We start from the raw sequence: 56,814 nt of genomic DNA, 5'->3' as shown, positions 1-56,814 counted from the left end.
GTCCGACGCAAGTTGAGTTTGACGATCATTACTGCAAAGTTCAGACAACACAATCGTGCTGGAGTTAGAAGGTGTGCCAGTAGTGAAGACCCGAACGAGACAATGCGCGGGCTGCTGACGAGATCGATGTGTCCAGTCAAGACTGTGGAGATGACTTGGTCATTCTCGATCGTCTTGGTAGTGAATGAACTACAGGGAGTCATGGTTGAAATGCTGAAATGGGCGTAGCTCTGAAACGCCAAGACTCAAGCGATTGAGTAAGCATAGCCATCTCTGATTCAGTGAGAGCGTGATCATCTCTAGATTCTAAAATTGATTGGAGTTCGTCTGCCCACTCTGAATAGGTCGATCGCCCAATCACGCCCATTGAAGACTGAATGTACTGAACTAAGGGTTGAGACTGCAATTTGAACGGTTCGCGTCCCCAAAGCTGGACACATTGCAGTAAATACTCATAGTCCGCAAACACCTTGTATTCTGGATTCCAACGGGGTGCATTCTCTCGATAGTGCGTGAATCCGTTACTGTCAAACAGCGATCGCTGTTCAATTAAATCTGTCAGCGTACAGTCTGGGGGCGGAGATAAGAACGGTTGCCCTGCCCGAACGATCGTTCCATTTTCCTCTACATTTCGCTGTCGCTGCTGGACTGCCATGCTGTACCGCGTATCCGGGTGGTGTGAAAAGAACTGGTGTGTTTGCTCGATGAAGTGGGGCACGATCGTATTGTCGTCGTCCAGGTAAGCAATGAGAGAATTTGAAGCCGCTTCAATGCCGAGATTGCGGGCATGGCAGAGTCCAAACCCGGTTGCGGGATGATCGAATTCAAGGTAGACGATCGAGCAAGGAGCCTGAAGCTGTTTGATCAGCGATCGTGTCTGAGCATCACATCCGTCGTTGATCACAATCCACTCGAAGTTCATATCCGTTTGATTCAGGATACTGGGAAGTGCCTGTTGTTGAAGAATCTGAGCGCGCAGATGTGTCGCAGTGACGAGGCTAATTTGAACATCACTCATTTTTTTCCTCTACAAAGTGCGACAATCTCGATCGTGCCATATTCTGACTTGCGAATAGGCGAATCGTACTATGCAGGAGAATTGATTAGCTCCTCGGTGCAGAAATGGATTGAAGCGGATAAATTGGCGTTGCTCGACTGGCATCCGATGTTCACGAGTCGCTGTCCAAATTGCGAAGTCACGATCGCAGATCAAGCCGACTATGTGGCTCGTATCTGTGGAGCTTGGGACTTTGGCATCATTCCCACTCCAGAAACTTTTTTGCTATTTTCCACGTGGCGCGAAGTGTTTGATGGCTTTCCATTACTTCATTCTCCAGCGTATGCCGCCTTCAGAAGCGGGTTCGGTTGAACTCCAGTTTTGGGTGGCTCAGTTCTACAAGCCCATTATGAACGACACAATCCACGATCGTGCTGTGAGCCAAAGGCAGCACAAGTCTTGTGCCTGAAAGGGATGTCGTTGCTGACATTCCCGAATCAGATACGGGTATCACTTCGACCGCAACGCCCGACCCAGATTCATTCGATCGTAGACGCAATTCTGCAACAGTTGTGTGACATTCCAGAAGCGCAACATTTCGTCCTGGTTGGAGAGTTCGCTTTGCAATGCTATCTGAACGATCGGGAGAGGCACATGCTTCAGGTGGAATGGGCACAACCATCTCCAGAGTCTGAGCAGCGGCTTGCCGTAGAACGGTTGCGATCAATTGTGCAGCAAGTGAGTGAAGTAAATGGACTAATGCTGCACGATCGCCCCATATGCACCGGAATGATTTTAGAGTTGAAGCAGGAAGACAATCCGATGTTTTCTGTGCAAATGCGCGATCGCGCTGGTGAAATTGAGCCGTCGATTGTATCGTCCTGGTCGCCCCTTCAGCTTCAGAGCCTGCACAACGCGATTGGCTCCAAAATGACAGCGCTGGTGAATCATGGATCACCTTGCGACTTTTGCGATATTCGGGCTGTGGTAGCTACGAGCGTAAACAACGCTGTGGCACGATCGTGCAAAGTAGAGGATTGATCTCTGCAACCACCGTAAACTAGAAGCATTCAAAATACTTGGTCTGACACCGCTCGCTTCGGTCTGTTCTTTCACTGGAGGCACAGTAGCCAGCAGGGATGGAAATTATCGCGGTCACTTGTGGGCAGCGTGTTTGGCTTACCGTACTGCCAAGATGCGCCCATCGAACAGTATCACCAAAATACCCACACATTCAACCCAACCGACTACAAGCGAACTATCCTGCGTTTACCGAAGCCGATAAGCCATATCGCTTTGATCGCTTGCCGCAACTCACCCCTGAACAATAGCATTCCAGAATTTGTAAAGGTAGCGAGTTGCCCAAGAACACGATTATTGGACTTGTTCAAACAAATGGAATTTGATCGAATCTGGAGAAATCTTCGTTGCCTTCTCTATTCCTTCTTTTACACCTAGCCATTCATAGGAACAGGTGATCACGAGCAGTTTTTTCTGTATTTGAGCAATCTGAAGCGGTGTCGTTGAGTACAAAGACTGACCTTCATCTTCTCCATCCGAGATAAAGTTTTTCAGCACAATGTCAATTTCGTAATGCGATCGCAGAATCTCGCACAACTCTCGGCGACGGTTTAACGATCGCTCACCATATGGAGCAAGCAGGTCATCATTGCCCACTACGTGAGTCCGGCATACCGCAGAGATTTGGCAACGATGGCTGACCAAAACTGCACTCCTGCTCGATTCACGAATGCAGTGGCAAGTTGAGAGTCTCGAAGCGGAACAACAGCGAGAGCGAGAGCGGCTTTTGCAATGGGGCGAAGAGTCAAAGTCAAGGTATCCTGATCTCGAACTGCCTGCTTTTGATTCACCCGCACTCACTCAAGAAAGCGATCGACGAGTAGCGTGGCAGCACCAACAAGCTCTCAAGCTGCAAGCCGCTGTGCAGCATCTTTATGGAGAAGTAACGCCACCTAATCTTTGGAAGGGAGATAAACTCGCCGCTTGGGAAGGCACACCCGAAAATCTAGCGCGACTGCGAGAATTACAAACGGAATATCCATCTCGGCAGCGCGAGCAGCAGTGGATGCTGCGACCAATCGATGAAACGGTCGCCCTTGGAGAAATTAATGAGTTGATCATCGATTCAAGTCTCTTATCCCAACTGTTATGCCCGTACTGGGAGCGTTTAGGCGGATTAGAACTTTATCTGATTGCTTATCCTGTCCCGATCGAGCGGTTCATCTCGCCTGATATTCTGATTCTATCGCCGTCGCTGGAGCCACGAAGTCAACAGCAGTTTGAGGAGCGGATTATACAAGTCGTCGATCGCTTTATCAGTTCAAACTTAGAGTGTTGAGATTGAGACTGTATCAGGTTGAGTTTACGTTTTGACTAACCCTCCTCGATCGACGCAAACTTGGCGAACACCTCTGCTTCTGTCAGATTCAAAGTCTGGTTCGCAAAATCGTAATAGTTGGGCTTGCGATCAATAAAAATCTGTTCCGTAAACTCAAACTCAATCCCATCTTGAAACAGTCCTGCGGACAGGAAATATTCACCTGCTGGCAGCAACTTATAGAAAATGTGAGTTCCACATTCGCTGCAAAAAGCCCGCTCAGCCCATTCTGAAGATTGATAGACTTTCAATTGATCGCTGCCGTCGATTTGAACCTCTGAACCGCAAGAAATTCCCAAAGCCGGACTGCCTCCCCAGCGCCGACACATTCCGCAATGACAAGCATCAACGCTTTTTTTATCTGGCGTTTTCACTGTGATTGCACCACAAAGACATTGACCCTCCATCCTGACCTCCCAGATTCCAAGGTATAAATTCCTGTTATTGACTCTAACCAACTGAGATTCTACTGTTTTTTGACTAATTTTTCATAGTCTACTTGCTTCTGAAAATCAGGGATAAAGTAAGAGCAAGCAGTGAGCACTGCGCCAGAGGCATCGCGAAACTTGCAGAAGTGAAGGTGAAATTGTTGAAATAATTGCTCGAATCTCAGAATACCCGTTCAGCGATGGCACAATGGGGGACGTTGTATTTGCAGGAGACTCAGCATGGCTTTCAACCTACGGCAGCTAGACAATCTCATCGTAGGAGAGATTGAACCAATCCTTGATACATACACTAACAGCGCGATCGAGGAATTTGTTAACTCGCCTGAAGGAGAAGCACACCTCCAGGATTATTCTAACGGCGGCTATTGGATTAGCACCTTTATCGAATTGGGCTACAACTACGGTGAGACTACGTTACCCAGGCTGACCAAGGGATGTGCAGATGCTAATGGAATCCACACTCCCTCGCAAAGTTACGATCCTTGACCCTTCTGAAGCCGAAGATGCCATTCCTGAACTGGTGGCATTCTGGCGATTTCTTCAGCGACAGTACAATCTTCGTAGTGCCAATGCGATCGTCAAATATTTGGAATCGATCGCGACTCAATTTCCGGGCATGATGAGCGATCCTGCAAGAGGCGGAATTGCGAAAACCTTGATGATGATGGGACATCAAGCCGAATTTGATATGACGAATTCTCAAGGAATTGAAGCGTTTCAGCAGCAATACACTGCAAGCCTTGACCTCAATTCGCCTGATTCGAGTGCGAATCCACTCAGAAGCCTAATCGATGGAAGTTTGGCGTTTTCGTCTCTCGGTCAACCTACCCCGGATCGATCGAAGCCAAAAGGAATGGCATCACAGCGGAGGACCGTGAAGAAAAACACTCGTAAGAAAACTAGCAAAAAGAAGAAGTAGTAAAGCAACAGCAACCCTGAATTTTCTCTTTCCCTGCCTGCTCTGCTTCTTGAGCCGCAGGGGTTTTCTTCAGGTCGCCTTATTGCCGCATTTCGCGGCTCTGAAGCAAAAGGGGGTGGTTGAAGTCTTGCGAGGTCGGTGAGGAGGGTAGCCCGGAGCATCAGGAGGCGAATCGGGAGAAGTATCGGCGCGATCGATTTCCTTCAACCGATCGACATTTGAAAATGCTGATGAGATGTGATAGTTTTCCGTCGCTGTAAGTTAAAGAGAAATCAGGGATTAGGCGCGATCGTGGTGAAGTAGTGAATGTCGCAGCGCTGAGGAAAAGATGATGGCGAATCGGGAGCAGGTCGAGGTGTTGAGATAGGGGATAGAGGTTTGGAATCAGTGGCGAGAAGAACATCGTGATGTAGAGATTGACCTTAGTGGTGCTGACTTCAGCGATATCGACCTCATTGGCGCTGGCTTTACTAGAGCCAAACTTCAGGGTGCTGACTTCAATAGAACCAAACTCAGCTTTGCGAACCTCAGTGATGCCATTTTGATATGCACTAATTTTTTCTATGCCAACCTTAGAGATGCTAATTTCATACGTGCTGATCTCAGAGAATCCAATCTCATACGCGCTGACCTCAGTAGTGCTGATCTTAGGGAGGTTGATCTCAGGGAATCCAGTCTCATGAGTGCTGACCTTAGAGGTGCCGATCTCAGCCGTGCTGACCTTGCTTATGCCAATTTAAATGGTGCTGACCTTAGAGATGCCAATCTTTGGAGATGTAGACTGAGCCATGCCGACTTCAGCTTTGCCAATCTTAGCAATACCCTTTTAAGCGCCTCCGAACTGATAGAGAGCAACTTAACTTCTGCAAATTTGACAGGTGCTTGTATTCAAGATTGGAACATTAATAGGGTGCAGTTAGACAACATAATCTGTGAATATGTTTATTGGAAATATGAGTGGTCAAACCAAGAACGGAGATACCTTTTGAGCGATCGTCGTCCCAGCGATCCCAATTGCACCTTTGCCCCTGGTGAATTTACTACACTCATTCAGCAAGCTCTCGAAACCGTTGATCTGGTCTTTGTCGATGGAATTAACTGGCAAGTCTTCTTCCAATCTTTTCAAGAACTGAGATTGCAGTACAATGACCTCTCCATTCAGGCGATTGAGAAGAAAAGCGACGGAGCCTTCGTCATTCGATTAGAAGTGCCAGCAGAAGCGGATAAGGCAGCGATCGAGAGTCAGGCGAAAGAACTTTATGATATGAAGCTTCAATTTCTAGAAACTCAATATCGAGCCGAGCTAGACGCAAAAGACCGAGAAATCGAAATCTATAAGCGTCAGAGTACAGATATGATTGAAATCGTTAAACTTCAAGCTAGTAGATCAATTCATATAACTGCGATCGCAGGGAGCCAAGCAATGGGAGATCGAAATATTCACATGGGTAGTGGTAATTACAACGAGCGAATCGAGGGTAATTACATTCAGGGTAACTACACCAATATGAGCCAAGACCTCACTCAAGCCGCTCAGCAAATTCAAAATCTCCTTCAACAGCTTCAGAATCAGGGTGTCACAGTTGAAGCCGCTCAGCAACAAGTCGCGACAGACATGGCAAAACAAGCCAAAAGTAATCCTGCAATGATGGGAAAATTGGTGCTGTGGGGCAAAGCGATGGCAAACAAAGCTAGTGAGACAACGGTAAGCGAAGCAGCGAAGGTGGTTTTCACTTTGGCACTCAAGGCGGCTGGACTGTCTTAATTCTTGAGTGAACGCTTAGTCTCTACCTAAACATATCAGTTAGGGCAAAACGCATCAGTCATAAAGGCGTTCTGCAATAACTTTAAGAATAGGAAGACACACTTTGTATTTGTACCTGTGTGAGTAGGAAGAACTGGCTGCATACAGTTGAAAAGGGAGGTGTCCAACAGGAGCGTTAGTTGTAAAACTGGCATCGGTAATAAAAATCCAATGCCCGTCAACTTGCCAGCCCACACGTTGACCAAATCGATGGGGCTGCCCATAGTAAGAATACGAATTATTCCAGTATAGATAATTATCCCAATATTCATGTTTCTTATAAATTTCGCGTATGAGGCGTTTCTGCACGCTGAATCCAAAACGACCACTGCTATATTTTGTCCACAGTCTATCAATATGTTTCAAGTGTATCGACGGGAGCAGAATGATGTGATCCGCAGATAATCCTTTCAGATTAATGCCATCCTGATAGTTGCCTTGCCTAATCTCTTTCGCGTTCTTTTTTAAGTCAGTCGTGAATTCGCTACCAAACGCGGCTGACAACACTTTCACGATTACCTCAACCGTCTCACTATCAGCTTTTTCCCAGTCGCCTTCCTTCAAATAATTTTCTAGATTTTCGTATACTTCACTGTCAAATATCACTTCCTTGTTGACTACATTCCACCTCACTTCTTCTACTTTATTCATCAAAGCTGTAGCTACTTCAGCATCGGAGGCTTTCGAGCTTTTTCCAAGATTTGGTTTCCAACGACTCAGTTTCTTCTTAAACACTGGGTTACGCCGCGCAGAATTTTCTAAATCATCAACAATACCTTCGCGAAGCTCAGCGAATTTATCCTGTTCAGCACTTAATCTCGCTACAACGGCTGCTAAACTATCAACAAAATCAGGGAAATCTTGATTCACACTAATTAAGTTCCCTTGTACGGTAATATAATCACCTGCGATGTGCTCGTTGTAATTTCCATTCTCAATATTGATATTTCGTTGAGGACAATCGTCAGAAGTATTTGGTATTTCTTGCTGACTTGTGTATTCATTATCGTCATCTCTTAAGATTTCGCTGTCATCTTGTAACTTGCCTTGAATGTTCTTCTGCCATGCAAAATAGAGACAGGTAGAGATTAATAAGCATATTCCACACAGTAGGTTGTTATTAGTAAAAATACACACTGCTGCAAAAAATGCGAACAGCATACACAGGAATAGAAATTTATTTTCTCGCTTAGTTCTTATCCAGATTTGCCACAATTTTCTTAGGACTCTATTTACTACTGTCATTAAGTCAAAATCCTGCTAGATGTCAACGCCGATTTAAGGTGAAGTTTACACTATCGCAAGCGGTGAGAACACTGATAACATATCGAGATAGAAGATACCCATTCAGTTACGACAAAACTGATCGAAGTGGACCTGAATCGGGCGAAATTTGATTCTGATGTCCTTAAAATGTCTACCTTGGTAGAACTGACAGCGCAAGACGGCACAAAGAGCGATCGTGATTGTGGCAAACTCAAACAACTCAATCTACGAACAAACTAAACTCCCTGCTGGCTGCTGTGCCCCCAGTGAATGAACAGACCGAAGCGAGGGGTGTCAAACCATCTGTGTTGCATTCTTCTAGTTTACGGCGGTTACGGAGATCGAGCCTCTATTTTGCGCGATCGTGCCATTGCGATCGAGAATAGGGTCTCGACGCTTCAACGACTCTGCTTAATCAATGGCGCTGATGGGATTTCTGCCTACGTCGGTGGTAACTATAAGATGGCAAGACCATTTTCCTGGCAGATGTGCGCTAGGGGAACGCTATCGATAACACACAGGTGCAGCCCCACCCGGACGAGAATAAGCCGATCGCACCCCACATCTTCGATCTCGTTTATCAGTATCGTAGGGGCATTCAAAACTTCCAGACACAGGCTCTCGAATTGGGATCGGTCCTTCAGAAGCGGGAGAAGGTGATACCGCTGGCGATAATCGTTCTGTTGAATCTCTTCCAGAGATCGCCGCAAATTGACCATTCACCCAATCCGTAGCCCCAGATTGAAACCTCACCTGATACCAGGTTCGACCATCATCCCCCTGCTTCTGGTCGAGAATCTGAACCGCATCGCCCACAGCCTCGTAGTGTTGAGCAGTCGAGCGAGTAGTGGCATCTTCATGCACGTTGATCTGAGCCTTCGGATCTTGAGCCGTCAGCGTTCCTTGTCGATCTCTTAAGGATGGAACGGTCGGACTCGGTTTCTTGACGTTGGCGAATCGGTGAAGGTGTAACGGGTATTGGAAGGGGTGGGGAAGATTCAGAGGGAGCAGGAACGGTCGCGGTATTTTGAGATGGAGCAGAACAGGCAACCATTACAAACAGAACCGGGATCAACCAGATTGAAGGCTTCATCACTGGCATTTTGAAAAGGGCAGGAGACAGTTAACAGTAATATTTCTTACCCTTTATCTATCCGTAGAAACAGCCCGAATCATTCCGTTTATTCTGCGTCCTTCTTCGCCTCAATCACCTTCTGAATCTCTTCTAGCACATCCGAGAGAAAGTCATAGCCTGTTAGTTCTTCAAGACTGTCTACGGTCGTCAGATAGTCCTTGTAGCTCTTTTTCTGAATTCCCGGCACGTTCGGCATATTCACTGCAATCACGCGAGTCTCTTCAGTTACGCCACGATTTCCCAAGCCAGGACGATCAAGAACCACAACGACTTTCCAAAAAGTTGCCGGGACAGAAATCTTAGGTTTTCCGATCTCAGTGGCAAATCCCTTCGTACCCGTTCCACCTTCACCATTACCTCCCGAAATGATGTAAAGTTCCTTACCTTCCCGCGCTAAATCTTGCGATAAGTTTTCGAGTTCCAACCACGGACCACCATTATTATCCTGAGTCTGCGGCAGAATGTTGGTCATCAAGAAAGTCGAGCAATTATCGATTCTATTATTGGAACGATCACCCGATCGCGTTATGTGCCCTCGACTAAACCCACTGCCGGAGTAGTCATTCGGGCGCACTGCAACGAAATTATCGGGCAGATCGGGATCAGGACTGAAACTCGAACAGCGATCGACATCTCCCAACCACGATTCATTCAATTGCCGACTCACCCAATTCGCGATCCGCTTATCTATTGTTGTAGGAAAGTGCATATTGGCGTTTTAGCATCAAGTAATCGTCTTCATTCGTGGGATCATTCGTCGCAGGTGTGGGAGTGCCCAGAATCAGATGAATGCTGCCATTATTTCGAGCATCTGAGATGCCGCTATGAATTACGATGAGCGAGAAAATTAAAATGCTGAAGAACCAGTAATAGAGGTTTTTCTTGATTTTTGTTTTCTGGAACACATCGATGATCATCTCAAACCCTTTTCTTTACTGAGTTTCATCCAGCATTTTATGAGCGAACATATAAAACGACGCAAGAAAGTAATCAATCTTCTGAACTGGTTGCGACACTAGAGAAATTGACAGAAAACCTATTCTGGATGAGTGAGACGGATGCAACAATGCAGGTCGTCTGCTGAAAAGATTGCAGTGCGATCGAGACTCCTGAGCAGCTTCTAGAACAAACGCATCATGAGGCAGGTACGCCCGTTGAAGAAGTGGAGTTAGAGCAATTCTTTGAACCCGTGGTGACTGAGCAGGATTGGTTCGGAGATGAAGAGAAAGAAACGGCTGCAAAGTATCGATCGCTCTTGTCTGCACTTAAAGAGAACCTTTCTGATCTCAAGGTTTACCGAGTGGGAGAAATACAGATTGATGTTTACGTTGTAGGAAAGGATGAGGCGAGAAACATTGTAGGGATTGCGACTCAGATTGTGGAGACTTAGAGCAAACGGGTGATCGCTTTCCCACTAACCAATCTGACTTTACAGAAGCGACTTAGAACAGGGCGATTTGCTTAGAAAGGCTATTCAAAAATTTACTCGCTCTCTTGATTCACGATCAATTGGGGTTGCTTTGCCTGATCCACATCATCTTCTAGCCGTCTTTCGTTGTCATTTCTGAGTTGTTCAACAGCTATTTCTGAGGCGGATCTTAACTCTAAGGAATTCACCTCAGAAGTGTTCATAGAGGGAATATAGGTACAGTTTCTAATATGATTCATATAAATCTTGTTAAGATCCATAATATCCCCCCATAATTGCTTCTTAAGTTCATCCGGCGCACTGTCGGGAAGGTCTTTAAGCTGCGCTACTTTTCCGTCCAAACACATTTTGATTTGGTCTAAAGCCACCTTCGTTCTCTCTATTTTTCTTTCTCTTTGAACATACTCAGGACCTCGCCAAGCTAAAACTGCAAGTGCCGCACCAACAAGCGCGCCTACTGGACCACTAACCACTGCTAGGCTACTTACAGCTATACCAATTAAACTACCAATTGCTCCACCAATTAACGCAACTAAGTAGGAAGAACTTCGTTTTGATAGCTGGTCAGTAGCTGAATCTACTAATAAGTTAAGTTCGTTAGCCTGCTTGATAAACTCCCTAATTTCGCTCGATAAACTCTGAGCTTCAATTTCTGAAGATTTGCCGTCATTAGATTCAACCATATCTTGCAACGTGCATCTCTAATGCAACCCTATATTTCTTATGCTTTGTTCTCTAGATTGACAACTCTATTAAGCAAAGAGCTACCCCAGGAATGGAAATCTGACAATTGCTTAATCTTAGCTAGTAGAGACTTGACATTCATGAGTTTCGAGCAAACCCATATGAGAATGCCAGTAGCAATAAGAGCAGAGAGAGCGTCAGAGTATTTAGGAAGATTTGAGTAAAATCCTAGGTTAATATAAGAAGCTAGAACAATATACAAGAAACTAATGAAGAGCAGTATTCCTAAAACAATCTGACCTAGCAAAATTAGAAGCTTTACTCTGAAGAGTTTTCTCCTCTTTTTAATAAGAGCGAATTGCTCTTCTAACTCCGTCTTTTGCTCTTTTATCATCTGAAAGCTGACATCTTCTTCGCCTTGTTGACTCGACTCATAAGCCATTAATTTCTTGGCTTCCGTAGCTCTCCTTATACCCACTCGATAAACAGCTAATAGATAAGTGAAGTGGAACAAAAAAACTGGACAGGTGAATAAGCTACACCCCTCAACCTCATGGTAGGAGTAGATATGAGCCAAAACAAACGTAAACAACACAGCGCCCAGTTTAAAGCCAAAGTCGCCCTCGAAGCGATTAAAGGAGAAAAGACAATCGCGGAAATCGCGAGTCATTACAGCGTTCACCCCACGATGATCCACAACTGGAAACGGCAGCTTTTGGACGGTGCGAGTGAGTTGTTTGAACGCGGTGCGAAATCGAGTGCAGTGGAGCCAGAAACGAGCGCCCAAGTTGACGAGTTATATCGACAAATTGGCAAGTTGCAAGTGGAGCGAGATTTTTTAGCCAACAGGTCGGCACGATTGGGCTTGCCGACCGAAAAGCCTTGGTAGATTCAGAGCATCCAGAGTTGAGCATTGTGCGTCAGTGTGAATTGTTGGGCATTGCGCGATCGAGTTTCTACTACCAAGCTTTGCCGCCGTCGGAAGAAGAACTGGCAATCATGCGGTTGCTCGACGAACAATACTTGGAAACGCCGTTTTACGGCAGTCGGAAAATGACGGTGTTTCTGCAATCGCGAGGGTACAACGTGAATCGAAAACGGGTGCAACGGTTGATGCGGGAGATGGGGTTGTATGCGATCTATCCGAAACCCAATACCAGCAAAGCCGATCCAGAGCATCGGATTTATCCCTATCTGCTGCGAGGATTAGCCATTACGAATGCGAATCAGGTCTGGTGTACCGACATTACCTATCTTCCAGGCGCGAAGGGACACTTTTACCTGGTAGCAGTGATGGACTGGTACAGCCGCAAAGTCTTGTCATGGCGCATCTCAAACACGTTAGAAGTGGCGTTTTGTGTGGAGGCATTGGATGAAGCATTAGCGGGTTATCCCAAGCCAGAGATCTTTAACAGTGATCAAGGCGCACAGTTCACGGCGACAGCGTTCATCGATTGTCTCCAAGCAGCTCAAATCAACATCAGCATGGATGGGCGAGGCAGATGTCATGACAACATTTTCATTGAGCGATTATGGCGGAGTTTGAAGTATGAGTTGATTTATCTCAAGTCATTCGAGAATGGACAGCATTTGAATCAAGAAGTGAAACACTGGTTTCAATGGTACAATCAAGTCAGACCACATCAAGGATTAGAATACAAGACACCGAATCAAGTGTATTGTAGTAGTCTAAAGAATGTGAACATGAAAGAAGCAAAAGCGTGAATTGAATCTAGATCAGTAAAGTTAGTAGAATTGAGATCTAGAACTGTAGCTTATTCACTATCTATTTCTTGTCCAACCCTACGGGTCCATCTCACATATCCCGTATACAAAGACAGCACTCCTACTGACTCTCCTTGAACGGTTAGCGGAAAGCAAATGTAAGATTTCATATCTTGCTCCTCAATCCAAGCCCTGCTTTTGAACCTATCAATTTCATTTTTTATTTGCTCTATTTTGATTGGTCTACCCGATTGAAATGCCTCACCAACGAGTCCTTCTGTAATCCTTCTTGGCGCGCTACCTTTCGACCGCATATCAACATCTTCAGTATGCGACTCCTCAACAAAAAACAGCGTATCACTACCTTCTAATAAACGTAAAATACAAACTTTATAGGGCATTAAATCACCAACAAGTTGATCAATAACAGACTTGTACGCCTCTTTAGAAGACCTTCTAAAATCTTGTGGATCTGCAAGCATCCGACTAATATTTGTGTACACTTTACTTTTGTCTTCTTCTCGTAATCTACTGATTGCAGCAGAGACATGCGAACCTACTATTGTTAGCCAACAGATCTCTTTATCAGTAAAGCTCAACTGACGATTGGGTATATGCGTGTTTATTTCCACCTTATTAAGAACTTCAAGCGTACCAAAAGTTCTGTTATTTCCATTAAGAGGAACTGAGATTCCACACTTCAGAAAACCCAATTTCTCTTTATAAGCAGCGCCGTTAATAAAGTTGTCTGCTTCTTGATCTAGATTTTGGCAAATATTAGGCTCACCATAAGGGCTTGATGTGTTTTCACCAGGAGCAGCAGCTTTGCCAGAAAAACTTTCACCAGGTGAATAGCTTTCTCCTTCTAGCCAACTGTCCTCAATTGGTTTCCCTTCATGATCTATACCCTGTATCTTGAAACGTCTGATACGCCCGTCTTTAGCAAAGGTAAAAAGCGAAATAACTTGAGGGTGTATCTCCTCGTCAATCTTTTCAAATACAACTTTAACCACTTCATGGATGTTTTGGCATCGCAGAAGCTGATTGCCAAATGCTCTCAATTCAGTAATCTCTGACCATGAAATACCTGCTTCTATAGGGACTTCTGAAGGCGAATTATCAAACTTCATAATTCTATTTCTCCTACTTCATCAAGCAAGTTTACACAGATTTGAGAATTGAAGACATCCTCAGAAAGGCGCGATAATTATAGATGCAGCATTAGAAGCTTTCTAGCTACTCCATACACATTACGAACATATCATGCAGAACCAACTCAAATAATGAGGTTAATCAGCTTTAATATTCTAGCTACTTGCAGGAAGCTAAGTTAAACAGAAACATTTTCGCTTCAGACTAAAATATACAGTAACGTTAGCTCTCCATAGTATACATATGGTTAAGATTATTTTTATTTTTCAGTTTATATACGTATTAAAGGCTCTTCGCAAGAATTTTGTAAATTGTTGAAGTTTCTACCTAGCAGGCCTTCTAATAATCTTTTATCAAAAAATTAAAATCTGAATTGTGAAAGTATGTTAGCAATTCATGTTATTTTTAACATTATGCTTATCGAATTACCTTGGGTAGTCGCCCCAGGGTTTGTCGCCGGTGTAGTCCTGAAACTTCGCCCTCTAAATATTTAGCAGTACGCTCAAGCGACAAAAGCAATCGCATGTTGCTAGAAATGAGCTTTTTTGTATTTCAAGAGATTACTGCTTCATCTCAATATCTCTACCAACTGCCAATTAATTCGATCAAACCGAGCCGGATTTGCAGCCGTATATCTCACCGTATGCTGAATGTTCTTGTGTCCCAAATATTTCTGAATGTCTCGCGTGGGTAATCCCTGTTCAGCCAGGTAGTACCCGCAGCTATGTCTCAGCATATGAGGATGAATAGGTAAGGGCAGATCGGCTAACTCTCCAGTGCATTTCATAATTTTCGCGATCGCACCCGTCGCCAATTTCTTATCTCGCTCCCCGACAAACAGATGGTAGTTACCGGGATAGCGTTCTTTCAGTTGCTCTAGTGCTTTAATCTCGCTGGTCTGAAGTCGATGTATGCCGCTCTGGCTCCCTTTGAGTCGAGTGATCGAAATATTTCGATCATTTAACATGACTGCATCCCATTTCAATCGTGAAGCTTCTCCGGTTCTCAATCCGTGACGAAACATCAGGAGGAGTGTGCGATCACGCAGTCGATGACGACTCCGTTCCCCAGCAACTTCGATCAAACGAAGTGTCTCGTTCGGAATGAGATATTCTCGACTGCGGTAGACTTCGTTTTTTGTCGAACTGGCAATGATCGAGTATACATCTGTACTACTTTCAAACCTGTCCAAATAATAGTTGAATTACGGACAGTTTTAGAGCCTGAAACCTAATGATTGCGTTGAACCTTAAAATCGACTAAATTTTTTAGAGCTTTACTGAAAACACCTACGCCTTGTTGAGACTGACCCCCTTAGTGATGAAGAAAACTCCTGAAAACCTTGAAAACTAGGGATTTTCATCAAAATCGCGGATCAGTTAATTCATATTTTATTTAGACAGAGCATGAACAAATCAACGTGTTTTTAGGGTCTTAGAGCAGTTCATACGATCGCTTTGCAATCCCATATGAGACTCAAAAAAGTTTTCGGTATGAGCGTCGCAGTTTAATCATCACAGCCAATCAGCCGTTCAGCCAATGGGATGCAATCTTCACCGACTCGATGATGACGGTCGCGGCAGTAGACCGATTAGTGCATCATGCGCTGATTGTTGAGATTTAACCTCAAAGCTATCGCGCCTCATCGGCGCTCTCGAAAGCTGCTCACCTTCAGCCTGCTGAAACTTCCGAATCAGCTTGCTGATTCGATCTTAGTTGTCGCATTGAAGAGAGATACCTCTCTTCAACGCTTTTTTCAGTGTCCTGCAAAGTCGTTTAATTTATCTTCCCAGCATTCCGAGTTTTGTCACTTCAGCATTCTTCTATCTGCCGTGTAGCTGTCGTCAGTCTGAAAATGCTCTTGACATTTCACAGCATGGCGAATCGCTTTAGCTAGAGCGTGATCAATCTCGTTCCAAGACTGTCCATTAGATGTTTGAGCAGGGATGGAAGCAATAGCAACAAGCGAATCGGAACGAGGTGTGAGTTCGTTAGCAAATGCGCTGAGAATACGAATTACTTCTGCCCATAGGCAAAGCATTGTGAGAACGAGTGCGATCGCCCGCTTAAAGAATGGCAGGAATTTCATGATTTCGGGATGGGCGTAGAGGAGTCGAGATCGCGGACGACATGAATTGAGCGCAGGATCATTTGATCGATGTGGTCAAGCACAGTCAAGATGCCATTGTCAGGATTTTCTAACACCGACTCTTTGATCTGTTGCAGGTAGTCGATCAAGCTTTGACGCAAGATCGGTTTCTCGATGCTGGCAGTCCGATTGGTATCCCAAATGTCCTAGAAGAGGATGCCTGCTCCAACAGTGACATCTAAAAGCGTGCCGCCGATTTTAGATGCGACCACCGTCCCTGTTTTGGTAGCGATTTCTGCTCCAGCTTTGCCCGCTAGTTTTACCGCAACCGCACTACCGACTTTGGGAATGAGAGGAGCGATCGCAGGCTTGAGGGCAAGGTATCCACCACCGACGGTGAGTTTCTGTAGGGTTAACTCTGCCATTTCACCTTGAATGCCAGGAACATTGATCACTGTTTCTTTGAGATAACGTTCCCAGGATGCAGTTGGGATGTGGTTTTCGATTGGGATCTGGTTGAATTCCTGCTGGATACTCCTGAGATAGGTTTTTGCTGTTTTGGTTGCGATCGATTCTAGGCGAAGCTGGGAAATTTCGGGGACAAGGGCACGCTTGGCAAATTCGATTTGGAATTCTTCAGTGAGGGCTTCGGCAACTTGCTCTTGAGCGGTGGGACTTTCGGGATCAAGCCAGTGCTGAATGTTAGCCGCAATGCCGATAAAAAAGCTTTGTGTTCGATGTGCAGACTTGTGAGGGCATAGTCGCTCCTGAGCAATTCATCCAAGATTTTAGTTCTGTGAACATTGCAAGAATTGTCTATCGTGGCAAGCTTACCGGCAAGTTTATCGAGGATGTTCGTGCAGGTAGATACAGTGTCGATGAAGGTGTTGTGTGTAAGGGAAGAAATGCGAGTGGCGTATGGATGGTTAAAGTCAAAACCAATGCTTACATGAATAGACTAAAACAAGCTTTCAAGGATGATTGGGAGAATTACTGGGAATGAAGCGCACCTGCCATTTTTCTACCGCATCAATTCTTGAGCAGCAATACGTTTGAACAGCCTCGCTTTCTCAGTGTGTAGTACGAACAGACTATACCTTTATCCCCCTTTTTGCGGTATGGCAAAACTTCGTAAGCTGGAACAACTACTTGCCCAACTCGACCCCGTGCGGCGTGATCCTCATGTGCCAGAATCAACGCGCTGCTTCGCAGATACCGCAAGGGTCGCGCTTCTTCGACAAGATGACGCGATCGCATTTCTGCTGGAACTGATTCGCGAGGGTGAGATTCCTAATGCGAAAGGCGCGATCAAAGCCCTCAGCATTTACTACCAAGACCCAGACCTGTGGCAAAGAGTGTGTGAAACGGTAAGCCAACGATCGGAGCCGAGTCTGCTGGCGCTGTTACGAACCTTTTAATTTGGCTTGTCGTTTCTCAAAATACTTCGGAATTCTGGGTCTCTACCATCTCTGACAAACTGCCACCGCTTATCAAGATGACAAACAGAAAATAGCAACCAGTGAATTTGGTGAACGGGTTCTGACTCTTATATATTATCTGTATCTTTCTGCTACGGGTCACCCAGCGGGGTCATCTTATGCCCATTCAGTCAAACTTCAAGATTGTTAAAGTTAGGCGCGACTATAATTCCTGGGTTGCAGCAGAAACGATCGAAGATTACGCGCTGCGATTTGCGCCTAAATCGTTTCGGAAATGGTCAGAGTGGTTGGTTACGAATACGGCAACTGGGGGACTGTCGTTTTTGGCATTAGAAGCGATCGGGGGTTCGCTTGCGATTAACTATGGCTTTGCGAATTCTTTTTGGGCAATTGTCACGGTCGGAGCGATCATTTTTTTGACCGGACTCCCGATCGCCTACTATGCCGCCAAATACAACATTGATATGGATCTGCTGACACGAGGCGCAGGGTTTGGATATATCGGGTCAACGATTACCTCCTTAATTTATGCTTCGTTTACGTTTATCTTTTTTGCGCTCGAAGCGGTGATCATGGCGCAGGCGTTAGAGCTATATTTTCACTTGCCGTTAGCGATCGGGTATGTGGTTTGTTCTTTGGCGATTATTCCGCTCGTCTTTTTTGGCGTGACATTGATTAATCAATTACATCTTTGGACTCAACCAATCTGGCTGACGTTGCTGGTTCTACCTTATGTTTGTGTCTTGTATAAACAGCCCGATTCACTGTCGAATTGGATACAGTTTGCTGGACAGTCGAGTAGTGGGGCGGGGTTTGACCCGCTGTTATTCGGGACTGCGGCAACGGTTTCGTTTTCTTTGATTGTGCAGATCGGTGAACAAGTAGACTATTTGCGGTTTTTGCCGGATCAGCAGGAAACGAATCGCGGTAAGTGGTGGTTAGCTGTGGTGTTGGCGGGTCCGGGATGGATTTTTTTCGGCTGTGCGAAGCAGTTGGGAGGCTCGTTTTTAGCTGCATTAGCGATTCAGCATGGAATGAGTCTGATTGAAGCGAAGCAGCCAACTCAAATATATTCTGTTGGGTTTGAGTCGGTGTTCTCGAATCCGTCGATCGCGCTTGCAGTGACCGTTTTTTTCGTGATTCTGTCTCAGGTGAAGATTAATGTGACGAATGCTTATGCGGGATCGCTGGCTTGGTCAAACTTCTTCTCTCGACTAACACATAGTCATCCAGGGAGGGTCGTTTGGCTTGTGTTCAATGTGGTGATCGCCCTTTTATTGATGGAACTGGGTGTGTTTGCTACGTTGGAAGCGGTGCTAGGACTTTATGCAAATGTTGCGATCGCTTGGGTGGGTGCATTAGTTGCAGATTTGGTGATCAATAAACCTCTGGGTCTGAGTCCTTCTTATATTGAATTTAAACGAGCGCACCTCTATAACTTTAATCCGGTGGGATGTGGTGCCGTTCTGATTGCGTCGATCGTGTCGATGAGCGCGTTTGTCGGATTGTTTGGCTCAGTGGCGAAAGCGTTTGCCTCGTTTATCGCGTTGGGACTTGCGATCGTTTTAGTTCCAGCGATCGCGTTTTTGACTCAGGGAAAATATTACATTGCTCGTGAAGATGCTTACTCAGATTGCACACATACGATTCATTGCTGTATCTGCGAACAGGAATACGAACCTCAAGATATGGCATTCTGTCCAGTCTATAGCGATGCTATCTGTTCCTTATGTTGTAGCCTTGATATGCGCTGTCACGACGCTTGCAAAACGACTTCAAACTTGAATCAGAATTCAGACAAACTCACGGTTAAAAGCGTCTTACAAGCGAAACTGTCGCCGCGAACAAAAGTGAGATTGCTGAAATATTTGGCTTTGTTCTTTTCTCTATCAACGCTTCTAAGTGTGATTTTAGGAGTCGTGTACTACCAGCAGGTTGTGAGCCAACCTGATTTAGATCAGCGAATGGTAGAACGGTTGAACGCGACTTTGATCGAAGTCTCTGCGGTGTTGTTTGTCGTCATTGGGATTAGCTCCTGGTGGTTGATTCTGACACAGGAAAGTCGGCAGTTGGCTCAGGAAGAACTCGACAAACAGAATCTCCTCCTTCAGCAAGAAGTCGAAGAACGGCAGTTAGCAGAAATTCAACTGCAAGAAAAAGCTCAACAGCTAGAACAAACGCTGCACAATCTACAACAAGCAGAAGCACAACTGATTCAGACCGAGAAACTGGCAGCCCTCGGTGGTCTGGTCGCGGGGATTGCTCATGAAATTAATACACCGATCGGGATTGGAGTGACTGCGGCTTCCTTGTTAGTCGAGAAGACGACTGCTTTTTCAGAGGCATTTAAGCGGAATGCAATTAAGCGATCGGACTTAGAAAAATTTGTCGATCTCGCGCATCAAAGCAGCCAGATGACTTTGAACAATCTGAATCGAGCGGCTCAATTGATTCAGAGCTTTAAGCAGGTCGCAGTTGACCAATCGAGCGAGTCTAAGCGCGTGTTCAACTTCAAATGTTATCTAGAAGAAGTGTTGTTACAACTTAGCCCAGTGCTTAAACCCACACCGCATACGATCGACATTCAGGGAGACGCAGCTTTGACACTCAATAGTTATCCGGGTGCATTTTCGCAAATCATAACGAATCTAATCATGAATTCTCTGCTCCACGCCTATGAGCCAGGAGATCAGGGCTATATTCGATTGTGCTTTGTAGCGGTTGAGGATCAGATCATTTTTGAGTATGCTGATGACGGTCAAGGGATCGCACCTGAGAACATCAGTAGGATCTTTGAACCTTTTTTTACAACGAGACGGGGGCAAGGAGGCAGTGGTTTAGGATTACCTATTGTTTATAACTTGGTGACTCAAAAGCTGAATGGCAAGATTCGGTGTGAGAGTCAACCTTCCCAAGGAACTAAATTCATCATTACGCTACCGAAACCTTGAGCCGTATTTTTCATGATCGTCCTCTCAATCAGTTCCTGTTTAAAGTCGATTTTCTAAGCGTTTAATAGATTCCTATCGGTAAAAGTTTGCTATGTCAATGAATGTTCAATCTCATGATTCTCAAAGCGATGAGTTGATTTTTGCTCAAGACGAAATTCAGTTTGCCGAAGAAACCGAAACTCGATCGCTTGACGGAAGTTGGAAGATTTTGATTGTCGATGATGAGATTGAAGTTCATGAAGTGACAAAACTCGTTTTGAGTGATGTGACGTTTGAGAATAAATCGCTCACGTTTATCAGCGCTTATTCTGCTGAGGAAGCGAAACAGTTGATCCGATCGCATCCGGATATCGCGATCATTTTCCTAGATGTCGTGATGGAGACAGAAGATGCAGGATTACAGTTCGTCAAATACGTACGCGAAGAGGTAGGCAATCAGCCTGCACGAATTATTTTACGAACTGGACAGCCCGGACAAGCTCCGGAGATTCATGTCACTACTCACTATGAAATTGATGATTACAAACTTAAAACTGAACTAACTTCTGAAAAGCTGCTTCTTACGGTCGTAACAGCGCTGAGAGCTTTTTCGACTTTTATGCAAATGTTGGAAATGAGTCAAAAACTGCGATCGCAATTAATCGAGTATCAGCAAGCAGCAGCGGATCTACGATCGAGTGAACGTCAGGAGCGGGAAAAAGTCGCACAACTCGAACAGTCTTTGCTCCGGCTCCAAGCCGTTCAACCTTCTCCTTACAGTGAAAAAATTGAAACGCTCGGTCGGTTAGTGACCCAAGTGACAAATGATATTCTGAATCGATCGAATACAGGTGCGCTGTCTACGCTAACGATGATTACTCAGATTGCTCGATTAGTGCTACGCCTCACTGACGAACACTCAGCAAAACTAGGACTGTCACAAACAAAGCTTTCAGTCTTGATGTATTTGAACGAAGAATCTGATCACTGTGCTAGTCCATCTGAGTTAGCAAAACATTGTGGAGTATCGAGAGCAGCAATGACGGGGTTGCTCGATGGCTTAGAGCAAGAAAAATACGTGGAGCGAGATCATAATCCTAGCGATCGACGAGCGTTAAAAGTAAGGCTAACTCCGAAAGGACAAGAATTTTTAGGCTGGATTGATCCTCAAGATGACTATCAGATTTCTCATTTGCTCGAAACTTTGGATGACACAGAACGCCAGAAAATGATTCAACTGGCGCGGAAATGCTTAACGATTTTGGGTGAAGGATCGGCGAATTAGAGACCGCCTCCATTTCTTTTCGCTGGCTGGAAGCCTTGATAAGTCAGGAAAATCTGTATTATCAGAAGATAGTTAAGAGATTAACTATTAAGTGTAAAACTAGATACAAAATTCGCTAGACGCTTTCCCTATGATGCTTGTCATGCCACCAAGAGCCGTCTAGAAATCAGTGGATTGGTGGTGCAGGGTTGAGTCGCTCTGATCAACGAGCAGCGATCGTCAAAATTCTGAAAGTTTAATAGTGTTGTGTTGACAGGAAGATTACTCACTAATCTTTCAAGTTTGTGACGAGCCAAGATGATTTTGAATGCAATTGGAGGTCAGAATGTCTTATCACGGTGATATTTCTTCGAGTAATGATGCTGTTGGAGTTGCGGTGGTTAACTATAAAATGCCGCGTCTGCACACCAAAACAGAAGTCATTGAGAACTGCAAAAACATTGCTTCAATGATTGATGGCATGAAATTGGGTCTACCGGGGATGGATTTAGTGATCTTTCCTGAATACTCCACTCATGGGATTATGTACGATCCCGGTGAAATGATGGAAACTGCTGCAATCATACCCGGTGAAGAAACCGCGATTTTTGCAGAAGCTTGCATCAGAAACAAAGTCTGGGGCGTTTTCTCACTCACAGGCGAAAGACACGAAGACCACCCCAACAAAGTGCCTTACAACACCCTCATTTTGATGAATGATCAGGGTGAGATTGTTCAGAAGTACCGAAAAATCATGCCATGGACACCGATCGAAGGATGGTATCCAGGGAATTGCACCTATGTTTCAGACGGTCCAAAAGGCTTGAAGATCAGTCTGATCATCTGTGATGATGGCAACTATCCTGAAATTTGGCGCGATTGCGTGATGAAAGGTGCAGAACTGATCATTCGCTGTCAGGGCTATATGTATCCTGCCAAAGATCAGCAAATCATGGTGTCTAAAGCAATGGCATGGATGAACAATGTGTATGTTGCTGTTGCGAATGCTGCTGGATTTGACGGAGTGTATAGCTACTTTGGACATTCAGCCGTGGTCGGATTTGATGGACGGACTTTAGGTGAATGCGGTGAAGAAGAAAACGGCATTCAATACGCAGCACTGTCGAAGTTTGCCATTCGCGACTTCCGCAAGAATGCTCAATCTCAAAACCATCTCTTTAAATTGCTCCATCGGGGTTACACCGGAATGCTGAACTCTGGTGATGGCTCGGATGGGATGGCAGAGTGTCCTTATGAGTTCTACCGCGAATGGATTCTAGATCCGAAGAAAACCAAAGAGAAAGTCGAATCGCTCACTCGTCCAACAGTTGGAACACCTGAGTGCCCGATCGAAGGATTACCCAATCAAAAGCTGCCGATCGCTCCGGAGAAGTCTCAGCCCGCAACTGTTCCGGTTTCGACCAGCCTCTAGTCAGCGCAATTGAAGTTTCACCTGAACAGTGGTGGCACTACGAAACGGTAGGAGCACCGTTTCGATCGCAGGTGTAGTGACAGCGGAAGTTGATCCCATCGAATTGATTGGGAGATCGACTTTCGCCTTTCTCGTTGACAAGCTGGGGAATGCTTCAATCGCTCTCTCTGGAAACTTTTTCGCCTGTTTATTCAGTACTTAATTTTTCACTTGTTTAAAGTTAACAAATTAATTGAATCGTATCGCGAAGTACAAAACTCTAGTTACTCTGTCTCTAGAATGATGAGCAATCAAACAGAAGCGGTGGTGCAAATATTGCTCGGTTTCTGCATTTAGCATTCTGTTGTTTCTCGATCGATAGTCTTTCATCCACTTCAAGATATTCATCAACACAGAAGACGAATTCACATCATTCGTCTGCAACTCTGTCATTCAATTCAAGCTATTTTCGCATTGCAGTGAAGCTTTCAAATGCAAGGAGAAGCTAATGCCCAAGACTCTATTCAAAGTTGATCTCACGAAACCAATGGATCAGCAAGAGCTACCAGGACACAATCGTTGGCATCCAGATATTCCAGCCGTTGTTTCAGTGAATCCGGGTGATGTGTTTCGGATTGAATGCAAAGATTGGACAGATGGACAAATCAAAGATAATGATAGTCCTGATGATATTCGAGATGTTGATCTCAGTGTTGTTCATGTACTGAGTGGTCCAATCTGGGTGAATGGGGCTGAGCCGGGAGACATCCTCGTTGTTGATCTAGTTGATATTGGAGCCTTGCAAGGGGATGAGTGGGGCTTTACAGGCATTTTTGACAAGAAGAATGGAGGAGGATTTTTAACGGATCATTTTCCATCTGCTGCAAAAGCGATTTGGGATTTTCAAGGAATTTACACTTCATCTCGTCACATTCCAGGTGTTAAATTTGCCGGAATTACTCATCCTGGTTTGATCGGTTGCGCTCCTTCGCATGAACTATTGGCGAAGTGGAACAAGCGAGAAACGGAACTGATGACAACTCAGCCCGATCGACGAACGTACGGGGCAGGTATTAACATCGATGGCGTTCCAGTGCTTGCAACCTTGCCCAATCCAACCAATGCCATTCTAGGAACATTAGACAAGTCAGAATACGATCGCGTTGCGGCTGAAGCGGCTCGTACTGTTCCACCACGAGAACATGGAGGGAACTGCGACATCAAGAATTTGTCGAGAGGAACGCGCATCTACTTCCCGGTTTACGTAGAAGGCGCAAAGCTATCAATGGGTGACATCCACTTTTCACAAGGAGATGGTGAAATCTCATTCTGCGGCGCGATCGAGATGTCTGGCTATATCGATCTCCACGTAGACATCATCAAAGGTGGTGTGGACAAGTACAGCATGGTCAACCCGATTTTTAAGCCGGGACCTGTTGAACCTAACTACTCTGAGTACCTTGTGTTTGAAGGAATCTCAGTTGATGAATTTACAGGCAAGCAGTACTTCATGGATGTGCATATTGCTTACCGTCAGGCTTGTTTGAATGCGATCGAGTATCTCAAAAAGTTCGGGTTCACCGGAGAGCAAGCTTACTTACTGTTAAGCTGTGCGCCTGTGGAGGGTCGAGTGAGCGGCATTGTGGATGTTCCAAATGCTTGTTGTACCTTGGCAATTCCAACCGCGATCTTTGATCAAAACATTCTGCCCGTTTAGTTGAGTGAGCAACACGCCTATGCCTCTCTATGAGTTCAAATGCGGTGATTGCGGTGTGTTCGATGTTTGGCGATCGCTCGCTGAATCAAGCGATCCTGCACTGTGTCCAGACTGCAATCAGCCCGGAAGACGAATGTTTTCACCGCCCGCCGTTTTGTCTAGTTCGCTGCGCTTGAAGCAGGAAAATCGAGAACCACAGTTAGTCAAACGCGATCGAGAACCTAAAGCACCTCAACTTCAGAATCATTCAGGCAGTCGCCCTTGGATGATTGGACACTAGTTTCATTTTGCAATATTGCTAAGGAGAATTTTGATCAATGAAGTCGCGCACACCTCGGATTGTAGGCGGAATTAGTCGTCGTCGGTTTATTCAGTATGGTTCTTTAGCGCTGGGTACCAGTGTTGTTGCTGCTTGTTCGAGTGGAGGTAGTGACACAGTTGCTACAAGCAGTGGAACTGCAACAGGAGTCTCTTCGCCTTCGGGTGATGGGATCAAGGTGGGAGTTCTGTATTCAACGACGGGTACGATCGCGATCGTAGAAAAGTCTTTGCAAGATGCAACATTCCTCGCAGTTGAGCAAATCAATGAGGGGAAAGGTCCTTGGTCAGGCAAGCAGGGCATCAATGGTAAAAAGATCGACATGGTGGTCGTGAATCCTGACTCAAATTGGGATTTATACAACCAAATGGCAAAGCGCCTGATCGACGAAGATAAAGTCGCTTGTGTGTTGGGCTGTTACACCTCCGCCAGTCGTAAGTCGGTACTGCCTGTATTCGAGGAAAAAGACAAGCTGCTGTATTACCCGGTCTACTACGAAGGGAATGAATGCAGTTCTAATGTGTTCTACACCGGAGCAGCACCGAACCAGCAAATTACTGACTCGATCCCATTCTGTGCGAAGACGTTTGGTAAGAAAGGCTTCTTTATCGGCTCTGACTACATCTATCCGAAAGAAAGTAACCGGATTGCAAAAGCAGAGTTAGTCAAAGCAGGCGGCGAAGTCGTGGGTGATGAATATGCGGCGTTAGGTACGACAGAATTCATTACTATCATCAACAAGATCAAGCAGGCAAAGCCAAACTTTATTCTCAGCAATCTGGTGGGTGATAGTATTCCTGCGTTTTACAAGCAGTTGAAAGATTCGGGAATTACCTCGAAAGACATTCCCATCATGGCTTATCCCACCACTGAGGAAGAAATTCAGGCAATGGGTCCTGAATTTGCTGAGGGGCACTATACCAGTTTTAACTACTTCCAAACTGTGGATACGCCCGAAAACAAGGCGTTTGTGGAACAGTTTAAAGCGAAGTTTGGACCCGATCGAGTCACAAACGGCGTGATGGAAGCTGCCTACTTCCAAACCTTCTTCATGGCGCAGGCAATGGAAAAAGCCCTCAAAGAAGGAAAGGAACTCAATACAGCCAGTTTGCGAGAAGCCACTCGTGGACAAGTCTTCAAAGCGCCTCAAGGAACAGTCAAAATTGACCCAGAAAACTATCACACCTATCTGTATTCTCGGATTGGTAAGTGGAAGGGAGACGGACAGGCTGAAATTGTCTTCACGACTGAGGCAGCCGTAAAACCGATTCCTTGGAGCCAAGCGCTCTACAAAGGTCGAATTTGTGTTCACCAAGCTCCAGATAAGCGCAGCAATCCGATCGTTGAAACGAACAAAGATCTGGCAGTCGAGCTTCTAAAGATTTAGTTCGCGGCAATCACTCTTCAGCTTGATCACACAGGCTGAAGAGTCTGAGTTTTAACCCATTTATAGTTGAGAGGACATAACTGCTTTGATACCTCACACCATTTCGATAGATCATCCAATTGCCTCGATCGCGAATTCGATCATCTATCTTGCACAGTCTCCGACCGTGAAAGAATTTGATCTGATCTCGTTTGCAAATCAGCTTCTCAACGGGCTGGGGATCGTAGGCATTCTTCTGCTCACAGGGCTGGGGTTAGCAATTACTTTCGGAGTGATGCGGATTATCAATCTTGCACACGGCGAATTTATCATGCTAGGCGCTTACACAACCTTTGTGCTTCAGAGTACCTTTAAGATGGATTTGCTCCTAACCATTCCATTTTCGTTTCTGTTTACCGCGATCGTAGGTGCGATCGTAGAACTAACGATTATTCGCCGCCTTTACGGTCGCCCTTTAGAAACGCTCTTGGCGACTTGGGGGTTGAGTATTGTCCTTCAAGGGGTCGTTAAGCTCATTTTTACGGCTCAGTTGAAGTACGTGAAAGCGCCGCCTTACATTCGCGGCAACTGGACTTTATTTGAAGCAGGAGGACAGGCAGTTCAAATTTCGATCTATCGCTTGTTCATCATTCTGATGGCGCTGTTATTGTTAGCGCTAACTGCCTACTTACTGTATGGCACACCCCTAGGGCGGGAAGTTCGGGCGGTAACCCAGAACCGAGATATGGCGAAGTGTCTGGGCGTAAATACCAGCCTCGTTGACATGGCAACGTTTGCTTATGGATGTGGTTTAGCAGGGGTTGCTGGAACTGTCATATCTTCGCTAAAAAGTGTCGCTCCACCGATGGGGCAGGATTATCTCGTGGATGCTTGGATGACGGTTGTTACCGGAGGAGTCGATCGACTGATCGGAGTGTTAGCAGGTGCGTTTCTGATTGGGCAATCGAATGCTGCGCTTGCCTATTTGCTCAACGATCCGACTGCTAGAGTGATTGTGTTAGCAGCCGTGATTGTGCTGATTCGCTATCGCCCAGAAGGTTTGTTCACGGTTCAGAAGCGGGGCTAATCATCATGGCGGAAGTCATTGGAAAAATTCAAAGAGCAACAAATGTACCGAAACGGTTAATTGTAATCAGTGCAGTTCTGCTGCTAATTCTGTTCGTATTCCCACTCGTCGCAGGCAGCTTTCAAACAAATTTGATGGCAAAGCTGCTATTGTTTGGAACTTTAGCGGTTTCGCTCGATCTGGTTTGGGGATTTACTGGGATTCTGAGCTTTGCCCACGGTGTCTTTTTCACACTGGGCGGGTATGCGATGGCGTACTATCTTAAGCTAAACTTGTCAGCCTCCGCGAATACTTATGGAGTTGCACTGCCGGACTTCATGGTGTGGAACGGACTCAAAGAGCTACCTTGGTTTATTGCACCCTTACAGTTTTTCCCGATCGCCGCGATCGCAATGATCGCGATTCCTGCCGGATTTGCCTATATCATCGGCTGGTTTATCTTTCGCTCTAAAGTGAGTGGAGTTTACATCACGATCATTACCCTGGCGATTTCGTCCGCGCTGACGACCTTCTTTGTGAGTCAACAAGCATTTACTGGCGGCACAAACGGCATCACAGATGTTTCAAAGCTGAGCTTCTTCGGCATTGTTGTACCCCAGCTTGGTCTTTACTACATCATTCTGTTTTTTACAGCATTTGTGATTGCTGGTAGCTGGTGGTTGACGCAATCAAATTTTGGATTGATTCTACGATCAGTTAAAGAAAACGAACAGCGCATTTCTTACTTGGGCTATGATGTCGCGAGCTTCAAGATCTTCATCTGGACATTATCAGCGGGAATTGCCGGAATTGCAGGTGGCTTGTTTGTGCCGCTCAACAGATTTATTTCTCCGGTGTATCTTGCCGTTGCATTTGGAACGCAGATTGTGATTTGGGTAGCGGTTGGCGGTCGAGGAACATTGTTCGGACCTGTAATCGCAGCGATTTTGCTCGGACAGCTACAGAACTCAGTCGATCGTGTTACGCAGGATTGGCAATTGATTGTTGGCATCATTCTTTTAGCAGTGGTGCTATTTTTGCCGAATGGCTTGATGAGTCTGCTGCCGAAGAAGTTTCGCTTTACTGAAATCAATCGAATTGTCCTACCAAGAGGGTCTAGCTCTACGGCTGGATTTGTACGAGTTGAACTATTCGATTGGTACACGCCCTTAGTTCGGTTGATTCAAAGTGTTCGCAGTAAACGGTGAGGAATCAATGTTATGCAAGCAGACTCTAGAACGGAACCTGTTCTATCTGTTCAAGATCTCAAGGTTGTCTTCTCTGGCTTCAAAGCGCTCAAGGGCGTTGATTTAGAGGTTGCAGACCGAGAGATTGTAACGATCATTGGACCAAACGGAGCAGGCAAAAGTACGCTACTCGATGCGATCGTCGGCAAATCACCCGTTGCATCCGGTCATGTTTTCTATCACGGGCGCGAGATTACGAATTCCAGTCCATACGACATTGCACGAATGGGCATCGGTCGCAAATTTCAAAACCCGAACGTCTACAACGAACTCTCTGTGTTTGAGAATCTGTTATTAGCGCTCAAAGGGTCGCATAGTGTCTTGGCATCGATTCGCTCAAAATTAACTCGTGCAAAACGAGAAAAGATTGAATTAGTACTCGATCGCATTGGACTCCTCGATAAAGGCTATGCCAAAGTTTCTTCGCTGTCTCACGGACAGAAACAATGGGTTGAGATTGGCATGGTGATTGCTCAAGATCCGACCGTTGTACTGCTCGATGAACCGACCGCAGGCATGACGACTGACGAAACTTTTGCAACGGGCGACATTATTCAATCGATCGCTCAAGCTCATTCGGTTGTCGTCATCGAACACGATATGGAATTTGTTAAACAAATCGCTGAGCGCATTGTAGTACTCCACCAAGGCGAGAAGTTAGCAGAAGGATCAGTCCAGGAGATTCAATCAAACAATCAAGTCATTGAGGTGTATTTAGGTCGTGAACAAATTGACAAAGCTGCTTGAACTGACAGATGTCACTGTTTCGTATGATCAGACCCCGGTTCTCTTCGGGGTCAATATGACGATCGAGCAAGGTGAAATTGCCTGCATTCTCGGTCGAAATGGAGTTGGTAAAACAACCTTGCTCAGAAGTGTCATTGGATTAAACAAAGTGATGTCCGGTAACATTGTGTTTGATGCGGACGAGATCACGAAAATTCCTACGTTTAAACGCGCTCGTTATGGCATTGCGTACATTCCTCAAGGGCGCGAGATTATTCCTTACCTATCTGTTCTCGACAACCTCAAGCTGGGAATGTCGGCGGTAGGAAAGAAGCGTCGCAAGATTCCTGATGAAATCTTTGAGTTTTTCCCGATGCTCAAGCAGCACCTAAATCGCCAAGGTGGATTGTTGAGCGGTGGACAACAACAACAACTTGCGATCGCTCGTGGACTATTGAGCAATCCCAAGATCATGTTGCTCGATGAGCCGACCGAAGGAATTCAACCGTCGATCGTGCAGGAAATCGAAGAGACGCTGAAACGAATTAATTGCGAAAAGGGGATCACTGTGGTGGTGGTTGAACAAAAGATTGATTTTGCTCGGCAACTGGCTCAGAAGTTTTTCATTATGGAAAAGGGAGCGATCGTTGCAAACGGTGAAACATCTGAGTTAACGGATGCACTGGTTCACCAATATTTGGCGGTGTAGCCCTGAGCTTTGATGTGGGTCTCGTTGCCTGCGGCAGTTAAGTGTTGACCTAGATGAAGCGGCGGCACAGCGACTTAAACGAGCGTGGATTTGGATCTATCTAACCGACGCGCTGCTACTGTTTATCGCAACGGTGCAATTTCCATTGGCTTCAGCACCTTCAACTTTAGGTCGGTCGGTGGAGCCATTGTAATGCCATACCGCACCGGGCGAATCTCACCCCTGTCAACGGCTGCAAGCTGCATCTGTTTTAGGATGGTTGCCACAATCAGCTTCATCTCTAACTTGGCAAATTCTGCCCCAATACACCGCCGTGACCCGCCCCCAAACGGCAGGTACTCATCAGCACTATACGCTCAAATATATGCTACCTATGTCAAATTTCTCCTGTCCAAAACGCGAGATCACAGTAAATTTTCTCTAGTTTATGAAGAGAATTGCAATTACGGATTTCGGCGAAACCTACTGGGCATGAAACCCTATGGAATTGCTCTTTCTTGCATGGGAATACTGCTATTAATTGGACAGTATACCTCTACAATGGGTTTGCTGAATTCACCTACAATCATGCAAATGGGTAATTTTGTTCAAGCAATCATAGGTTTACAGTTTCCCAAATTCTCTGCCCTGTCGTTCGCGTGCTTAACAGTAAATGTTTTTCTGCTTACTGCTTGGTTGCTATGGATTAACTCTGCTTGGGTTAAGAGTTCAGCAGAAGCATATGCAGATAGATTACTAGAAGCGTGCGAAAACTTACCCTAATGCGCCTTGTGTGATAGTAAGAGCAGTCAATAAACTGCACTTGACTTAAAGTTGATTAATCACCTTACAGCAGCCCAAGTGCAGAGCCTTCAGCGTCACCCCCTAATGCAGCAATTGATCGAGTTCCTATCCGGTGTTCGTCAGCAAATCGCGTAGAAAAATCAGTGAATGGAAAACCAGCGCGATCCCACCCAAGGTTGAACAGAATTGACGCGAAAATCTTCAAATTGCTCAGTATTCTTCAGCTAAGCGATATCTACACTCAACCGCACGTTTCGAGAAGGCTTCAAAAAAGCATTATGAAGCTTATGCCTTAATAAACGATAACAATAGCGGTATTGCTGCTCTCCAACTTTTCAGCGAACAATGACCTATTCAAGTGACGCAAATCTTAACAAGAAAGCAGCATTCATCAAGCTGCCCATCGATCAATAGAGTCAGAGATTGTTCGAGAGTTGTCGTCCGTTAAATGGTAGAGATCTCAAATCAAGCTTTTTGAGAAAATCGGTAGCTAGACTGAGTAGAAGGCAAGATTGCTCATGCTGAATTGTCGCCGTTGAGATTATGGTTTTCCTATGCTAGAGAAAAAGACGCGGTTAACTCGACCCATTCCCTTCATAGCGTTGCTTGCGATCATTTGTACTCAGTTTGCAAGCTGTACGGGTTCGCAAAATACTACAACGGTCATTTACAAGACAGTGACTTTCCGGGCAAAAACAAACCGCGAGCGGCTCAACCTCTCAACGTGCTGGTCGCGCTTGATTCCTCTGGTTCAATAGCAGAAAGCGTCGCAGGTGGTGAAAAAATGACGATCGCCAAAGCTGCGGTTTCTCAATTCGTCGGTAAGCGTAAAACTTTGAGTGAGTTGAATCGCTATCGCGCCACAAACTTGCGAAACCAAAATCATGTCTCTGCGGTGCTCATGCAAGCTTCTATGCACTGCCTTCTGTTGCATACTGCTTCGCATTCGTTTGTCCCATTCCTACTTTTAGTTCTGCATCCGGTTGAAGTAAGGCAGATCGAATTTGCTCGATCATGGTGCTCCCTAAATGTTGAGCGACCACGATCGGCAGAATCGGGCAGGATTGAATCGATTCAACATGCCACAATCTCCAACTTGCCCAGCATCCTTCAACCAAGCGATATTCATATTCAGTCGCGAACAATGACCTTATCTACTGGCTCAGATCAATTATTGGCTGATGTCTTATTTTTCGGTTTGAATACTTGATGTGATCGCAGCGCTATGGCTCTAAAGCAGCGATCGCAAAATGATCTAGTAGTAAACGGTGAACGAACAAATAGCCACCGCCCACCTTTTGCAGAAACATTTGCTCTGCGGCGTGATCGAGAAATTCAGCATAGTTCCAAGGGGCAACGCCCGCTTTCCAGAGGAAAACCCGGATAATTAGATGCTGAATACAGGTCAAACCACCGCACATCAGCCAGAGTGTAGTGCAGCCGACCAATCCAGCACTCAACCCATTCCCAATTGCTCCTGCCCAGTCAAGGGTAAGTCCATACCCTACAGCGTGAGCAATTCCGAAAGGAATGCCCATAAAAAGACTCATTTGCAATGCGCTTCGCCCAGAGCGGCGAATTCCCTGATTTGGGAGGATTTTGGTTTCGATTTCACTGCTCGTCAGTCCAAATCCAATGAGCGTTAGTAGAAAAACAATTGGACCAATGATTGCACCGTACATCGCGCCGTATACGAGACCGTTCATGATAGCAGATGATGCACCGAGAACAATCCCAGGGACAATGCCCCGGTGCATTTGCTTCCATGACCAGCCCCAAGCTTCTAAAAGAGTAATCTGGCTAGGACACAAGAACCGCCAAGCCGTCAGTCCCACACCGAATCCGGTAATCAACATATCGCCCAAACCAAATTCAAGTCCCAGCATGATCCCTACAGAAATTCCCTGTCCACCTGCCGCAAGTCCTAGCCGAGCAGCATACCAGATTCGCTGTTGCTGATATTTCGTATTCATTTGAATTGCGGTCAGCCAGCCGACGATCGCACTTGTTCCAATTGCCGCGATCGACCCAACGCCTAAGCCAGTCAACATTCCTCGTAATCCATGTTGCAACCAGATTGTCATGCCGCTATTCCAGCCCGTTGCTAACCCCGCATGAATTCCTACACCTAGCCCGCCAACTAATCCCAGTAGCAGCGCCACAACAACGATTTCACTAATAGCGAGCAGGCGCTGTTGTGCTTCGGAGATTAACCAAGAGGGCTGAATCCGCTCGATTAGAAAAGTAGACTGAGCGTGCTGTTTTAAGGCTCTGGCAAGCCACGACAATCCAGTTAGAATGCGCTCAGGCGGATAAGCAGGGTTTGAGCTACGGCGAGTCAACATTCGCTGAACGTAGGCTGTAAACAGCGTGTGCTGCCAGTGTTCTGGAGCAACGTCAGGCGATACGTCCTCGATCGATTGCCCGTGGTAAGCAAGCGTCAGAATGTTGATCATTAAGGGCGTATTGACCAGGTCACGCAATCCTGAATGATGTTGGAGCAGCGATCGTACTCCTGCCAATTTTTCACCACAGCTTGAGAAGTAAGCATCGATTTGCTCAATCGTTGGCGATTGAATCATCACCGCAGCTTGAACCTGAAGACAAGTCGTAAGTGCCTCATAATCGGCATCTCGACTGCAAACGACTAGATTTGATAGCCAGGACTGCTTGCAAAATTCATTAATCGCTTCAACACAAGATTCTCGATGCGATCGCGCCACTTCATCAAGTCCATCGAGCAGCGGAAGCACCTGAGCCTCGTTAACCCAGACTTGAGCAAGGCGGCGGGGCACTTGATAGCGATCGTGGAGTTCTTCAACGAGCCATTGATCAATTGGCAATGATTGAATCGACCAGGAGGCAAGATGAAAGACAACCGGAATTGGCTGATTTGGATCTTGTTCTGCCCGCTCAATCAGCGATCGAGCTAATTCTAGGAGCAAGGTTGTTTTTCCAGAACCCGGTGCCCCCAGAATTAACAGCGTTCCGACTAGGGCATCGTAAACCTCAAGAATCGTGCCTTTACACTGTTGCGACGGCTCAGAAAGAGGAGACTGAGCTTCAACCGTCCAGGAAGAAGCCAATGCCGCTGGATGTTCTTCTAGTTCTAAGTCGATCAAGACCGATTCATACAGGGATCGCTCAAATACTCCTTTGATCCAAAAGCTTTGAACTTTTTGGATCATACGGTTGCGATCCTTTGAGCTTTGACGAATCGAACTCTGATGGATTGGTTCGTTGGAAATCAGAGTAGCTGAATGAACTGGTTCGCTGTGGATTGGGGAAGGTACTAAATCTGGTTCTTCAGAAGCCTGAAGTTGTGCTGGTATTTGAAGGGATGGTATTGCATCGGGCTGCTCGATCGACAAGAAGGGCAATCGATTAATTGGGCTAAAGTAGCCGTTCTGAATTTGTTCATAAAGCGCGATCGTCGCATACTCTGGTTCGACTTCAAGCTCCGCACTGAGAATTTGGCGACATCGATCGTACTGAATCAAGGCGGCGTTACGCTGCCCGTCCATCACTAATGCACGCATCAGTGCTTGATGTGCCCCTTCATTCCACGGTTCCAGTTCTAGTTGACGTTTTGCATAAAACTTGGCTCGGTTCCATTTCTGCTGATGCTCAAAGTGAGTGGTTAATTGCGTACAAACTTCTACTGCTTGTTGATGCAGGTGTTCGCGGGTACAAGCAAGCCAATCCTCAAAGCGATCGCACTCTGAAAGCGCAAAATTGGACAGAAATTCTTTTTGATAAAGTGCGATCGCTTGTTCTAGATGCTCCACACAATCTAAACAAAGATCAGTAGATGAATGTGAATGGGTCGTTGCTGCTTTGAAATGGGCTGTAAAGGCTGCCACATCTACAGTGTAGTTGTGGTTAGCATTGATTTGAATGGTGTTGCGCGTGGTCAGCAGTAAGGGCTGAGCGGAATCGCGATCGTCCAAGATTTTTCGCAGCATCGATAGCGCTTTCCGTAGGTTGCTCCGGGCGGATGACTCTGTTTGATCTGACCAGAGTAGAACCGCCAAGGCATTTCGATGATGGACCGCGTGTGCTTCAACCATGAGATACACAAGCAGCGCTTTTACTTTCTCATAGGGAAAATGTGGCACCGGATACCCATTCTTAAGAACTTGAAACGACCCTAGAAGCGACAATTCTAGTTGCGACATGAAGACTCCTGCTTTTCACGTTACCTTCATGATCTATTCAGGAATGATAGCTAGGAATTATGCACGAGGATGCGTCAACCCTTCAAAGACTACCCGCAAGGGTAAGATTTTGAGCATTATCAGTATAAGGGAGTAACTAAAACCCTTACTAAAAATCAGTTTATAGATAGAACTCAAATTGCGAATTTCAACGCTTCATCGTTTCACGCTGAATTCACGCTGCTGTGGACGGAACGTAGACGATCGCTGGTTAAGGTCGATTCGTTACTCAATCAACAACAAAAGGAGAAGTAACAATGCCAACGTTAAATCGTTTACCCCAGTCCACTCAATCTCTATTACAAGCGCTGAAGGCAGCAGAGCCGAATCAACCAATCTCGCTTTCTAGATTCGGAAAAGTCGCCCCGGCTGAAGTTGAAGCAGCTTTCGACAATCTAAATCAAGCATTCTCATTTGATCCGGCGACGGGACAGGTCGCTAGAAGTGCTGGAGTTGAATTGTCTTCTGATGAAGAACAAGTCGTACAGCAACTCCTTGGCGGCTATCAACGCCAATTGCAAGCCGGAGCGATCAAACTACGACGGGGCACCAACCAACGATTTGTTCCGCTGCCCGATGAGCCAGAAGAAGAACATCAAGGTGTCGTGACAAAGGCTCCTGCGGATGCTTCACTGTTGGCTCCGGAGACTGATGCTGAGCGAACCATGAGCAGCGATCTCAACTCACTTGTTGCCCAAGGCTGTGGATGGCAGTGGTGGCGAAAAAAATACTGGTGGGGAGTCCGAATCAGCTTCAACCGAACTGCGGTCAATTGGCTTGCAAGTGCAGGCGGAGCCGCCGCAGGCATCCTTGCGTCGATGGGAATCGGCGGAATCGCTGCAACTGTAATTGCCTTGATTGTTGGAGCGTTAAAAGCAATTGCCAACGATAATGGCATCCGAATCTACATCACTTGGGCAGGAATTTGGTGGGCGACCCCGAAACCGACTCCTTCGGGAGGTTGCTAAGCGGGTAGCGAGTTCACAACATCCTCTGTTTAGGTGTTGAAGAACTAGAGACCACGCTGAGTGACCCTAAAAAGTGACGCAGAGGAGCAAACTTTGGTGATTGAATTGTCATCAGTCTAACTGACCAAAACAGGAGTTGCTCTTCTGCACGATGATTTCGCCAAGTGTGACGCATATTAAACCAACCTTAATCGTGAAGAACGGTAGCATTCACCATATTTTTCAGGAGGACAAAGCGGTGTCAGTGTTTTTCAAGCGGATTCGAGCGATTTTCGCGATCGCATTGATACTGAGTTTAGAGTTTGCGCTGTTTCAAGCTCCAGTTTCGGCTGCACCTCGAACCACGATGTTCTACGGTGCATCAACAAAATACGATCGACATGACTGTAAAGCAGGAATCGCCAACACATTGAAGCGGGCAGGAATTCCCCAAGTTAATAGCAATCACAGTGATAATACGTTTGTAAGCGGGTATTCGCCGAATGTAGGAGATACTTTAGTCTTCGTCACTTGCGTTCCGCTGCCCAGTCAAGGTTTTTGTGGTGGAGAAGGAACGATGCCCGTGTTTGCCGTCGCAGGCGTGACCAACGATGCTGATCGAGTTTCCAACAACATCCGTAACGCCTACCGTCCGCCAAATCACGAAATCGGCTGCCTCTGACGTTTGCTGATAAAGGTTGCTTTTAGTGGACGACGAAGCGATCGCTTCGATGAGCATCTCAGCGCAAAGATTATTAGCTCTGCGCTTCTAGATAATTGTTTACCAAGGTTCTTATCCTATGCTTTCTTCAATCTCTCCGACTCAAACTGGGGTGAAACTAGCATTCAGCAGTCTTGACTCTGAGGTCGAAATCGACGATCTGCCCGTGAAAGGAGAAATCCCTCGCTGGCTAAATGGTGCTCTATTCCGCAATGGTCCTGCTAAATTCGAGATGAGTGAGGCTAGCTACAATCACTGGTTCGACGGACAGGCGATGATTCATCGCTATTCCTTTCGCGAAGGTCGAATTGCCTATCGCAATCGCTTTCTACGCACTTCTCCCTACACCCAAATGATGTCTACCGGACAGCTTAGCTCCGGCTTTGAAATGGTTCGACCAACCTCTCTAGCTAGTCGTCTTTGCAAGATGCTTTTGGAGACAATTGGTTATCGGACGGGACAGACCTATAACACCAATGTTAGTATTCTTTGCCTCGCTGAGAAATTTATGGCTCTAACCGAGCAACCTGTCCCTACAGTGTTCGATCCAGTCACCCTCGAAACTCAAGGAGCTTTCTATTTTGATGACAACCTACTAGGACATCTCTCCTGTGGTCATCCTCAGTATGACTACCAAAACCAGGAATACATCAATTACCTAACTTGCTTCGGTCTGATCAATACCTACAATCTCTACCGCGTCAAGGCAACGAGCAGCAAACGCCGCCTGATCGCCAGAATTCCCGTGCGCGAAGCGTGCTATATGCACAGTTTTGCCTTAACTGAAAACTTCATTATTCTGGTGGAGTTCCCCCTAGTCATTGACACAAAGGCAGCAATCCTGGATGGTAAAGCACCGATGCAGTGTTTACGATGGAAACCCCAGCGCGGAACCAATTTTCTGGTCGTCAACAAGCATAGCGGCAAGCAAGTCGCTCGTTTCAAAAGCGAGGCGTTCTTCGCGTTTCATCACATTAATGCTTATGAACAGGGTGATGAAATTGCGATCGATATTGCCGCTTCTGCTCAACCAGATTTGATGTATAAATCCTATCTAGAACCCTTACGAGCCGCAACGCGATCTGAGGATCATCCCTTAGCAGAGTATAGACACTATCGTTTACCCCTTCGACGTGCTTCTCGCTCTAGCACTGTTGATTATGAACGATTGTCAGATCAGCGGATCGAAATGGCTTGCATCAATCACGATCGCTGTAGTTCACGGCACTACCGCTATGCTTATGCCGTCAGCCACAATCAAAACTGGTCAACTTTAGTCGGTCAGTTAGTTAAAATTGATATCCAGAACAGCAGCACGACAGCGTGGTTTGAATCGGATACTTATCCTGGTGAACCCGTCTTCGTCGCTGCTCCCCATGCCAAGACTGAAGATGATGGGGTCATTCTGAGTGTCGTTCTGGATGCGGTTGAGCAGAAATCTTTTTTACTGGTGTTGGATGCCAGTTCCTTTCGAGAGCTAGGTCGTGCTTATTTGCCTCATCACATTCCCCTAGAATTTCACGGTCTGTTTGTGTCAGCAAAATAAGAGTAGGGGTTCAAGCATAGATTGATCGCGCTTTTGATTGCTTACCTGATGCTTAATCGGTACTAAACGATCGCTGAAATTGTCACAGGCAGACTGTTTTAGTTTGCACTGCTCTAAAACGAGCAGGATAGGATTTCGTCTGCAATTTTCCTTGATTTGATGACTTGCAGGGCTGAACACAACTGATACTAATTTACTTTATAAGGAGATATCGCATGTTTCACCGATTTGCTTTGATGACTGGTCTGTGTTTGACAATTGCTTCTGTGAATACCGTTGCAGAAGCTCGAACCGTGACGAACGGAGTAGCTCTCAACGGGATGAGGCTTAATGGAGCATCTCTCAACGGCTTGAGTTTTAATGGAGTATCTATTAACGGCTTGAGTTTTAATGGAGTATCTATTAACGGAACATCTTTCAACGGCTTGAGTTTTAATGGAATAACTCTCAACGGGATGAGTTTTAACGGCTTGAGTTTTAATGGATTTTCGACGCATGGAACAAAATCAACTCAGTCTACAGTGACAACCGCTGCGTTGAATGGTGTACCTGTCCAGCAAATCAGTCTAGAAGGCAGTCAATTGATGTTCCATTTGCAGCGCACAGTTCGTTAAATTTTCGCAGGAGGTAGACACGATTGGGGCGTTCCATGCAGCGTCCCAACACAAACTCATCATTCTCAGAGGGACGCATTGAGACAATGCAAAAGCAATTCTTTTTCCTGCTGTTTGGTAGTGCGATCGCGATCGCACTACCTGCCGTTAAATCGCTTCGTTCTGCCAGCCCGACTCATCCATCTACTGCCATTCAAACTGAATACACGATCAAAGGCAAAGATGCAGAAGGAACCGTTTTAGAGACTGCGGGTGTTGATGCAAGCAGCAACTCGCTTCAACGATCGCTCAAGCTCAAAATCAGCGAGGTAACGCTAGATGCTCAAGACCCAGAGCGAGAAACGTATCTCTACACCGTACTCTATCAAGACCCAACTTCTTTGCAGTGGCGCAACCTGTGCCAACCCGATCGTGACCAGGTGGCTAAAGCAATTCCGCTATCGGGTAGTTGGGATGAGACGGGCGCACACCTAGATGATGGAAAAATCACATTTGGCTGCACCAGTGGCGCGTTAGCGAAGTGTGTCCGATGGGGCTATAAACCTTGGAAGACGGTTCAAGGACGATCGCTACGAGCGTTTCATCAAGCTTGTACCCGCATGGTTCGAGCAGACTACTGCGGCACTGGTAAAGGGCATACCCAAGATGGAACTGCGATCGATATCTATGACCGTCTGGGGATTCAGAAACGTACACCTCAGAGCGGCATGACTTTTGAAGCGGCTTGGCAACCAGACGGGGCAACCTTGATTCAACGAACTCGGCGAACTGAGACACTGGCGCAGATTCAGCAGGAGTGCCCTAACCGACTGAAAGAGCGCACTCAGAACAGCCGCTCGAAAACTGTTGCTCAGATGCAGCAGTTTTCTAAAGCATTGCTGTTCAACGATTCCTTAGTGCAATCTCCCTAGTTTAATTGGCTTTTAAGCCGATATTTGTGCCAAGTAGATGAATCAAGACTGGCAGAACCGCAGTCTCAAAGAAAAGCGGTACGTGTACGTTTGGGCAGATGGAGTGTACTTTAATATTCGAGCCGAAGATGACCGACAGTGTATCTTGGTGTTGATTGGGGTAAGCGACACCGGACATGAGGAACTGCTGGGACTAGAAATCGGATTTCGCGAAGCTGAGTTGAACTGGAAAAGTCTGTTGTTGCGCCTGAAAGACCAAGGACTGAAAGAGGCTCCAGAACTGGCGATTGGCGATGGAGCATTAGGATTTTGGAAAGCATTGCGTCAAGTGTTCCCGCAAACTCAGGTGCAACGGTGCTGGGTGCATAAAACTGCCAATGTCCTCAACACGTTGCCGAGTTCACAACAACCGCAGGCGAAGACAGCACTCAAAGATATCTATCTGGCTGCCACCAAAGCAGACGCAGAAATTGCCTTTGACCGCTTCATCGAAACCTATGCGGTCAAGTACCCGAAGGCTGTCGAATGCTTGAGTAAAAATCGGGAAGCAATGCTTGCGTTCTACCACTTTCCGGCAGAACATTGGATGCACATTCGTACCAGCAATCCAATTGAATCCACCTTTGCCACCGTACGCTTGAGAACTGATAAAACTAGGGGTTGCGTCTCTCAATCTAGCATCTTGTTGTTAGTTTTCAAGTTAGTGCAGTCGGCTCAGAAGCGATGGTTGCGAATTCAGAAGTTTAATCGATTAGCGGAGCTGATTGAAGGCGTGAAATTTACCGATGGAATTCGCAGTGATGAGCGCGATCGTTTAAATCGAAAAAAAGATGCGGCTTAATTCTCCCGTACACCACATTTGACAACATCTCCTCACAAATTTTGTTCAGTGGCTGCCAAGGGTTCGGGCTTTGGGCGAACTGTTTCAAGCGATCCAACTGATCGATCCTTCGGAACTTCGCGGAGCGAATCAAGATTAGCAGTCATCCCTTTTGAACTTTGCCAAGCCGTAAATCCTGCTGCGCTGCCTCCGGCACATACAAGCATGACCGCTCCGATTAACATCATCTTTGCAGTTACCTTGACTCGTGTCTGCTTATGCGCTTTGTGGTTTGTTGATCTCTGTTGTCGTTTCATTTTGGTTTAATTAAAAAATTACTGACGTAAAAGCTGTGTAGAATGCAAAATCTCTTGAGTTAACCTAAGCTATCTTTCACCAAGATAGCTTATTTGAAAATCGATGAAAACTGAGACGGTTAAGGAGTTCTGTTTTGCTATGCAATCCATAGGTCTAGAACACCACTGAAGTTCAACAATTCTCCTCTATTTACTGAGTGGGTATTTCGAGTAGACATTTATGCAGTAATTGCTCAAAAGAACGAATTTTTCACCTTGAAATCATCGATTAAGGAAAAGACAAGCTAGGACTGCGATGGCACAGAAATTGAAATGTATGGTTGAAGACCTTTTACACAGACTGTTGATTACGGTTGAACCATTACTGATCCTGTGGGTTTGCGTGAGTCGTGGAGTCCATACATTGTTTTGGTTACTGGGTCGATCGCGCTAAATTCGATTGCACAAGTCGCTCGCCTGACTGATAAGGCTTGCCGTTCTTGAGAAAGATCGCTGCAACATTCGGCTGCGCTTTGAAAGTCTGCGTGAACCCTTGCAATAACTCTGCATCAGCCGATTGTAGAACAAATCCTTGCTCAGCAAGAGTGATTGCCAGAGCCATCACCTGTTTGCGATCGCGACTACCATAAGTCGCTAGAGCATAATCTAGTCCCTTCACCGTTCCCGGAACACCAACTGCAAGATAGCCTTTCGTACTCAGTCCCTTAATCACTTTTCCTTGAGCGTCTAAATACACCGTTGGGGTTGCTGCACCGGGTGCTATCTCCCGAAAATCTACAAATCGGCTGCGACCATCTGCAAACCGAATTAGCATAAACCCACCGCCGCCCAGATTGCCACAGCAGGGATAGGTTGCCGCAAGCGCATACCCTACACCGACCGCCGCATCGATCGCGTTTCCGCCCTGGTTGAGAATGTCGATTCCAGCTTGGGTTGCTTCCCGTTGTTCGCTCACCACCATCCCAGTTGTTCCAAGCTTTGCAGTCGGTGGTGTTGGTGTCGCAGTCGAACCACAGGAAGGAGCGGGTGATCGCACACAGATTCCAGCACTCGCCGCTTGATACAACAGGGTAAGCGAGTAGTTCGTTTTTGCAAGCAAAAGGTCGATTGCTAAGGCAAAACCAAGACCCGTGCTACCAAAAACTAAACCCAGCAAAATTCTTTTGCAACGAGCTTTATTTAGACGCAGTTTTTGCAGGATGAAAGTCATAAAAATTAAGAGCCATAAAGTGGATGCTGATGAATTAGCGAACTACCAGCATTTCACGATCGCGGTTTTACCAGCGCCAGAATTTCAATTGCGACACGTTCAGCCGATTCTAGTGCCGACTCTAGTCCTGGGGATGCGATCGCGGTATGTTCACCCGCAAAATGAATCCGTTTCCAGGGCTTTGCCATCTGTGCTTGAAAGCGGCGAACCTGTCCGGGTGCAAAGTACGAGTAAGCGCCTCGTGCGTAAGGATCACGCCCCCAGGATACAATTCGATTTAACTCAACCTTGCCTTCCATTGACGGACGGATTTTCTTCAGTTCTGATTGCACAAATTGAGCTAATGCCGAAGCACTCATAGCATCTAACCGTTGAGCTTGACTTCCATTCGCCCAGCAAACCAGACTTTGCAGCCGTCCTTGATCATCCCGATGGGGCATCACAGTTGATAGCGTTGAATCCGTCCACATCATGGGCGGATACCCATCTTGCTCCCAAAATGGCTGGCGTACCTTCAGGTGAATTTGGGTCACTGCGGTATAGGGCAGGGTTTGAACTGCCTCAGCTTGTGCCCCTTGTAGCGGAGGGCTAATCTCAATCTGACGTAAGACTGAAAATGGTAGAGTGACGACTGCGAAGTCTGCCCGAAATTTTGAACCATCAGCACAGTGAACTTCGACCTCAGTATCGCGAGACTGCAATGACACCACCACTTTTTTAAGTTGAACCGGAGATTTAAGAGAAGCTGCGATCGCTTCTGGAAGACGGCTATTTCCACCTTGAATCTGCATCGGTTGTCGAGCGCGAATCTGTGAGCGCTGATCATTGCGTAGAGCAAACAGCGCGGAGGTCGTTTCTAAGTCATTGAGCAACGAACTAGAATTAAAGGGCATTAACCGAAGTGCTTCTGCGGAAGCTCCTTGAGTGCGGAGGTAGTCTACTAGAGAAACATCCAAACTTGCATAGCGTGAGTTTGTCCACGCGATCGCGTCTTTGAGTGGGTTGTGGGGTCGGAGGTAATGGGACAGCAACTGTGCAGGAAGTAACTGGCGCTCAGGCTCGGCTAAGCGATTCGCGGAAGATTTTGCCCAGTCCTGGGGCAACACGGTCTGTCCTCGAACTTGTAGCAGCGTCTTTTGATCTACCCTGTTTCTCGTTTTGACAGGAACTTGCAAGCGATTCGCTAGGGCAAGCAATCGTTGATATTTTTCGCTAAATCCCTGTCCTCCCGCTTCGGGTTTTCCGACTATGTTATCTAAGGTATGAACGCGACCGCCAACGCGATCGCGTGCTTCTAGAACCGTGACCTTTAATCCTTGTGCTTCTAATAAGGATGCAGTTCGTAACCCCGACAATCCAGCTCCCAAAACTAGCACTGTGGTCGGCTGACGCTGAGCTGCAACAACGCGCTCAGCAGCACGACCCAAAACGAGTAGACCGAGGGCAGATTGACTGGACTGCCAAAGAAATTCGCGGCGATTCCAACGGTTTGTAGACATAATGCTTTGATTCAAACTTCGACGGTTCTGGTTGACGAACTTTCTACTTTCAGGACTCAACGAAAGCGGTTGGAAAATTTCAGAATTTCTTTGGACAACGAGCCGGAAGAAGTTCGTGAAATTTGCAAAGCTTCCCTATTGCTCTAATGGGTATTTCTGTAATCTCTTTATGCAGCGAGCAGGTTCTCTATACCAAAAGCATCGCTCCAACAAGTAAAAACTGCTTGGAGAAATCTCGTACCAAACGAAAGCCCTATGCTCCCTAATCCTTGAGCATTGCTCACCTGAATGCTTTCCAGGCTTATCGATAGGCTAAATTCTTTGAAGCTCGGCGTAAGTCGAGCGTAACAAAACGATATCTGAACATCATCAGCCCCTTCGCCCGAAGAAGTTACGAACCTATTTAAACTTGAGATAGTTATAGGATCAGGAAATGAGTATGATGTGAACATTGTTAGAAACGGAGTGAATGATGTCAGTTCAGAACACTTCATTGAGTTGGGATCAGATCTTAGAACTTGCTCAAAACAATACTCCTGCTCGACGAGTGCGCAGACCTGAACAATTGCCTTCGACTGCCCCTATTCCCAGTAGCTTGCACAAGCTTTCTCCAGAAACTCCAACGCCTGTTTTACTTTATCGCGATGCAAATTCTTGGTGTCCTTTTTGCCAACAGAGCGATCAAATGCTATTACCTTGGGGTCAGGTGGGTGGCAGAGACAAGCTTGACCCGTTTTCGTCTGCGGTGGGAGCTGTCACGCTTGCCTATGTAAGAAATCGCATCTGTGCGCCGCGTGATATGAGTGCAGGTGCAGCAACCGCATTTCGAGCCGCCGCAGACAAAGTGTTGGCATCAATCTATTAAAGATATTTCTCGGAGATGCAAGAGATGAAGTCATGCCTTTTTGTGATCGATGTCCAGACTGGCTTCGTTAGTCAAAACACTAAATACGTTGTTGAGCGCATCGAGACTTTACTAAAGCAATCTCTCTTTGATTATGTAGTATTTACAAGGTTTTTGAATACTGGTGGTAGTCCTTGGGTCAATTTTTTGAACTGGCAACACCTCATCTCTGAAGAAGAGAGAAATTTGGTTAGTTCTCTCCAGCCTTTTGCTGAAGTGGTTTTTGATAAATACACTTACAGCAGCATTAATCAAGAAACAATTGCTTTCCTAAAGCATAGTAAGATTGATACTGTGTTTGTCTGTGGGATTGATATAGATTGCTGTGTTATGCTAACGGCTGTTGATTTGTTTGAACAGCTCATCCGTCCTTGCGTCTTAACGTATTACTCAGCCTCTAATGGAGATCAAGAAAGCCATACCGCTGCTATCACAGTGTTAGGTCGCTTGATTGGTCAGCACAATGTATTGCAAGAACCGCTTGATAGCACTGTTCTCTCAAAATATCTCTCTGCAAGTGAATGATTCGTGCTTATTGATCTAACTGATCAGGCTGCTTGCTTTTACGTTTCAGCCAAGCGGAAACAATCGCGTTCGCAAATACGCCAACGTTTAAAGTTTCAATCAACAGCTTTTTGCCTTGCAAAATACCTGCGCTGATTCCAACCAGAGGAGGTTTAACAATCACGATGCTTAATCTATGTTTACTCCTTAAGATGGAGTTTCTAGTCATCACCATTTTGTAGCATTCGCTTAGCAAGCTTGTTGTTTTAGCGAGCATTTTTGCACTTCTGCTGGAAACTTCTATGCCTAATCTAACCTAGGTTCTAGCCATTTCTTCTGTTACTTTTTAACGGGTTTCAGGTAAAGAGGCAGCAGAATGTTCAATCTGTATCGAAACGTTCGACCTTCTGAATGGCTAGTCACCTTCTTCTGAAACCGTATACTCCTAACTGACTGAGATTGAATAATGCCTAAAATTGCGATCGTGGGTGCAGGTCCAGCCGGGTGTTCAGCAGGGTACCACTTGGCAAAAAGTGGGCATGAGGTCACGCTCATGGACAAGAACTGTTTTCCCAGAGACAAGGTATGCGGCGATGGCATCAGCATTGAGTCGATACAGGCAGTGTCGATGATGGGAATTTATCCGCAAGACATTAGAAAATTAGCTTCAGAGTACGCGCCAATCGATCGCTTTCTTTTGGGGATCTCAAATCAAATTTCTCATAGTGAGATGACCCAGCTAGAAGCCTACTGTATTCCTAGATTTGTGTTTGATCAACTCTTATACGAGAAAGCGATCGGCGCAGGATGTAGTTTTATCACTCAGAGTGTTCGCAGAAATGATTGGCATCATCAAGGGTTGTATGATGCGTTTGATACGATTGTTGATGCTCGTGGCGTTTCTGCGGGGGAAGTGAATGCCATCGCGATTCGCGCTTATTGGGTTCTAAAGCGGCAAGATCTATCCCAAACCGCGTTGATTGAAGCCCAAATTCATTTCGATCGCAGCCTAGGAGTGAATGGCTATGGTTGGATTTTTCCCGTTTCTACACAGCATGATCTGATCAGATTGAATGTTGGAGTTGGCGTTTGGTTAGACGAATACTCCAGACTCAAGACAAACATTATTCAACTCTTCAAGCAGTTTATCCACAATAATGAAACAACCCGACAGATGCTGAGTCAGGCAGTGAGCCAACAACCGCCAAAGGTCTTTCCTCTAGCCACTGCCAAGAAGGGAAATCGAGTTGCTGATGGAAAAGTTCTTAGAATTGGCGATGCGGCGAATTTGACTGATCCATTAACGGGTGAGGGAATTGCAAATGCGGTACTCAGTGGCTTTCACGCCGCGCAAGCCGTGAATATGAGCAATACCCCTAGTGCGATCGCAGAGAATTGGCAGTATCTTTATGAATCTCACTTTGAAGCAGATCTGCGTGCGGCTCTACGCATCAAAGCCTTCAGAAAACTTTCCTCGATGAATTACCTGCTCATTTGGTTAATGAAACGAAACCCGCGCGTTGCCCAACAGATCACCCATGCCGTTGCAGGTGTCATTCCCTACAACGAAGTCTTGACTTCTCTCAAATACTGACAGCCTTGAGCTTTAACTAACAACATCTATCTGGAGACTATCGTAACGTTGAACAAGTCAACATCGCTCTGCTGCCTCAGATGGAAGCCTCACCGAAGGTGTTGCTTCTTTTACCATTGCGCGGTTCTACACCCACTATTGAGAGGCAGACTTACCCCCTACAACGACAGACTTTAGTACCCCACGGAGGGGAGATAGCAACCGTCAGGTTCTTGGTATTTGCCCATTGCCATTAGTGTTGCTGGCTTAACAACGCGCATCCCCTGGTTCAAGCACCATCGAAATAGATTGGATTGGCGTGTCGGCAGTAGCAACGAGAGGGGACGGTCGCTACTTTGATTTCCCACACCCGCTAACAAAGCCTGCATGTCTGCTCCTGACTGAGCAACCGCGTGATTCGATGCCCAAAAATGCGGGGCTGAAGCATAAGCAACAATGCGATCGTCGCGCACCGCCACAAAAGCGGTCAGAGATGGTGCGTTCTTGAGATCTCCGGTGCGATCAACCCCATGCACGCTGCGGCATAATTCGGCGCACTCGGCTAAGTCTTGTTCTCGGAGCGAACGAATCTCAATGTTAGTCGGAGCATCAGCTTTAATGGTGCCTTCAATCACAACCAATGGCTCTTTCACATTGAACCCCAGCGAAGTATAAAGCGAAAGCGAAGCTTGATCGAAAGCATCTTGAACCAAACGAATGCTGTTCGCTTCGGTGCCACGCTCCACTACAGCTTGCATCAATTGTCTACCTGCGCCTTCTGACTGAACCGTCGTGTCGATCGTCAGCGGTCCGACGGCTCGAACTACATCATATTCCGTTAGGTAATTAGAGCCGATAATTTTGCCGTCATGTTCGGCAACAATGCTAAAAATCTGAGGGTTCGCGAAGTAAGATTGTGCTAACTGAATGCTGAACGCTGGAGACGGATGATCGGGAGGAAAATTGTGGCGCTCAGCACTATGTTTGAAAGCGTTGTAACAGATTAACCCACAGGTTTCGACATCTTCTTGCTTCATTGATCGAATCTGCACATCCATTGAACAATTCTCCCGTTGCTAGTCTAAGAATACATGGCTTACCCAACAGCTTCAATCGGTTGAATGTTCCTAATTGATCGCTGATTTAATATTTCTAATAGATTGCTGTCAACAGATGATCGACACTTGATCGAAATGCGGTAGCTGCGCCTGCACTCATATCACGCGGCGCACAAATTCGATTTCTCACATAAGCAAGTGTAATTGCACCGACAGCCGCCGCAACTGAATCAAAGTTTTCTTTTCCCCCGACTCGCCCCCACGGTAGCAAAGTATTGCGATCGAGCAAATAGGCTGCCAGCAGCTTGAGATGTGCCTCGATCGCGTTTTTTACAATCGGAGCATCACCCTCTAGCGCTTGTACGCCAGAATTCTTAAAAATATCGGCGATCGCAGCTTCGCGATTGTCGCTTAATCGTTCTGCTGCTTCTGCCCGGTAGTGCATCACTTCACTTTCCATCGAATCGATTGGTAATGGCGGTGCGATCGACTCAATGCCCCAAATCCGACGCAGAACAAGATTAAATGTCGTTGCATCTGTTTTGACCCGTTGAAAAGCAGAACGTTGATCTAAGGTAGCAAACCAAGCATTGAGATTGGGAAAGCGGGGATTGCCTTTGATGTGATAGTTTCGATACACAGGTAGACCTGCCGCAAGTCGATCAAGATGCGGAGCATACAAAATGTCTACCAAGCTAAAGGTACTCAGAAAGTAGGAACCCGGATAGTTTGCTAAAGCTTGCTCTAGGTCGTCTAGCTTTGCTTCAAAAGCCGCTTGTGCGCCTGTAGAATCATCGCTCATTCCCATCATGAATTTGTAGCCGAGTTCTTTTGCTCCGTTCGTTTCAGCATCTTCGATCATCTGATATGCAACGCTGTTTTCTTCGGGATCAATTGGCAGCAGGGGTGAATCTTGAAACTGTGACTCTAACGCCAGCAGGATGTCTTTTGATTCACATACGATCGTGTCACTGATTTCAATAGCGGGAACAAGCCCTGATGGAACGAGGTCGGTGTACCATTTCGGCTTGTGATTTAAGTCAATAAATTCAGTGGAAAACGGAATTTTCTTTTCTTCTAGCGCAAACCATACCCGCTCACAGAACGGACACCAAGAATTCGCGTCACGATAGAACACAACAGGCGGGGAAGTTCCTGGAGGTAGTTGAGACAAGCTGCTTGGAATCGGTACAGTAGACGGTAATTGTCCAGGTCTACGAACCCGTCGCGCAGCAGTATGACTTTGAGCAAGTTCTAATAATTGCTCCCAGGTCAATGTTGCGGTTTGAATTGACATCACTTTCTCCGGTTGCAGCAGAATTCAATCAGGTTAGCAAACTGAACGAGGCTCATTGTCTTACTCAAGGTACATACTCTCTATCTGCAAGCTTCGGAACTTCTTCGGGCGAAGGTCTGAAATAGCCAATCGTTCGACAATTTGGCAAGCGTTTTGGCTTGAATCGTTAACGATTTGTTCTTTGCAAACAAGCACGTAAAGGGTGCAATTCTAGCATTGTTCAGTTCGTAGAAGGGACGACGAAGCAGCGGAGCAAAACAGCCCACATCGTCTTTTCTCACTGCTTTCAAAGCTTTTGATTAAAGTATTTTGAGAAGCTCTTTAGATCGAGTTAGCAGAAAATTAGCTCCGCTCATTCCGTTATCTTTGCAACCTAATCCCGCTCAAATCCCACAGATTAACCGATCGTTCACCAAACGACTCAGCGAAATTACTACCAGAGGCGAGAAATTCTCCATTTGGGCTGAAACTTAGACCCGATACAATAAAACTGACTGGACTCAGCGTGGTGATCAGCGTTCCGTCTCGCCTCCATAGCTTGATGGCGCTATCTGTAGAACTGGAGGCGAAGATTTGTCCATTCGGACTGAAACTCACATTAGTCACCAAACTCTTGTGTGCCTTTAGTGCAGTAATCAGCGTTCCGTCTCGCTTCCATAGCTTGACCGCACCCCCATTACTCCCAGAGGCGATAATCTGTCCGTCCGGGCTGAAGCTCACACTGAACACACGAGCCAAACGAACGTTGTCACCCTCTACAGCATCTACGCGGTTGTCGATCGTAGTGATCAGTGTGCCATCGCGCTTCCACAACTTGATCGTGCTATCTTGACTTCCAGAGGCGAGTGTTTGTCCATCTGGGCTGAAGCTGACACTTCTCAACCCTTGAGTATGTCCCTTCAATGTCTTAATTAGTGTGCCGTCTCGCTTCCACAGCTTGATCGTATTATCCTCATCATCGCCTCCAGAGGCGAGTATTTGTCCATCCGGGCTGAAGCTGACACTTCTCACAGCGTCAGTATGTCCTTTCAACGTCTTAATCACTGTGCCGTCTCGATTCCACAGTTTGATCGTATCATCCTCACTTGCAGAGGCGAGTGTTTGTCCATCCGGGCTGAAGCTAATACTTTTCACAGCCCAAGTATGTCCCTTCAGCGTCTTGATCAATGTGCCGTCTCGATTCCACAGTTTGACGGTGCCATTCATCTCACCCCCAGAGGCGATAATTTGTCCATCTGGGCTAAAGCCGAGGACATACACAGAAGCAGAATTCCAGCTATTTTGCAATTTCACGCCATCAGCTTTCTGCTCCTGACCCGCAACGCCCAAATCTTGCTTAGCTTCTGCTGACGGTTGCCGCAGGTGTGCGGATACTGGGTTGGCTTCACTTCCTGCAACAGCTCGATTAATACAGACAAGCGCGATCGCACCAACCAGCATCACTTTTGTCATTGCCCCGACCCGCATTCGCCGATTTGCTTTGGGATTCGTCGATCCCTGTTGTTGTTTCATTTTTTGTCTTCTTGTAAAAGATTTGCTAACGTGAAAGTATTGCAGAATGAAAAATACCCTGATAATTAATTTGAAGTTCAACGCTGCTTTATGATTTAGACACAGTTTTTGAACAATAAGTGCCGAAATGCCTATTCTAATGAATTCGTAAAATACCCAGGTCAGGAATGCACTTTACGAGCTGACGCGCGCCAGAACTTCGGTGCTGATTTACCGACTTCACGGGCATTTGCAAGCAACTCATTAAATCCCTGTTCTCCCCCTTCGGTGACAGGAACGTCGTCTAGAGTATGAACGCGACCAACAGTGCGATCGCGTACTTCTAGGACTGTGACTGATACTCCGTGAGTTTCTAGTAATAGACATTTGAGACCTAGCAACACCTCCTATTTGTTTAGTGGGTTCTTCTATAATCTCTTTATGCAGCGATCCCTCAGAATTCTGCAAAGCAAATTTTCTAATAGAATATCTTTTGCAGGAATTCTGCGAAGCATCTCGAAAAATTGTGCAACTCGTTGTATGGAGAATTCCTAAGTACGGGACAAAAACTTGCAAATAGTTGACGGGGCGGGATTTCATGAGAATTACCACATTCCAAAACACGAAACCCCTATGAATCGGGTTACTGCACTTCGAGAAAAATTGCGTCCCCACCTCGCTTGGCACGGTGCAAGATTGAGCTTTGTTGCCGCCTTTCTGATTGCGTTGTTTCGGGTCAAGACTGTCAACTTTAGCGAACTCTCAACTGCCTTCAGTGGCAAGACTCAGACAGATTCTCATTACAAGCGACTGCAACGGTTTTTTCGAGACTACGAGATGGACTATGTCGAGATCGCCCAAGCCGTTGTCGCCCTGATGGCAATTCCAGAACCGTGGGTGCTATCGATAGACCGAACCGATTGGCAGTTTGGCACTTGTGTGTTCAACATCCTGATGCTGGGAGTCGTCCATGACGGAGTCGCATTTCCATTGGTCTGGTGTTGTCTCGATAAGCGAGGCAACTCAAACAGTACTGAACGCATGGAACTGTTCAATCAGTTTCTTGAACGCTTTGGAGATCGCGAAGTTGCCTGTCTCACCGCAGACCGAGAGTTTATCGGCAAAGCTTGGTTTGGCTATCTCTTGCAAGACCCCCTCACCCGATTTCGCATTCGGATTCGCGAAAATCACAAGCTTAGTGATGGTCGCATCAGTCGCAAGGTTCGGACTCTCTTTGCTGATGTGCAAATCGGTCAGACGAAGATTCTGCGGCACAAGCGTCGTCTGTGGGGACATTGGGTTTACATTGCGGCAACCCGTTTAGCCGATGGCGAACTCCTTGTCGTTGCCACTCAAAGCGCTCCCAAGTCTGCGATTGCCGATTACGCCAAGCGTTGGGCAATTGAAACGCTATTCGGCATTTTCAAGACCCGTGGCTTCTGCTTGGAATCGACCCACCTGACCGATGCCGAGCGATTGAGCAAGCTACTCGCGCTGCTCTCATTAGCCTTGTGCTGGGCGTTCTTAGTTGGAGAGTGGTTGCATCAACACACACCGCTCAAGCTCAAAGAGCATGGTCGCAAAGCCAAAAGTATCTTTCGCTATGGCTTCGATCATCTCCGTCACATTGTACTCAACTTGAATGAAAAGATGAGCGAGTTTATGCAAGTTCTACAATTTTTGTCCTGTACTTAGATTAACCCTACTGATAATACAGGAGTAAACTTGTCATGCACGAACGCACTAATATTCCAGACCGATTTGTCAAGCCGTTGAGTGCGACACCTCTAGATGCCGCAGACCGAATTGAAATTCACGAATTGGTTACAAGAGTGTACCTGGTCGAAGACACACGCGATTACGACGCGCTACACCAAATTTGCACTGAAGATTTTGTACAGATTCATCCAGCAGGCAACACGGAAGGGTTGGAGGCATTCATCGCTTTTCTTCAGAAATTCTCAGTTGGTTTCGATGGGAAACGGCATCACGCACTCAACATCGTGACACGGCGAGTTGGCGATAATGAGGCGGAGGCGGCGAGCTACCTGATCAGTATAGAGTTATTCAACACCTAAGGGCGCGAAGACTCTAGCCTACCCCGAATCATTGGACATGCCGTTGTGATTGACAGTCTACGCAAGACCGATGCTCAGTGGCGCATTTACCAACGAGTGTATGACCAATTCGCAGTCAACGCTACGTTCATGCCCGATGTGGCGGAGCGCGAATGTTGGGGACGTGGGGCATCTGAGAATCATTAATCAATGTCAGGTCAAACAATCTCTCTAGCTCTTTTCCAGAGCTAGTTCTAATAGGCTTAAGTTGATTGAAGTACAACCAAGTTGATGAGCAAATTACAACCTTTCAGGTTGCCTAAATCCATCGCTACCAATCTAAATGATTAGGAGCAATCAAAATGACTTCTATGCAAGGTTCAATTGAACAACTGCTGCCAGATGACCCGGATTGGCAACAGTTATGCAACATTCTCAAGGCTAAGGTAACATTGGTTGAACAGGTGCTAGTTGCTTGGCAAATGGGAATTTGGTTAGCTAGAACAATCCTAGAACATCAACTACAGGAGCAAGCTGCTATTTCAGTTGAATGGCAGGCTTGCCCTGTCTGCCAAGCTCGATTGGTGAGCAAAGGATTTGCCAACCGCCGAATTCTTACCTTAGTTGGTTGGGTCGAGTGGAAACGTCGAGTTGGACGCTGCCCTCGTAGGTGTCGAGGCAGCCAGAGTACTCCTTTTGATCAGGTTCTTGGCATTAATGCTTATCAACAAACATCAGTCGAGTTAATGCGACTCGGATGTTTGCTAGCAGTATGTTTGCCCTTTGAACTTACCGCTTGGATGCTTCAGCAGTTGAGTGGCATTCAAGTCAGTGATGATACGATTTGGAACTGGGTGCAATCTGCTGGACAACAAGCTAACGAAAACTTGGAATTGCAACTTCAGCAGTTAGGCGAGGGACAGCCAATTCAAACAGAAACGCTAGATGCACCGCTCTTAACGATGCCTTTGATGATTGCTGCTGATGGGGTCACAGTCCCGTTTCGCCCACAGGCTAAGACCCCGAAAGGCAAAATTGTATGGCGAGAGGTGAAAGTCGCGCTCTTAGCTCGTCTCGGCAACTATCAGACTAGAACAGAGGCAACGAGAACGCAATTACACCAGAGGCGCGTTGTGGCAAGCCTCGGAGACATTAATCACTTAAAACCTCGTCTTCAACTCGAAGCACTCAAGCAGGGGATGATCACAGCCTCACAAGTCGTTTGGATCTCCGATGGTGCACGGGGCTTTTGGCGACTCTACCGCGAATGCTTTGCGCCGATTGGGGCTGTTGGTATTTTAGATTTCTATCATGCGGCACAACATTTGTGGCAAGCAGCAAGCGTCTATCAAGATGGCAATCCACACAGAACGCCTCAGCAGTGGTTTGCTAGCTTACGTCATCGGTTGCGCCACGGATTCGGCAAAGGTATTATTAAAGAACTCGACTGGTTGAGCAAGTCTAAGAATACTGCCGAAGCAACCAAACCAATTTTGCGCCAAGTGCGAGATTACTTAAAGCTCCACCTTGACCACATTCAGTATCGCTCCTTTAAGCAGATGGGCTTGCCCATTGGCAGTGGCATGGTTGAGAGTGCTTGTAAATGGATGATTCAACAGCGCTTTAAGGGAGCAGGGATGCGATGGAGTGAAGACGGATTCAACCATCTGCTTCATCTCCGGTTAGCTTGGACGAATCAGCGATTTGACTCTTTGTTCTCTAATGAAAATTTATCGCTTTCGTTGTACTCCCCCAACTAATAGATGCGCCCAAACAGCAGCATCATTCCGGTCGATGAAGAAACTCTAATCGACAACAAGGATGAGTCCGAAGATGAAGTGTTAAAGTGCGATCGACGGTTGCTCGTGATCGTTCCGCAGATGACAAATCAACAACTGGAAGGATGGGGAGCAACAGTGTCTTGTCGCCCTATCGCAGGTCTTTACGAGCTACCGCCAGTGTACTGTACAACAATTGTCTGCACTCGCGAACTGCCAGAAACGCTAGAAACACTATGGTTAAGGTTGCTGAGCCGTGGGTCAATGCAGCGAAAAGCGATCGCAGACTTGCTCAAACTAGAGACCAATCATCCACTTCGACCCGTCGCATTACAACAATTGTAGTCTTGGTATCAGCGACTGTGTGAGGACACCCGGAACCGATAAAGTAAGCTTCTGACACAGGAGTTGAGTCAGATTGCACTCTGACTCAGGATAGTTTTACTCAAAATTGATGGATCTCAAGATAAGTTCTTTACGATTCTCGAACCGCTTGAAAAATTCATTGCTCTTAGCTTTCAACGCATCCGTCCCTGACCCAAACCCGCGACGTGCTTTTGCCTCAGTTCATGAGTGGCAAACTCCGTATCACTCAATAGCCTTTATAATCGAGCCATCCACCCAACCTGAATCGACTGCCATGACCCAAATCACACTCAGCCAACTCGATTCACAGCTCACAGAGCGACTGCAACAACGCGCCAGCCAAAACGGACGCACGATCGAAGACGAAATCGCTGTGATCCTTGCCAGCGTCCTCACTCCAGAATCTCCTCAGAACGCTACTCTGGGTCTTGCCACTGCAATCCAACAGCACTTTGCCGGCATTGAGGACTTCGAGATTCCTGAAATTCTAAGAGAACCCATGAGAACGCCGCCCAACTTTGAGAACCACAATGATCGTTCTTGATACCAACGTTCTCTCTGAATTGATGAACCCTCAAGGCTCACAGACCGTTAAATCGTGGGCGGATGCACAACCTAGAGAGCGCTTATTCACAACCACGATTACCCAGGCTGAGATCTTGTACGGGATTGCCATTCTGCCAGAGGGCAACCGAAAACAACGGCTTCAATCTGCCGCTCAAGCCGCGTTTAACCAAGAATTTCTCAATCAAATTCTTTTGTTTGACTCACAAGCTGCCGAACACTTTGCCACAATTAGCAGCGATCGCCGAAGACGAGGCAGACCGATCTCTCAGTCGGATGCTCAAATCGCTGCCATCTGCCGCACCCATCAAGCTGCAATTGCAACTCGGAATGTCGATGATTTTTCAAACTGCGGCATTGAGATCGTCAACCCTTGGGAGGTCTGAGCAGTCTCTAATCGCCCTGAAGGAAACTTTGACATCAAGCCTGAAGCGCGCTCCTGAACGTCAAAGCTTCGGTGATGTTCTACTCAAAGACCGACTGACCAATGTGATCGATCGTATCAATGCCCACATTCCCCCTGAAATTCGTGCCACGGCTCAACGGGAACTGCAAAATATTTGTGAATTGTCGCTTACCCGGCAGTGATCGCTGAAATCAGCGGAACAATTTGAGAGGTTACATTGAGTGAAGCTCGATCGCATTTTGTTAGCATCCGCATCTGAGCGTTTCCGGGTGAACTAATCTAGGAGATTAGAACTCAGAGGCTTACAACCATGCCCGCTCGGAAATCCTCAGCTTCTGTCAGCCTTTATCAAATTAAGATCACGCTGCTAGAGTTGCGCCCTCCCATCTGGCGACGTGTACAAGTTCGCAGCGACATCACGTTAGGCGATCTCCATGAGATCATTCAAACCGCAATGGGTTGGACAAACTCTCATCTGCACGTGTTTCTTATTCAGGGTGAGGAGTACGGTGAACCCGCTCCAGAATATGATTGGGAAGTGAAGAATGAGCGCAAAATGAAGCTGAACCGAGTTGTGGCTGGCGAAAAATTCAAGTTTCGCTACACCTACGATATGGGAGACAGTTGGGAGCATGAACTCTTGATTGAAAAAATTCTGCCTGCCGCTGACCTTCCTCGTCATAGCGTTTGTGTCACCGGGAAGCGAGCCTGTCCACCCGAAGACTGCGGTGGGACTTGGGGGTATACGGAGTTAGTAGAAACGCTGAGCGATCCCAATCATCCAGAGCATGAATCGATGCGAGAGTGGGTGGGTGGAGCATTCAATCCAGAGGCATTTGAGCTAATTGAGGTGAATGAAGCCTTGCAACAATTGGGATGAACTATGAGGATCGACCCGTCTGCCATCGGAGGTGGGCGTGGCTTTCCTACACGAGATCGCGTCGCAGATTACAGCTGTTGAGGAAGCTCAACGGGTTAAATCAAACGGCG

62 protein-coding genes and 2 pseudogenes (1 of these 64 only partly in view) are annotated in these 56,814 nt (G+C 46.4%); 40 read left to right on the top strand and 24 right to left on the bottom strand.

Annotated elements, in window-relative coordinates:
• On the bottom strand, positions 1-48 hold the beginning of the coding sequence (locus NIES2104_RS29090) for a hypothetical protein (RefSeq protein WP_192843680.1). The gene continues 267 nt to the left of window position 1, outside the view; only the first 48 of its 315 coding nucleotides appear in the window; it begins with the start codon at positions 46-48; the stop codon falls past the left edge of the window.
• Between the two features lie 151 nt (positions 49-199).
• Positions 200-1,018, bottom strand: coding sequence for a glycosyltransferase family A protein (locus NIES2104_RS29085; RefSeq protein WP_082690177.1), 819 nt, complete (start codon positions 1,016-1,018; stop codon positions 200-202).
• 33 nt (positions 1,019-1,051) lie between these two features.
• Here NIES2104_RS29085 and NIES2104_RS29080 point away from each other — a divergent pair, with 33 nt between their 5' ends.
• Positions 1,052-1,369, top strand: coding sequence for a hypothetical protein (locus NIES2104_RS29080; RefSeq protein WP_156427154.1), 318 nt, complete (start codon positions 1,052-1,054; stop codon positions 1,367-1,369).
• Here the strand turns inward: NIES2104_RS29080 and NIES2104_RS32550 are convergent.
• A complete protein-coding gene (locus tag NIES2104_RS32550) occupies positions 1,350-1,673 on the bottom strand; it encodes a hypothetical protein (RefSeq protein ID WP_192843679.1) in 324 nt (107 codons plus the stop codon). The two genes, NIES2104_RS29080 and NIES2104_RS32550, sit on opposite strands and share 20 nt — an antisense overlap.
• Between NIES2104_RS32550 and NIES2104_RS32545 the strand changes: the two genes are divergently transcribed.
• Together NIES2104_RS32545 and NIES2104_RS32085 are read left to right on the top strand one after the other, a co-directional pair.
• The gene (locus NIES2104_RS32545; protein WP_192843678.1) at positions 1,652-2,038 is read left to right on the top strand and encodes a hypothetical protein; all 387 of its coding nucleotides are present in this window, start codon (positions 1,652-1,654) and stop codon (positions 2,036-2,038) included. The genes NIES2104_RS32550 and NIES2104_RS32545 overlap by 22 nt on opposite strands.
• Before the next feature lie 98 nt (positions 2,039-2,136).
• On the top strand, positions 2,137-2,328 hold the full coding sequence (locus tag NIES2104_RS32085) for a hypothetical protein (RefSeq protein WP_156427152.1): 192 nt from the start codon (positions 2,137-2,139) through the stop codon (positions 2,326-2,328).
• Between the two features lie 43 nt (positions 2,329-2,371).
• Here NIES2104_RS32085 and NIES2104_RS29070 read toward each other — a convergent pair whose 3' ends face one another.
• Positions 2,372-2,722, bottom strand: coding sequence for a hypothetical protein (locus tag NIES2104_RS29070; RefSeq protein WP_156427151.1), 351 nt, complete (start codon positions 2,720-2,722; stop codon positions 2,372-2,374).
• A gap of 25 nt (positions 2,723-2,747) precedes the next feature.
• Here NIES2104_RS29070 and NIES2104_RS29065 point away from each other — a divergent pair, with 25 nt between their 5' ends.
• Complete coding sequence (locus NIES2104_RS29065) at positions 2,748-3,356, top strand: hypothetical protein (RefSeq protein WP_059002428.1); 609 nt, start codon at positions 2,748-2,750, stop codon at positions 3,354-3,356.
• A 35-nt stretch (positions 3,357-3,391) separates the two neighbouring features.
• Here NIES2104_RS29065 and NIES2104_RS29060 read toward each other — a convergent pair whose 3' ends face one another.
• Positions 3,392-3,802, bottom strand: a complete 411-nt coding sequence (locus tag NIES2104_RS29060; protein WP_059002427.1) for a GFA family protein — start codon at positions 3,800-3,802, stop codon at positions 3,392-3,394.
• A gap of 261 nt (positions 3,803-4,063) precedes the next feature.
• On the opposite strand from NIES2104_RS29060, the gene NIES2104_RS32080 reads away from it, so the two are divergent.
• The 3 genes from NIES2104_RS32080 to NIES2104_RS31120 all read left to right on the top strand — a co-directional run bounded on the left by NIES2104_RS32080 (position 4,064) and on the right by NIES2104_RS31120 (position 6,528).
• Positions 4,064-4,330, top strand: coding sequence for a hypothetical protein (locus NIES2104_RS32080; RefSeq protein WP_156427150.1), 267 nt, complete (start codon positions 4,064-4,066; stop codon positions 4,328-4,330).
• Entirely contained in the window at positions 4,293-4,763 is a 471-nt protein-coding gene (locus tag NIES2104_RS29055) for a hypothetical protein (RefSeq protein ID WP_059002426.1), read from the top strand. Before NIES2104_RS32080 ends, NIES2104_RS29055 begins: the two co-directional genes overlap by 38 nt.
• 370 nt (positions 4,764-5,133) lie before the next feature.
• On the top strand, positions 5,134-6,528 hold the full coding sequence (locus NIES2104_RS31120; protein ID WP_156427149.1) for a pentapeptide repeat-containing protein: 1,395 nt from the start codon (positions 5,134-5,136) through the stop codon (positions 6,526-6,528).
• 54 nt (positions 6,529-6,582) lie between these two features.
• On the opposite strand, the gene NIES2104_RS29045 is transcribed toward NIES2104_RS31120, so the two are convergent.
• From NIES2104_RS29045 to NIES2104_RS31415, 4 genes are all read right to left on the bottom strand, one after another.
• Positions 6,583-7,728: a GUN4 domain-containing protein gene (locus tag NIES2104_RS29045; protein ID WP_192843676.1), complete on the bottom strand. Its 1,146-nt coding sequence runs from the start codon at positions 7,726-7,728 to the stop codon at positions 6,583-6,585.
• Positions 7,729-8,337: 609 nt separating this feature from the next.
• On the bottom strand, positions 8,338-8,883 hold the full coding sequence (locus NIES2104_RS32540; RefSeq protein ID WP_059002423.1) for an SH3 domain-containing protein: 546 nt from the start codon (positions 8,881-8,883) through the stop codon (positions 8,338-8,340).
• A gap of 131 nt (positions 8,884-9,014) precedes the next feature.
• Positions 9,015-9,677: a DNA/RNA non-specific endonuclease gene (locus NIES2104_RS29035; protein WP_059002422.1), complete on the bottom strand. Its 663-nt coding sequence runs from the start codon at positions 9,675-9,677 to the stop codon at positions 9,015-9,017.
• The gene (locus tag NIES2104_RS31415; RefSeq protein WP_059002421.1) at positions 9,652-9,885 is read right to left on the bottom strand and encodes a hypothetical protein; all 234 of its coding nucleotides are present in this window, start codon (positions 9,883-9,885) and stop codon (positions 9,652-9,654) included. The genes NIES2104_RS29035 and NIES2104_RS31415 overlap by 26 nt, the downstream gene beginning before the upstream one ends.
• A gap of 182 nt (positions 9,886-10,067) precedes the next feature.
• Between NIES2104_RS31415 and NIES2104_RS31115 the strand changes: the two genes are divergently transcribed.
• Positions 10,068-10,358 (top strand): nuclease A inhibitor family protein, encoded by a 291-nt coding sequence (locus NIES2104_RS31115; RefSeq protein ID WP_082690176.1) that lies wholly within the window; start codon positions 10,068-10,070, stop codon positions 10,356-10,358.
• A gap of 92 nt (positions 10,359-10,450) precedes the next feature.
• Here the strand turns inward: NIES2104_RS31115 and NIES2104_RS29020 are convergent, their stop codons facing one another.
• Positions 10,451-11,080 (bottom strand): glycine zipper family protein, encoded by a 630-nt coding sequence (locus tag NIES2104_RS29020; RefSeq protein WP_059002419.1) that lies wholly within the window; start codon positions 11,078-11,080, stop codon positions 10,451-10,453.
• A gap of 569 nt (positions 11,081-11,649) precedes the next feature.
• On the opposite strand from NIES2104_RS29020, the gene NIES2104_RS29005 reads away from it, so the two are divergent.
• Positions 11,650-12,806, top strand: a protein-coding gene (locus NIES2104_RS29005) for an IS3 family transposase (RefSeq protein ID WP_156427044.1) whose coding sequence is annotated in 2 segments (ribosomal slippage) — positions 11,650-11,914 and positions 11,914-12,806 — 1,158 coding nt in all. Because the reading frame shifts where the segments join, the coding sequence is not laid out codon by codon here.
• Between the two features lie 50 nt (positions 12,807-12,856).
• Here NIES2104_RS29005 and NIES2104_RS29000 read toward each other — a convergent pair.
• Both NIES2104_RS29000 and NIES2104_RS28995 read right to left on the bottom strand, forming a co-directional pair.
• Positions 12,857-13,936 carry a GAF domain-containing protein gene (locus NIES2104_RS29000; RefSeq protein ID WP_059002417.1) on the bottom strand — a complete coding sequence of 360 codons (1,080 nt, stop codon included), beginning with the start codon at positions 13,934-13,936 and terminating at the stop codon, positions 12,857-12,859.
• Positions 13,937-14,526: 590 nt separating this feature from the next.
• Positions 14,527-15,150: a tyrosine-type recombinase/integrase gene (locus NIES2104_RS28995; RefSeq protein WP_225895345.1), complete on the bottom strand. Its 624-nt coding sequence runs from the start codon at positions 15,148-15,150 to the stop codon at positions 14,527-14,529.
• A gap of 297 nt (positions 15,151-15,447) precedes the next feature.
• Between NIES2104_RS28995 and NIES2104_RS31110 the strand changes: the two are divergent.
• Positions 15,448-15,582, top strand: a pseudogene (locus tag NIES2104_RS31110) (ATP-binding protein); the annotation flags it as partial.
• A gap of 183 nt (positions 15,583-15,765) precedes the next feature.
• Here NIES2104_RS31110 and NIES2104_RS28990 read toward each other — a convergent pair.
• Both NIES2104_RS28990 and NIES2104_RS28985 read right to left on the bottom strand, forming a co-directional pair.
• Positions 15,766-16,047 (bottom strand): hypothetical protein, encoded by a 282-nt coding sequence (locus NIES2104_RS28990; protein WP_059002416.1) that lies wholly within the window; start codon positions 16,045-16,047, stop codon positions 15,766-15,768.
• A 206-nt stretch (positions 16,048-16,253) separates the two neighbouring features.
• Positions 16,254-16,502, bottom strand: a complete 249-nt coding sequence (locus NIES2104_RS28985; RefSeq protein ID WP_059002415.1) for a hypothetical protein — start codon at positions 16,500-16,502, stop codon at positions 16,254-16,256.
• 275 nt (positions 16,503-16,777) lie between these two features.
• On the opposite strand from NIES2104_RS28985, the gene NIES2104_RS28980 reads away from it, so the two are divergent.
• The 12 genes from NIES2104_RS28980 to urtE all read left to right on the top strand — a co-directional run bounded on the left by NIES2104_RS28980 (position 16,778) and on the right by urtE (position 30,241).
• Positions 16,778-17,050 carry a hypothetical protein gene (locus tag NIES2104_RS28980; protein ID WP_059002414.1) on the top strand — a complete coding sequence of 91 codons (273 nt, stop codon included), beginning with the start codon at positions 16,778-16,780 and terminating at the stop codon, positions 17,048-17,050.
• 115 nt (positions 17,051-17,165) lie between these two features.
• Positions 17,166-17,465: a hypothetical protein gene (locus NIES2104_RS28975; protein ID WP_059002413.1), complete on the top strand. Its 300-nt coding sequence runs from the start codon at positions 17,166-17,168 to the stop codon at positions 17,463-17,465.
• 179 nt (positions 17,466-17,644) lie between these two features.
• Entirely contained in the window at positions 17,645-20,437 is a 2,793-nt protein-coding gene (locus tag NIES2104_RS28970; RefSeq protein WP_059002412.1) for an ATP-binding protein, read from the top strand.
• A 97-nt stretch (positions 20,438-20,534) separates the two neighbouring features.
• Positions 20,535-21,701 (top strand): MarR family transcriptional regulator, encoded by a 1,167-nt coding sequence (locus NIES2104_RS28965; protein ID WP_059002411.1) that lies wholly within the window; start codon positions 20,535-20,537, stop codon positions 21,699-21,701.
• Between the two features lie 325 nt (positions 21,702-22,026).
• Positions 22,027-23,112, top strand: a complete 1,086-nt coding sequence (locus NIES2104_RS28960; RefSeq protein WP_059002410.1) for an aliphatic amidase — start codon at positions 22,027-22,029, stop codon at positions 23,110-23,112.
• A 487-nt stretch (positions 23,113-23,599) separates the two neighbouring features.
• Positions 23,600-24,808, top strand: a complete 1,209-nt coding sequence (gene fmdA, locus NIES2104_RS28955) for a formamidase (protein WP_059002409.1) — start codon at positions 23,600-23,602, stop codon at positions 24,806-24,808.
• Between the two features lie 4 nt (positions 24,809-24,812).
• Positions 24,813-25,088: a zinc ribbon domain-containing protein gene (locus NIES2104_RS28950; protein ID WP_225895344.1), complete on the top strand. Its 276-nt coding sequence runs from the start codon at positions 24,813-24,815 to the stop codon at positions 25,086-25,088.
• A 37-nt stretch (positions 25,089-25,125) separates the two neighbouring features.
• Positions 25,126-26,514: an ABC transporter substrate-binding protein gene (locus NIES2104_RS28945; RefSeq protein ID WP_059002407.1), complete on the top strand. Its 1,389-nt coding sequence runs from the start codon at positions 25,126-25,128 to the stop codon at positions 26,512-26,514.
• A gap of 85 nt (positions 26,515-26,599) precedes the next feature.
• Complete coding sequence (gene urtB / locus NIES2104_RS28940) at positions 26,600-27,580, top strand: urea ABC transporter permease subunit UrtB (RefSeq protein WP_263971075.1); 981 nt, start codon at positions 26,600-26,602, stop codon at positions 27,578-27,580.
• Positions 27,581-27,585: 5 nt separating this feature from the next.
• Positions 27,586-28,767, top strand: coding sequence for an urea ABC transporter permease subunit UrtC (gene urtC / locus NIES2104_RS28935; RefSeq protein ID WP_059002406.1), 1,182 nt, complete (start codon positions 27,586-27,588; stop codon positions 28,765-28,767).
• Between the two features lie 12 nt (positions 28,768-28,779).
• Positions 28,780-29,553 (top strand): urea ABC transporter ATP-binding protein UrtD, encoded by a 774-nt coding sequence (gene urtD, locus NIES2104_RS28930; RefSeq protein WP_059002405.1) that lies wholly within the window; start codon positions 28,780-28,782, stop codon positions 29,551-29,553.
• Positions 29,528-30,241 carry an urea ABC transporter ATP-binding subunit UrtE gene (gene urtE / locus NIES2104_RS28925; protein ID WP_225895343.1) on the top strand — a complete coding sequence of 238 codons (714 nt, stop codon included), beginning with the start codon at positions 29,528-29,530 and terminating at the stop codon, positions 30,239-30,241. Before urtD ends, urtE begins: the two co-directional genes overlap by 26 nt.
• Before the next feature lie 122 nt (positions 30,242-30,363).
• Here urtE and NIES2104_RS31105 read toward each other — a convergent pair whose 3' ends face one another.
• The 3 genes from NIES2104_RS31105 to NIES2104_RS28910 all read right to left on the bottom strand — a co-directional run bounded on the left by NIES2104_RS31105 (position 30,364) and on the right by NIES2104_RS28910 (position 35,202).
• Positions 30,364-30,576: a cytochrome P450 gene (locus NIES2104_RS31105; RefSeq protein ID WP_082690174.1), complete on the bottom strand. Its 213-nt coding sequence runs from the start codon at positions 30,574-30,576 to the stop codon at positions 30,364-30,366.
• Positions 30,577-31,935: 1,359 nt separating this feature from the next.
• On the bottom strand, positions 31,936-32,169 hold the full coding sequence (locus NIES2104_RS32070) for a hypothetical protein (RefSeq protein WP_156427147.1): 234 nt from the start codon (positions 32,167-32,169) through the stop codon (positions 31,936-31,938).
• Between the two features lie 78 nt (positions 32,170-32,247).
• On the bottom strand, positions 32,248-35,202 hold the full coding sequence (locus NIES2104_RS28910; protein ID WP_059002402.1) for a BTAD domain-containing putative transcriptional regulator: 2,955 nt from the start codon (positions 35,200-35,202) through the stop codon (positions 32,248-32,250).
• A gap of 296 nt (positions 35,203-35,498) precedes the next feature.
• On the opposite strand from NIES2104_RS28910, the gene NIES2104_RS28905 reads away from it, so the two are divergent.
• From NIES2104_RS28905 to NIES2104_RS28880, 6 genes and pseudogenes are all read left to right on the top strand, one after another.
• Positions 35,499-36,209, top strand: a complete 711-nt coding sequence (locus tag NIES2104_RS28905) for a hypothetical protein (protein ID WP_059002401.1) — start codon at positions 35,499-35,501, stop codon at positions 36,207-36,209.
• Positions 36,210-36,360: 151 nt separating this feature from the next.
• Positions 36,361-36,870, top strand: a complete 510-nt coding sequence (locus NIES2104_RS28900; protein ID WP_059002400.1) for a hypothetical protein — start codon at positions 36,361-36,363, stop codon at positions 36,868-36,870.
• Positions 36,871-36,988: 118 nt separating this feature from the next.
• Positions 36,989-38,455, top strand: coding sequence for a carotenoid oxygenase family protein (locus NIES2104_RS28895; RefSeq protein WP_059002399.1), 1,467 nt, complete (start codon positions 36,989-36,991; stop codon positions 38,453-38,455).
• A 215-nt stretch (positions 38,456-38,670) separates the two neighbouring features.
• Positions 38,671-39,069: a hypothetical protein gene (locus NIES2104_RS28890; protein ID WP_059002398.1), complete on the top strand. Its 399-nt coding sequence runs from the start codon at positions 38,671-38,673 to the stop codon at positions 39,067-39,069.
• Between the two features lie 35 nt (positions 39,070-39,104).
• Complete coding sequence (locus tag NIES2104_RS28885; RefSeq protein WP_156427146.1) at positions 39,105-39,980, top strand: ADYC domain-containing protein; 876 nt, start codon at positions 39,105-39,107, stop codon at positions 39,978-39,980.
• Positions 39,981-40,020: 40 nt separating this feature from the next.
• A pseudogene (locus tag NIES2104_RS28880) lies at positions 40,021-40,821 on the top strand (IS256 family transposase); the annotation flags it as partial.
• A gap of 32 nt (positions 40,822-40,853) precedes the next feature.
• Here NIES2104_RS28880 and NIES2104_RS28875 read toward each other — a convergent pair.
• The 3 genes from NIES2104_RS28875 to NIES2104_RS28865 all read right to left on the bottom strand — a co-directional run bounded on the left by NIES2104_RS28875 (position 40,854) and on the right by NIES2104_RS28865 (position 43,826).
• The gene (locus NIES2104_RS28875) at positions 40,854-41,048 is read right to left on the bottom strand and encodes a hypothetical protein (RefSeq protein WP_059002396.1); all 195 of its coding nucleotides are present in this window, start codon (positions 41,046-41,048) and stop codon (positions 40,854-40,856) included.
• A gap of 481 nt (positions 41,049-41,529) precedes the next feature.
• Complete coding sequence (locus NIES2104_RS28870; protein ID WP_202815237.1) at positions 41,530-42,273, bottom strand: gamma-glutamyltransferase; 744 nt, start codon at positions 42,271-42,273, stop codon at positions 41,530-41,532.
• A gap of 107 nt (positions 42,274-42,380) precedes the next feature.
• Positions 42,381-43,826, bottom strand: coding sequence for an NAD(P)/FAD-dependent oxidoreductase (locus NIES2104_RS28865; RefSeq protein WP_059002394.1), 1,446 nt, complete (start codon positions 43,824-43,826; stop codon positions 42,381-42,383).
• A gap of 472 nt (positions 43,827-44,298) precedes the next feature.
• Between NIES2104_RS28865 and NIES2104_RS28860 the strand changes: the two genes are divergently transcribed.
• Both NIES2104_RS28860 and NIES2104_RS28855 read left to right on the top strand, forming a co-directional pair.
• Positions 44,299-44,691 carry a hypothetical protein gene (locus tag NIES2104_RS28860; RefSeq protein WP_059002393.1) on the top strand — a complete coding sequence of 131 codons (393 nt, stop codon included), beginning with the start codon at positions 44,299-44,301 and terminating at the stop codon, positions 44,689-44,691.
• A gap of 15 nt (positions 44,692-44,706) precedes the next feature.
• Entirely contained in the window at positions 44,707-45,255 is a 549-nt protein-coding gene (locus NIES2104_RS28855) for a cysteine hydrolase family protein (RefSeq protein WP_059002392.1), read from the top strand.
• Between the two features lie 7 nt (positions 45,256-45,262).
• Here NIES2104_RS28855 and NIES2104_RS32065 read toward each other — a convergent pair whose 3' ends face one another.
• A complete protein-coding gene (locus NIES2104_RS32065; protein WP_156427144.1) occupies positions 45,263-45,511 on the bottom strand; it encodes a hypothetical protein in 249 nt (82 codons plus the stop codon).
• Positions 45,512-45,700: 189 nt separating this feature from the next.
• On the opposite strand from NIES2104_RS32065, the gene NIES2104_RS28850 reads away from it, so the two are divergent.
• Positions 45,701-46,828, top strand: coding sequence for an NAD(P)/FAD-dependent oxidoreductase (locus tag NIES2104_RS28850; RefSeq protein WP_059002391.1), 1,128 nt, complete (start codon positions 45,701-45,703; stop codon positions 46,826-46,828).
• A gap of 173 nt (positions 46,829-47,001) precedes the next feature.
• Here NIES2104_RS28850 and NIES2104_RS28845 read toward each other — a convergent pair whose 3' ends face one another.
• The 3 genes from NIES2104_RS28845 to NIES2104_RS28830 all read right to left on the bottom strand — a co-directional run bounded on the left by NIES2104_RS28845 (position 47,002) and on the right by NIES2104_RS28830 (position 50,674).
• The gene (locus NIES2104_RS28845; protein WP_059002390.1) at positions 47,002-47,865 is read right to left on the bottom strand and encodes a GNAT family N-acetyltransferase; all 864 of its coding nucleotides are present in this window, start codon (positions 47,863-47,865) and stop codon (positions 47,002-47,004) included.
• A gap of 94 nt (positions 47,866-47,959) precedes the next feature.
• Positions 47,960-49,162, bottom strand: coding sequence for a glutathione S-transferase family protein (locus NIES2104_RS28840; protein WP_059002389.1), 1,203 nt, complete (start codon positions 49,160-49,162; stop codon positions 47,960-47,962).
• 360 nt (positions 49,163-49,522) lie between these two features.
• Positions 49,523-50,674, bottom strand: a complete 1,152-nt coding sequence (locus NIES2104_RS28830) for a WD40 repeat domain-containing protein (RefSeq protein WP_059002387.1) — start codon at positions 50,672-50,674, stop codon at positions 49,523-49,525.
• A 612-nt stretch (positions 50,675-51,286) separates the two neighbouring features.
• On the opposite strand from NIES2104_RS28830, the gene NIES2104_RS28820 reads away from it, so the two are divergent.
• The 9 genes from NIES2104_RS28820 (at position 51,287) to NIES2104_RS28790 (ending at position 56,704) form a co-directional block, all read left to right on the top strand.
• Entirely contained in the window at positions 51,287-52,348 is a 1,062-nt protein-coding gene (locus NIES2104_RS28820; protein ID WP_059002385.1) for an IS4 family transposase, read from the top strand.
• Positions 52,349-52,383: 35 nt separating this feature from the next.
• Positions 52,384-52,731 (top strand): nuclear transport factor 2 family protein, encoded by a 348-nt coding sequence (locus NIES2104_RS28815; protein WP_059002384.1) that lies wholly within the window; start codon positions 52,384-52,386, stop codon positions 52,729-52,731.
• A 45-nt stretch (positions 52,732-52,776) separates the two neighbouring features.
• The gene (locus tag NIES2104_RS32060) at positions 52,777-52,917 is read left to right on the top strand and encodes a hypothetical protein (protein ID WP_156427143.1); all 141 of its coding nucleotides are present in this window, start codon (positions 52,777-52,779) and stop codon (positions 52,915-52,917) included.
• Positions 52,918-53,081: 164 nt separating this feature from the next.
• Positions 53,082-54,470, top strand: a complete 1,389-nt coding sequence (locus NIES2104_RS31410) for an ISKra4 family transposase (protein ID WP_082690173.1) — start codon at positions 53,082-53,084, stop codon at positions 54,468-54,470.
• A 3-nt stretch (positions 54,471-54,473) separates the two neighbouring features.
• Positions 54,474-54,833, top strand: coding sequence for a hypothetical protein (locus tag NIES2104_RS28805; protein WP_059002383.1), 360 nt, complete (start codon positions 54,474-54,476; stop codon positions 54,831-54,833).
• Between the two features lie 295 nt (positions 54,834-55,128).
• Entirely contained in the window at positions 55,129-55,398 is a 270-nt protein-coding gene (locus tag NIES2104_RS28800) for a hypothetical protein (RefSeq protein ID WP_059002382.1), read from the top strand.
• Positions 55,385-55,804, top strand: coding sequence for a type II toxin-antitoxin system VapC family toxin (locus NIES2104_RS28795; protein ID WP_059002381.1), 420 nt, complete (start codon positions 55,385-55,387; stop codon positions 55,802-55,804). Before NIES2104_RS28800 ends, NIES2104_RS28795 begins: the two co-directional genes overlap by 14 nt.
• A 28-nt stretch (positions 55,805-55,832) precedes the next feature.
• Positions 55,833-56,006 carry a hypothetical protein gene (locus NIES2104_RS32055; RefSeq protein WP_156427141.1) on the top strand — a complete coding sequence of 58 codons (174 nt, stop codon included), beginning with the start codon at positions 55,833-55,835 and terminating at the stop codon, positions 56,004-56,006.
• Positions 56,007-56,134: 128 nt separating this feature from the next.
• Positions 56,135-56,704 carry a plasmid pRiA4b ORF-3 family protein gene (locus NIES2104_RS28790; RefSeq protein ID WP_059002380.1) on the top strand — a complete coding sequence of 190 codons (570 nt, stop codon included), beginning with the start codon at positions 56,135-56,137 and terminating at the stop codon, positions 56,702-56,704.
• Positions 56,705-56,814: the final 110 nt, after the last annotated feature.

The organism is Leptolyngbya sp. NIES-2104, from assembly GCF_001485215.1.
In the GTDB taxonomy this organism is placed as follows: domain Bacteria; phylum Cyanobacteriota; class Cyanobacteriia; order Leptolyngbyales; family Leptolyngbyaceae; genus Leptolyngbya.
The sequence above is the reverse complement of the archived record's forward strand: the minus strand, read 5'-3'. Positions and strand labels throughout refer to the sequence as shown.

Bases quoted from the DNA above. Each gene is read 5' to 3' on its own strand.
- NIES2104_RS29085 (WP_082690177.1), bottom strand. From the start codon at position 1,018: ATGAGTGATGTTCAAATTAGCCTCGTCACTGCGACACATCTGCGCGCT.
- NIES2104_RS32545 (WP_192843678.1), top strand. From the start codon at position 1,652: ATGCTTCAGGTGGAATGGGCACAACCATCTCCAGAGTCTGAGCAGCGG.
- NIES2104_RS32085 (WP_156427152.1), top strand. From the start codon at position 2,137: ATGGAAATTATCGCGGTCACTTGTGGGCAGCGTGTTTGGCTTACCGTA.
- NIES2104_RS29065 (WP_059002428.1), top strand. From the start codon at position 2,748: ATGCAGTGGCAAGTTGAGAGTCTCGAAGCGGAACAACAGCGAGAGCGA.
- NIES2104_RS29060 (WP_059002427.1), bottom strand. From the start codon at position 3,802: ATGGAGGGTCAATGTCTTTGTGGTGCAATCACAGTGAAAACGCCAGAT.
- NIES2104_RS32080 (WP_156427150.1), top strand. From the start codon at position 4,064: ATGGCTTTCAACCTACGGCAGCTAGACAATCTCATCGTAGGAGAGATT.
- NIES2104_RS29055 (WP_059002426.1), top strand. From the start codon at position 4,293: ATGGAATCCACACTCCCTCGCAAAGTTACGATCCTTGACCCTTCTGAA.
- NIES2104_RS29045 (WP_192843676.1), bottom strand. From the start codon at position 7,728: ATGCTGTTCGCATTTTTTGCAGCAGTGTGTATTTTTACTAATAACAAC.
- NIES2104_RS29035 (WP_059002422.1), bottom strand. From the start codon at position 9,677: ATGCACTTTCCTACAACAATAGATAAGCGGATCGCGAATTGGGTGAGT.
- NIES2104_RS31415 (WP_059002421.1), bottom strand. From the start codon at position 9,885: ATGATCATCGATGTGTTCCAGAAAACAAAAATCAAGAAAAACCTCTAT.
- NIES2104_RS29020 (WP_059002419.1), bottom strand. From the start codon at position 11,080: ATGGTTGAATCTAATGACGGCAAATCTTCAGAAATTGAAGCTCAGAGT.
- NIES2104_RS29000 (WP_059002417.1), bottom strand. From the start codon at position 13,936: ATGAAGTTTGATAATTCGCCTTCAGAAGTCCCTATAGAAGCAGGTATT.
- NIES2104_RS28990 (WP_059002416.1), bottom strand. From the start codon at position 16,047: ATGAAATTCCTGCCATTCTTTAAGCGGGCGATCGCACTCGTTCTCACA.
- NIES2104_RS28975 (WP_059002413.1), top strand. From the start codon at position 17,166: ATGGCAAAACTTCGTAAGCTGGAACAACTACTTGCCCAACTCGACCCC.
- NIES2104_RS28970 (WP_059002412.1), top strand. From the start codon at position 17,645: ATGCCCATTCAGTCAAACTTCAAGATTGTTAAAGTTAGGCGCGACTAT.
- NIES2104_RS28965 (WP_059002411.1), top strand. From the start codon at position 20,535: ATGAATGTTCAATCTCATGATTCTCAAAGCGATGAGTTGATTTTTGCT.
- NIES2104_RS28960 (WP_059002410.1), top strand. From the start codon at position 22,027: ATGTCTTATCACGGTGATATTTCTTCGAGTAATGATGCTGTTGGAGTT.
- fmdA (WP_059002409.1), top strand. From the start codon at position 23,600: ATGCCCAAGACTCTATTCAAAGTTGATCTCACGAAACCAATGGATCAG.
- NIES2104_RS28945 (WP_059002407.1), top strand. From the start codon at position 25,126: ATGAAGTCGCGCACACCTCGGATTGTAGGCGGAATTAGTCGTCGTCGG.
- urtC (WP_059002406.1), top strand. From the start codon at position 27,586: ATGGCGGAAGTCATTGGAAAAATTCAAAGAGCAACAAATGTACCGAAA.
- urtD (WP_059002405.1), top strand. From the start codon at position 28,780: ATGCAAGCAGACTCTAGAACGGAACCTGTTCTATCTGTTCAAGATCTC.
- NIES2104_RS28910 (WP_059002402.1), bottom strand. From the start codon at position 35,202: ATGTCGCAACTAGAATTGTCGCTTCTAGGGTCGTTTCAAGTTCTTAAG.
- NIES2104_RS28905 (WP_059002401.1), top strand. From the start codon at position 35,499: ATGCCAACGTTAAATCGTTTACCCCAGTCCACTCAATCTCTATTACAA.
- NIES2104_RS28900 (WP_059002400.1), top strand. From the start codon at position 36,361: ATGATTTCGCCAAGTGTGACGCATATTAAACCAACCTTAATCGTGAAG.
- NIES2104_RS28895 (WP_059002399.1), top strand. From the start codon at position 36,989: ATGCTTTCTTCAATCTCTCCGACTCAAACTGGGGTGAAACTAGCATTC.
- NIES2104_RS28890 (WP_059002398.1), top strand. From the start codon at position 38,671: ATGTTTCACCGATTTGCTTTGATGACTGGTCTGTGTTTGACAATTGCT.
- NIES2104_RS28885 (WP_156427146.1), top strand. From the start codon at position 39,105: ATGCAGCGTCCCAACACAAACTCATCATTCTCAGAGGGACGCATTGAG.
- NIES2104_RS28875 (WP_059002396.1), bottom strand. From the start codon at position 41,048: ATGATGTTAATCGGAGCGGTCATGCTTGTATGTGCCGGAGGCAGCGCA.
- NIES2104_RS28865 (WP_059002394.1), bottom strand. From the start codon at position 43,826: ATGTCTACAAACCGTTGGAATCGCCGCGAATTTCTTTGGCAGTCCAGT.
- NIES2104_RS28860 (WP_059002393.1), top strand. From the start codon at position 44,299: ATGTCAGTTCAGAACACTTCATTGAGTTGGGATCAGATCTTAGAACTT.
- NIES2104_RS28855 (WP_059002392.1), top strand. From the start codon at position 44,707: ATGCAAGAGATGAAGTCATGCCTTTTTGTGATCGATGTCCAGACTGGC.
- NIES2104_RS32065 (WP_156427144.1), bottom strand. From the start codon at position 45,511: ATGCTCGCTAAAACAACAAGCTTGCTAAGCGAATGCTACAAAATGGTG.
- NIES2104_RS28850 (WP_059002391.1), top strand. From the start codon at position 45,701: ATGCCTAAAATTGCGATCGTGGGTGCAGGTCCAGCCGGGTGTTCAGCA.
- NIES2104_RS28845 (WP_059002390.1), bottom strand. From the start codon at position 47,865: ATGGATGTGCAGATTCGATCAATGAAGCAAGAAGATGTCGAAACCTGT.
- NIES2104_RS28840 (WP_059002389.1), bottom strand. From the start codon at position 49,162: ATGTCAATTCAAACCGCAACATTGACCTGGGAGCAATTATTAGAACTT.
- NIES2104_RS28830 (WP_059002387.1), bottom strand. From the start codon at position 50,674: ATGAAACAACAACAGGGATCGACGAATCCCAAAGCAAATCGGCGAATG.
- NIES2104_RS28820 (WP_059002385.1), top strand. From the start codon at position 51,287: ATGAATCGGGTTACTGCACTTCGAGAAAAATTGCGTCCCCACCTCGCT.
- NIES2104_RS28815 (WP_059002384.1), top strand. From the start codon at position 52,384: ATGCACGAACGCACTAATATTCCAGACCGATTTGTCAAGCCGTTGAGT.
- NIES2104_RS31410 (WP_082690173.1), top strand. From the start codon at position 53,082: ATGCAAGGTTCAATTGAACAACTGCTGCCAGATGACCCGGATTGGCAA.
- NIES2104_RS28805 (WP_059002383.1), top strand. From the start codon at position 54,474: ATGCGCCCAAACAGCAGCATCATTCCGGTCGATGAAGAAACTCTAATC.
- NIES2104_RS28800 (WP_059002382.1), top strand. From the start codon at position 55,129: ATGACCCAAATCACACTCAGCCAACTCGATTCACAGCTCACAGAGCGA.
- NIES2104_RS28795 (WP_059002381.1), top strand. From the start codon at position 55,385: ATGATCGTTCTTGATACCAACGTTCTCTCTGAATTGATGAACCCTCAA.
- NIES2104_RS28790 (WP_059002380.1), top strand. From the start codon at position 56,135: ATGCCCGCTCGGAAATCCTCAGCTTCTGTCAGCCTTTATCAAATTAAG.